Source organism: Sphingopyxis sp. BE235, from assembly GCF_031457175.1.
In the GTDB taxonomy this organism is placed as follows: domain Bacteria; phylum Pseudomonadota; class Alphaproteobacteria; order Sphingomonadales; family Sphingomonadaceae; genus Sphingopyxis.
The window spans coordinates 446791-504461 of the sequence record NZ_JAVDWC010000003.1 but is presented as its reverse complement, the minus strand read 5'-3'; the positions used below and the strand labels follow the sequence as shown (position 1 = coordinate 504461).

Annotated in this window: 48 protein-coding genes, 1 tRNA gene, 1 other RNA gene and 1 pseudogene (2 of these 51 only partly in view); 16 read left to right on the top strand and 35 right to left on the bottom strand. The window is 65.9% G+C overall.

All coding sequences use genetic code 11. The features are described 5' to 3' along the window. From J2X38_RS16005 to J2X38_RS15985, 5 genes are all read right to left on the bottom strand, one after another. Positions 1–249, bottom strand: the 5' portion of a protein-coding gene (locus tag J2X38_RS16005; RefSeq protein ID WP_310255390.1) for an MmcQ/YjbR family DNA-binding protein. It extends 105 nt beyond the left edge of the window; 249 of the gene's 354 nt are visible here — the first part of the coding sequence; it begins with the start codon at positions 247–249; the stop codon falls past the left edge of the window. A gap of 13 nt (positions 250–262) precedes the next feature. Next, a complete protein-coding gene (locus J2X38_RS16000) occupies positions 263–1009 on the bottom strand; it encodes a hypothetical protein (protein ID WP_310255388.1) in 747 nt (248 codons plus the stop codon). 76 nt (positions 1010–1085) lie between these two features. After that, positions 1086–2405, bottom strand: a complete 1320-nt coding sequence (locus J2X38_RS15995; protein WP_310255386.1) for a replication-associated recombination protein A — start codon at positions 2403–2405, stop codon at positions 1086–1088. Between the two features lie 7 nt (positions 2406–2412). Next, positions 2413–3570: a glycosyltransferase family 1 protein gene (locus tag J2X38_RS15990; RefSeq protein WP_058537179.1), complete on the bottom strand. Its 1158-nt coding sequence runs from the start codon at positions 3568–3570 to the stop codon at positions 2413–2415. A 44-nt stretch (positions 3571–3614) separates the two neighbouring features. Then, entirely contained in the window at positions 3615–4631 is a 1017-nt protein-coding gene (locus J2X38_RS15985; RefSeq protein WP_310255383.1) for a hypothetical protein, read from the bottom strand. Between the two features lie 221 nt (positions 4632–4852). Between J2X38_RS15985 and J2X38_RS15980 the strand changes: the two genes are divergently transcribed. Next, positions 4853–5572, top strand: a complete 720-nt coding sequence (locus tag J2X38_RS15980; protein WP_058537181.1) for a hypothetical protein — start codon at positions 4853–4855, stop codon at positions 5570–5572. Positions 5573–5581: 9 nt separating this feature from the next. On the opposite strand, the gene J2X38_RS15975 is transcribed toward J2X38_RS15980, so the two are convergent. The 3 genes from J2X38_RS15975 to J2X38_RS15965 all read right to left on the bottom strand — a co-directional run bounded on the left by J2X38_RS15975 (position 5582) and on the right by J2X38_RS15965 (position 8150). Continuing rightward, positions 5582–6520 carry a hemolysin family protein gene (locus J2X38_RS15975; RefSeq protein ID WP_058537182.1) on the bottom strand — a complete coding sequence of 313 codons (939 nt, stop codon included), beginning with the start codon at positions 6518–6520 and terminating at the stop codon, positions 5582–5584. A gap of 18 nt (positions 6521–6538) precedes the next feature. After that, positions 6539–7045: an rRNA maturation RNase YbeY gene (gene ybeY / locus J2X38_RS15970; protein ID WP_310255380.1), complete on the bottom strand. Its 507-nt coding sequence runs from the start codon at positions 7043–7045 to the stop codon at positions 6539–6541. A gap of 166 nt (positions 7046–7211) precedes the next feature. Next, positions 7212–8150, bottom strand: a complete 939-nt coding sequence (locus J2X38_RS15965; RefSeq protein ID WP_310255378.1) for a LysR substrate-binding domain-containing protein — start codon at positions 8148–8150, stop codon at positions 7212–7214. An 88-nt stretch (positions 8151–8238) separates the two neighbouring features. On the opposite strand from J2X38_RS15965, the gene J2X38_RS15960 reads away from it, so the two are divergent. The 3 genes from J2X38_RS15960 to J2X38_RS15950 are packed head-to-tail and all read left to right on the top strand — an operon-like array spanning position 8239 to position 10682. Next, positions 8239–9312 (top strand): hypothetical protein, encoded by a 1074-nt coding sequence (locus J2X38_RS15960; RefSeq protein WP_310255376.1) that lies wholly within the window; start codon positions 8239–8241, stop codon positions 9310–9312. A 1-nt stretch (position 9313) separates the two neighbouring features. Beyond that, the gene (locus tag J2X38_RS15955) at positions 9314–10201 is read left to right on the top strand and encodes a hypothetical protein (RefSeq protein WP_310255374.1); all 888 of its coding nucleotides are present in this window, start codon (positions 9314–9316) and stop codon (positions 10199–10201) included. After that, on the top strand, positions 10191–10682 hold the full coding sequence (locus J2X38_RS15950; protein WP_310255372.1) for an anthrone oxygenase family protein: 492 nt from the start codon (positions 10191–10193) through the stop codon (positions 10680–10682). Before J2X38_RS15955 ends, J2X38_RS15950 begins: the two co-directional genes overlap by 11 nt. A gap of 3 nt (positions 10683–10685) precedes the next feature. On the opposite strand, the gene J2X38_RS15945 is transcribed toward J2X38_RS15950, so the two are convergent. Together J2X38_RS15945 and J2X38_RS15940 are read right to left on the bottom strand one after the other, a co-directional pair. Then, positions 10686–11564: a sigma-70 family RNA polymerase sigma factor gene (locus J2X38_RS15945; protein ID WP_310255370.1), complete on the bottom strand. Its 879-nt coding sequence runs from the start codon at positions 11562–11564 to the stop codon at positions 10686–10688. Then, positions 11564–12022: a carboxymuconolactone decarboxylase family protein gene (locus tag J2X38_RS15940; RefSeq protein WP_058537189.1), complete on the bottom strand. Its 459-nt coding sequence runs from the start codon at positions 12020–12022 to the stop codon at positions 11564–11566. Before J2X38_RS15940 ends, J2X38_RS15945 begins: the two co-directional genes overlap by 1 nt. A 138-nt stretch (positions 12023–12160) precedes the next feature. On the opposite strand from J2X38_RS15940, the gene J2X38_RS15935 reads away from it, so the two are divergent. Further along, positions 12161–12538, top strand: a complete 378-nt coding sequence (locus tag J2X38_RS15935; RefSeq protein WP_310255367.1) for a DoxX family protein — start codon at positions 12161–12163, stop codon at positions 12536–12538. Positions 12539–12795: 257 nt separating this feature from the next. Here the strand turns inward: J2X38_RS15935 and J2X38_RS15930 are convergent, their stop codons facing one another. The 11 genes from J2X38_RS15930 to J2X38_RS15880 form a co-directional block, all read right to left on the bottom strand. Next, positions 12796–13773: a DUF6607 family protein gene (locus J2X38_RS15930; protein WP_310255366.1), complete on the bottom strand. Its 978-nt coding sequence runs from the start codon at positions 13771–13773 to the stop codon at positions 12796–12798. 22 nt (positions 13774–13795) lie between these two features. After that, positions 13796–16051 carry a TonB-dependent hemoglobin/transferrin/lactoferrin family receptor gene (locus J2X38_RS15925; RefSeq protein WP_310255364.1) on the bottom strand — a complete coding sequence of 752 codons (2256 nt, stop codon included), beginning with the start codon at positions 16049–16051 and terminating at the stop codon, positions 13796–13798. A gap of 369 nt (positions 16052–16420) precedes the next feature. Continuing rightward, positions 16421–17428, bottom strand: a complete 1008-nt coding sequence (locus J2X38_RS15920; RefSeq protein WP_058537192.1) for a PhoH family protein — start codon at positions 17426–17428, stop codon at positions 16421–16423. Between the two features lie 130 nt (positions 17429–17558). Then, positions 17559–18908: a tRNA (N6-isopentenyl adenosine(37)-C2)-methylthiotransferase MiaB gene (gene miaB, locus J2X38_RS15915; protein WP_310255360.1), complete on the bottom strand. Its 1350-nt coding sequence runs from the start codon at positions 18906–18908 to the stop codon at positions 17559–17561. Positions 18909–18915: 7 nt separating this feature from the next. Further along, positions 18916–19704 carry a lysophospholipid acyltransferase family protein gene (locus J2X38_RS15910; protein ID WP_310255357.1) on the bottom strand — a complete coding sequence of 263 codons (789 nt, stop codon included), beginning with the start codon at positions 19702–19704 and terminating at the stop codon, positions 18916–18918. Beyond that, the gene (locus J2X38_RS15905) at positions 19673–20098 is read right to left on the bottom strand and encodes a Fur family transcriptional regulator (protein ID WP_056369183.1); all 426 of its coding nucleotides are present in this window, start codon (positions 20096–20098) and stop codon (positions 19673–19675) included. Before J2X38_RS15905 ends, J2X38_RS15910 begins: the two co-directional genes overlap by 32 nt. A gap of 148 nt (positions 20099–20246) precedes the next feature. Next, positions 20247–20681 carry a MucR family transcriptional regulator gene (locus J2X38_RS15900; RefSeq protein WP_058537193.1) on the bottom strand — a complete coding sequence of 145 codons (435 nt, stop codon included), beginning with the start codon at positions 20679–20681 and terminating at the stop codon, positions 20247–20249. A gap of 109 nt (positions 20682–20790) precedes the next feature. Next, positions 20791–21273: a GNAT family N-acetyltransferase gene (locus J2X38_RS15895; protein WP_310255353.1), complete on the bottom strand. Its 483-nt coding sequence runs from the start codon at positions 21271–21273 to the stop codon at positions 20791–20793. Further along, positions 21270–21887, bottom strand: coding sequence for a tRNA (adenosine(37)-N6)-threonylcarbamoyltransferase complex dimerization subunit type 1 TsaB (gene tsaB / locus J2X38_RS15890; protein ID WP_310255351.1), 618 nt, complete (start codon positions 21885–21887; stop codon positions 21270–21272). The genes J2X38_RS15895 and tsaB overlap by 4 nt, the downstream gene beginning before the upstream one ends. Before the next feature lie 17 nt (positions 21888–21904). Continuing rightward, complete coding sequence (locus J2X38_RS15885; protein WP_310255350.1) at positions 21905–22498, bottom strand: malonic semialdehyde reductase; 594 nt, start codon at positions 22496–22498, stop codon at positions 21905–21907. Between the two features lie 26 nt (positions 22499–22524). Further along, on the bottom strand, positions 22525–23100 hold the full coding sequence (locus J2X38_RS15880) for a NifU family protein (protein ID WP_058537197.1): 576 nt from the start codon (positions 23098–23100) through the stop codon (positions 22525–22527). Positions 23101–23163: 63 nt separating this feature from the next. Between J2X38_RS15880 and J2X38_RS15875 the strand changes: the two genes are divergently transcribed. The 3 genes from J2X38_RS15875 (at position 23164) to J2X38_RS15865 (ending at position 24733) form a co-directional block, all read left to right on the top strand. Continuing rightward, positions 23164–24033, top strand: a complete 870-nt coding sequence (locus J2X38_RS15875; RefSeq protein WP_310255349.1) for a hypothetical protein — start codon at positions 23164–23166, stop codon at positions 24031–24033. Between the two features lie 77 nt (positions 24034–24110). Beyond that, a tRNA-Thr gene (locus J2X38_RS15870) sits at positions 24111–24186 on the top strand. A 199-nt stretch (positions 24187–24385) separates the two neighbouring features. Beyond that, positions 24386–24733: a RidA family protein gene (locus J2X38_RS15865; protein ID WP_310255348.1), complete on the top strand. Its 348-nt coding sequence runs from the start codon at positions 24386–24388 to the stop codon at positions 24731–24733. A 79-nt stretch (positions 24734–24812) separates the two neighbouring features. Here the strand turns inward: J2X38_RS15865 and J2X38_RS15860 are convergent, their stop codons facing one another. Further along, complete coding sequence (locus J2X38_RS15860) at positions 24813–27593, bottom strand: TonB-dependent receptor domain-containing protein (RefSeq protein WP_310255347.1); 2781 nt, start codon at positions 27591–27593, stop codon at positions 24813–24815. A 321-nt stretch (positions 27594–27914) separates the two neighbouring features. On the opposite strand from J2X38_RS15860, the gene J2X38_RS15855 reads away from it, so the two are divergent. The 4 genes from J2X38_RS15855 to J2X38_RS15840 are packed head-to-tail and all read left to right on the top strand — an operon-like array spanning position 27915 to position 33585. Next, positions 27915–29063, top strand: a complete 1149-nt coding sequence (locus tag J2X38_RS15855; RefSeq protein WP_058537201.1) for a dipeptidase — start codon at positions 27915–27917, stop codon at positions 29061–29063. Continuing rightward, on the top strand, positions 29063–30103 hold the full coding sequence (locus tag J2X38_RS15850) for a DUF1611 domain-containing protein (protein ID WP_310255346.1): 1041 nt from the start codon (positions 29063–29065) through the stop codon (positions 30101–30103). Before J2X38_RS15855 ends, J2X38_RS15850 begins: the two co-directional genes overlap by 1 nt. A gap of 35 nt (positions 30104–30138) precedes the next feature. Then, positions 30139–31623, top strand: a complete 1485-nt coding sequence (locus J2X38_RS15845) for a serine hydrolase domain-containing protein (RefSeq protein ID WP_310255345.1) — start codon at positions 30139–30141, stop codon at positions 31621–31623. Between the two features lie 12 nt (positions 31624–31635). Then, on the top strand, positions 31636–33585 hold the full coding sequence (locus J2X38_RS15840) for a serine hydrolase domain-containing protein (RefSeq protein ID WP_310255344.1): 1950 nt from the start codon (positions 31636–31638) through the stop codon (positions 33583–33585). A 42-nt stretch (positions 33586–33627) separates the two neighbouring features. Here J2X38_RS15840 and J2X38_RS15835 read toward each other — a convergent pair whose 3' ends face one another. The 11 genes from J2X38_RS15835 to J2X38_RS15785 form a co-directional block, all read right to left on the bottom strand. Then, complete coding sequence (locus J2X38_RS15835) at positions 33628–36156, bottom strand: glycoside hydrolase family 3 C-terminal domain-containing protein (RefSeq protein WP_310255343.1); 2529 nt, start codon at positions 36154–36156, stop codon at positions 33628–33630. After that, entirely contained in the window at positions 36156–36479 is a 324-nt protein-coding gene (locus J2X38_RS15830) for a hypothetical protein (RefSeq protein WP_058537206.1), read from the bottom strand. Before J2X38_RS15830 ends, J2X38_RS15835 begins: the two co-directional genes overlap by 1 nt. Then, positions 36476–38152 (bottom strand): AMP-binding protein, encoded by a 1677-nt coding sequence (locus tag J2X38_RS15825; protein WP_310255342.1) that lies wholly within the window; start codon positions 38150–38152, stop codon positions 36476–36478. The genes J2X38_RS15830 and J2X38_RS15825 overlap by 4 nt, the downstream gene beginning before the upstream one ends. Continuing rightward, positions 38149–39747 carry a tannase/feruloyl esterase family alpha/beta hydrolase gene (locus tag J2X38_RS15820; RefSeq protein WP_310255341.1) on the bottom strand — a complete coding sequence of 533 codons (1599 nt, stop codon included), beginning with the start codon at positions 39745–39747 and terminating at the stop codon, positions 38149–38151. The genes J2X38_RS15825 and J2X38_RS15820 overlap by 4 nt, the downstream gene beginning before the upstream one ends. Beyond that, positions 39744–40607 (bottom strand): alpha/beta hydrolase, encoded by an 864-nt coding sequence (locus J2X38_RS15815; RefSeq protein WP_310255340.1) that lies wholly within the window; start codon positions 40605–40607, stop codon positions 39744–39746. The genes J2X38_RS15820 and J2X38_RS15815 overlap by 4 nt, the downstream gene beginning before the upstream one ends. After that, positions 40607–42073, bottom strand: coding sequence for a carboxylesterase family protein (locus tag J2X38_RS15810; protein WP_310255339.1), 1467 nt, complete (start codon positions 42071–42073; stop codon positions 40607–40609). Before J2X38_RS15810 ends, J2X38_RS15815 begins: the two co-directional genes overlap by 1 nt. Continuing rightward, positions 42070–45324: a family 78 glycoside hydrolase catalytic domain gene (locus J2X38_RS15805; protein WP_310255338.1), complete on the bottom strand. Its 3255-nt coding sequence runs from the start codon at positions 45322–45324 to the stop codon at positions 42070–42072. Before J2X38_RS15805 ends, J2X38_RS15810 begins: the two co-directional genes overlap by 4 nt. 12 nt (positions 45325–45336) lie before the next feature. Beyond that, the gene (locus J2X38_RS15800) at positions 45337–47982 is read right to left on the bottom strand and encodes a TonB-dependent receptor domain-containing protein (protein WP_310255337.1); all 2646 of its coding nucleotides are present in this window, start codon (positions 47980–47982) and stop codon (positions 45337–45339) included. Between the two features lie 210 nt (positions 47983–48192). Continuing rightward, on the bottom strand, positions 48193–48978 hold the full coding sequence (locus J2X38_RS15795) for a DeoR/GlpR family DNA-binding transcription regulator (protein ID WP_310255336.1): 786 nt from the start codon (positions 48976–48978) through the stop codon (positions 48193–48195). Positions 48979–49038: 60 nt separating this feature from the next. Next, positions 49039–50334 carry an L-rhamnose catabolism isomerase gene (gene rhaI, locus J2X38_RS15790; RefSeq protein ID WP_310255335.1) on the bottom strand — a complete coding sequence of 432 codons (1296 nt, stop codon included), beginning with the start codon at positions 50332–50334 and terminating at the stop codon, positions 49039–49041. A 15-nt stretch (positions 50335–50349) separates the two neighbouring features. Continuing rightward, on the bottom strand, positions 50350–52464 hold the full coding sequence (locus J2X38_RS15785) for a bifunctional rhamnulose-1-phosphate aldolase/short-chain dehydrogenase (protein WP_310255334.1): 2115 nt from the start codon (positions 52462–52464) through the stop codon (positions 50350–50352). 157 nt (positions 52465–52621) lie between these two features. Here J2X38_RS15785 and J2X38_RS15780 point away from each other — a divergent pair, with 157 nt between their 5' ends. From J2X38_RS15780 to rhaT, 3 genes are read left to right on the top strand one after another with little or no spacing between them, the layout of a single operon-like run. Further along, on the top strand, positions 52622–53998 hold the full coding sequence (locus tag J2X38_RS15780) for a carbohydrate kinase (protein WP_310255333.1): 1377 nt from the start codon (positions 52622–52624) through the stop codon (positions 53996–53998). Then, positions 53995–55137, top strand: a complete 1143-nt coding sequence (gene lldD / locus J2X38_RS15775; RefSeq protein WP_310255332.1) for an FMN-dependent L-lactate dehydrogenase LldD — start codon at positions 53995–53997, stop codon at positions 55135–55137. The genes J2X38_RS15780 and lldD overlap by 4 nt, the downstream gene beginning before the upstream one ends. 22 nt (positions 55138–55159) lie before the next feature. Next, positions 55160–56221, top strand: coding sequence for an L-rhamnose/proton symporter RhaT (rhaT, locus tag J2X38_RS15770; RefSeq protein WP_310255331.1), 1062 nt, complete (start codon positions 55160–55162; stop codon positions 56219–56221). Positions 56222–56225: 4 nt separating this feature from the next. On the opposite strand, the gene J2X38_RS15765 is transcribed toward rhaT, so the two are convergent. Continuing rightward, positions 56226–56849 carry a cation transporter gene (locus J2X38_RS15765; protein ID WP_310255330.1) on the bottom strand — a complete coding sequence of 208 codons (624 nt, stop codon included), beginning with the start codon at positions 56847–56849 and terminating at the stop codon, positions 56226–56228. 68 nt (positions 56850–56917) lie between these two features. On the opposite strand from J2X38_RS15765, the pseudogene J2X38_RS15760 reads away from it, so the two are divergent. Next, positions 56918–57307 (top strand): annotated as a pseudogene (locus J2X38_RS15760) (helix-turn-helix domain-containing protein); the annotation flags it as partial. 71 nt (positions 57308–57378) lie between these two features. On the opposite strand, the gene ssrA reads toward J2X38_RS15760, so the two are convergent. Further along, positions 57379–57671, bottom strand: a transfer-messenger RNA (tmRNA) gene (gene ssrA, locus J2X38_RS15755); it runs 64 nt beyond the window's last position.

Genomic DNA, 57671 nt, shown 5'->3' with positions numbered 1-57671 from the left:
GACGAGCAGCGCGTGCCAGCCTTCATAGTGCGGGGTTTGCCAGAAGGTGTCGGGATCGGTTTCAAGCAGGATTTCCTTTTCGTCGGGCTTGCACATCACGGCGAAGCTGCCGGACTCGCGCCCCGGCGAGGCGAGCGCCTTGCCGTTGAGCTTCGGACAGGGGGTGCCATAAAAGGAAAGCATTTCGACATCGGGAAGCGCGCACGCGAACGCGACCACATCGTCCCAGCTGTCGAAAGTCAGCGCCATATCCCGGTGCAGATCAGTCTTCCAATGTCCCGGCGGTGACCTCTATGTCGCGCCCCAGTGGCTGCATGGGCTGGAAGCGAAGGCGCGTCAACACCAGCCGGTCACCCTGAATATCGAGATCGTAGAAGGCGTTGCCGCCGCGCGGGCAGCACTCGCCGTCGCCGTCGCGCGCCACAGGCACCAAAGCGAACATCTCGTCGAAGGCGAATTGCGCAGGCCCGCGGAGCCAATAGCCCGTCGGCAGCAGCTTGCCGCCTTGCTCCGACCAGTCGGACAGGTCGACGCGGCGCCATCTGGGAGCAGCGGCGTCGCTGACGAACAGCGCATCGGCGTTGCCGCCGCCGCTGCCGGCGAGCGTGCCGCCGACATGGATCAGCCGGCGCTTGCCATCGTCCACCACCAGATCGGGCGTCCCGATCGATCCCGAGCTTTCGGCGAACCCCGCAAGCGCCGCCTTCCCTGCCTTGTCCTGCGACAGCAGCACAAGCATCCGCGCCTGCGGCCCGTCGCGCGGCGCGAGGAGCATTTTCTGCCAGAGCAAGCTGGTGCCGGGATCGCGGCCGTTGATCCGCCCGCTCGCTTCGACGCTGCATTTCCCGCCGAAGTCGTAGAGGCATCGCTGCGCGATATTGGTGACGCGCGCGCGGGTCAGCGCGATCTTCGCCGTCACCTCCGCGGCGGTGCATTTGGTTTCAATCGTGCCGCCTGGACAGGACAGGATCGGTGTCGCTGCAGCGGCAAGGACAAGCGCCAATGCCATGATGACTACCCCAGTTCCGGCGCGACCCGACTTGTCCCAAAACTATACTCATGCGCCCATCGAGGCAAGGCCGGCGTCAGCCCTTCGCGCGGCGCCGTTCGTCCCACCAGGCGAGGCGTTCGGCGATCCGCTTTTCGAAACCGCGGTCGACGGGGCGATAGAAATCGGCCGGCGCCATATCGTCGGGCCAATAATTGTCGCCCGAAAAGCCGTCGGGCGCATCATGGTCGTAGCTGTAGCCCTCACCATAACCCAAGTCTTTCATCAGCTTGGTCGGGGCGTTGAGGATATTGGCGGGCGGCGCGAGGCTGCCGGTTTCGCGTGCCGCCGCCCATGCCGCTTTCTGTGCCGCATAGGCGGCGTTCGACTTGGGCGCCGTCGCGCAATAGAGGCACGCCTGCACGATCGCGAGTTCGCCTTCGGGCGAGCCGAGGAACTGATAGGCATCCTTGGCGGCGAGGCACTGTACCAGCGCTTGCGGGTCGGCGAGGCCAATATCTTCGCTCGCGAAGCGGACGATTCGGCGCAGGACATAAAGCGGCTCCTCGCCCGCGACGAGCATGCGCGCGAGCCAATAGAGCGACGCCTGCGGGTCCGATCCGCGCAGCGCCTTATGCAGCGCCGAGATCAGATTATAATGGCCGTCGCGATCCTTGTCGTAGACGGGCATGCGGCGATGCAGGAACTGCGCGAGTTCGGCGGGGTCGAGCGGCGCATCGATCGCCGTCGCGAACAAGGTTTCGACCTGGTTGAGCAGGAAGCGGCCGTCGCCATCGGCGCTGGAGATCAACGCCGCTCTGGCGTCGTCGGTGACGGGAAGGCTGCGTCCGACCTCGGCCTCGGCACGCTCGACCAGCGTTGCCAGCGCCTCTTCACCCAAACGGCCCAACACCAGCACCTGCGCCCGCGACAGCAGCGCCGCATTGAGCGCGAAGCTCGGGTTCTCGGTCGTCGCGCCGACGAGCACGACGGTGCCGCGTTCGACATAGGGCAGGAAGCCGTCCTGTTGCGCGCGATTGAAGCGATGAATCTCGTCGACGAACAGCAGGGTGCGCTTGCCCGCCGCTGCCATCTTCTCTGCATCGGCAAAGGCTTGCCGGAGGTCGGCGACGCCCGAGAAGACCGCCGACAGCGGCGCAAAGCGCATACCGACGGCTTCGGCGAGCAGCCGCGCGATCGTCGTCTTACCCGTGCCCGGCGGACCCCAAAGGATGATCGACGACAATTGGCCCGCCGCGACCATACGGCCGATCGCGCCTTCGGGACCGGTCAGATGTTCCTGCCCGACGACATCGGCGAGCGTGCGGGGACGCAGTCGCTCGGCGAGCGGCACGGGCCCGGTGGCGGCGCCTTCGCGCTGCGCCGGTGCATCCTCGCCGAACAGGTCCCCGGCCATCGGACACTCAGCTCCGGCGCCGCTGTTTCTGGCGGATCAGGCGGATATAGGTGTCGGCGACCGCCTGGTTGATCGCATCCCACTGATAGGAGCCGCTTTCGAGCACCGCCGCCGCGCCATGTTCGGCGCGCAGCTGGATATCGCGGCAATAGCGCTCGAGATGGTCGGCGAAGCTCGTGATCGAGCCGGGCGCGACGAGGTAACCGGTCTGCCCATGCTTGACGATGCTGGCGCTGCCGGTCGCGCGCGCCGCGACGACTGGCAGGCCGCACGCCATCGCTTCGAGGGTCACATTGCCGAACGTCTCGGTCACCGACGGGTTGAAGAAGATGTCGCACGAGGCGAGCGCATGCGCGAGATCCGCGCCGCCCTGGAAACCCACGAAATTGGCGTTGGGCAGGCGCGATTCGAACCATTCGCCCGCGGGACCCTCGCCGATCACGACAACCTTGTGCGGCACGCCGCGCCGCTGAAGCACGTCGATGGCGTCGGCAAAGACGTCGAGCCCTTTTTCCATCACCAGCCTGCCGAGGAAGGCGATCGCGGGCACATCGTCTTCGATCCCGAGCGAGCGGCGCCATGCCATGTCGCGGCGGGCGGGATTGAAAACCGACTGCTCGACGCCGCGGGTCCAGATGCCGATGTCGTAGTTCATCCGCTGTTCGCGCAGCACCTGCGCAAAGCTTTCGGACGGCGCGATCAGCGCATCGCATTTGCGGTAAAGCTTGCGCAACCAGGCGACCATAACGGGTTCGAGGAACGACAGATTATAATAGCGGACATAGGTTTCAAAGCGCGTGTGCACCGAACAGGCGACCGGCAGCCGCCGGCGCCGCGCCCACGCCGCCGCCTGCCGCGCGACGCGGTCGGGGCTGGAGATATGGACGATATTGGGCGCGAAATTGACGATGTCTTCGCGAACGCGCGACGAAAAGGACACCGGAACGCGATATTCGCTGCGGCCCGGAATCGCGATCGACGGCACGCTGACCAGATCGCCCGTCGGCTCGAAAGCGGGGTGGGCGACGGTCGGCGAATATACGCGCACCGCGGCGCCATGGTCCTGAAGATAGCCGACCAGACGGTTCAGCGCCTTGTTCGCGCCGTCGGTGGTCATATTATAATTGCCGCTGAACAGGGCGATGCGAAGGTCGGAGACGTCCATCGCGCCTGCGCTAATCCCCTTGCGGTGCAAACGCAACGCCGCCGTCAGGCCATAATGCTATAGGGTTCGCCCGGTTTCGAACGGCACATGCGTTTCGAGACGCGCGTCTCTTCGCCCTCGACAATGGCAATGTCGGTGATCGACAGGCATTTGCTGCCGTTGGGCTCGGTGTTGAGCGCGGTGATCGTCGATGATCCCGCCACGCCTTCGCGCGTCGGGCTCGTCCAGTTGGCGGTCGCGCCGACCTCTTCCTTTTTCGTGACCGCCATGGTCGCCTCGGCGGCGACTTTCTGCTCTTTTTCGTCGAGCTGGCAGGCGATTTCGGCGACGAGCACTGCGCCGACCAGTCCCGACACGAGCGTACCCACGCCCTTGAGCCCCACGGCGCTGCCCGCAACACCGCCGAGCAGCCCGCCCAGCGCGCCGCCCCGCTTGCGCGCGCGCTTGCATTTCGGATCGGGGGCGTCGCTGCTGGCGCGCTTCGTCTCGTCGCTTTTCTTTTTGGACGGCGTCCCTGTGGCTTCGGGCGCGGCGACTTTGACGGCGGAGGCGGGAACCGGATAGCCGTTGCAGCCGGTGTTGAAGCAGAACCGGTCGGCCAGATAGGCGCGATCGGTCTGATACTGCGCCTCAAGCCCGCGATAGGCGGCGAGGTTCGCGCCCTCGGGATCGGAGGCGGCGTGTTCCGCCATCACGGCTTTATAGAAACGGTCCTGGGTCGCCGGGGAATAGCGCATATTGCCCCCGACCCTGGCCGTATAAAGCGACGACAACGCGTTTTGATAGACGATCATCGCCTCGCGATACGGAAGCATCTTTTGCGTATAATAGGTGTCGATCGCCACCGTGCAGCGGTTGATCGCAGCCGCTTTGTCGAACGGCGCGTCGATCTTTTTATAATCCTCGCGGCACTTGGGGTAGCTGCGGGTATCGAGCACAGGCCGTTCGGGGAGAGCGGGCAGCGCCGGTTCGGCGACCGGCGCCGGGACAAAGGCCTTGTCGCCTTCGCTCGGCACGCCTTGCCAGGCCGCGGCGACAGCGCTGCTCGACAGCAGCACCAAAAAAATGGCGCCGACCCCTGACCGATATCGCAGTTTTGCCCGCATATCTGACTCCCATCCCTTGTCTCCAAGGCTAAGCCCGAATGGACGGCCTCACAAGCGGGGTCAATGACGCGGATCACACCGCCAAATGCCCATGCCGTGATATTGTTTTGGCCGTGGCGATGACATAGCATCATCGCATCTGCGGTTAAGGGTCCGCCTTATGTGGGGATGATCGTATGAACCATTGGATCAAATCGGTCACAGCGCTTGTCGGGGCGCTCGTATGCACCGCCGCGACGCCGCCCGGCATGGACCCCGATAACCCGACCTGCCCCGCCAATCCCAGCTGGTCAGACTATAAGACGATGGTACTGACCCCGTTCCAGCGCAGCGGCGAAACCGTGCTGCTGGCCGAGGGCCGCGTCGATAGCGAACTTCCGGCGCGGCTCGAAAAGGTGCTCACCGACAATCCGTCGATCAGCGAAATCTGGATCCGGTCGCCGGGCGGCGATGCGCGCGCCGGCAATGCGGCGGGATTGCTGATCCGCAAGTTCAGCAAAGAGCGCCAGATGGTGACCCGCATTCCGTCGGGGTGGACCTGTTTCAGTGCGTGCAATTTCGTCTTCATGGGCGGCCGCGCGCGCACGATCGACCCGGGCGGATATTTCATGGTCCATATGTTCACGATGACCGGCGACAAGAACGCGATTCAGTCGAGCGTCGCGATGGGCGCCGAGTCCACCACCGAGTTGATCAGCGACGTCGAGCGGGAGGCGGCGCTGATGGCGACCGAGGATAACGACCTGCTGATCCGCCTCGATGTCTCGCGCGACCTGCTGTCCGATATCATGTACCGGCAGAAAGCGATCGCGACCGGCGAAGACCGGTCGACACGGCGATGCCTGACGCGGAAAGAGGCGCTCAAATATAATGTGGTCAACATCGACCCGGATTAGCGGAAGAACCTAGTCCCCGGTTTCCGACGGCGCTTCCAGATCGACGACCACCGGCGGGTGGAGGCGCAGGCGGTGGACGCGGCGCTCGTCGGCCTCGATGACCTCGATGCGCCAGCCGCTCGGGTGGACGAGGATTTCGCCGACCTCGGGGACATGGCCCGCGAGCACGGCGGCGAGGCCGCCCAGCGTGTCGACGTCTTCCTCGATCTCGGCGAGCCGCGGGTCGATTGCCTCGCCGACATCGTCGAGCTCGGCGCGCGCGTCGGCTTCCCAGCAACCGCCCTCGCCCGGCGCGAACAGCGCGGTTGGCTCGTCGTCATGCTCGTCCTCGATCTCGCCGACGATTTCCTCGACCAGATCCTCGATCGTCAGCAGCCCCTCGGTGCCCGAATATTCGTCGATGACGATCGCCAGATGCGTACGTTTCGCGCGCATTTCAGCGAGCAGGTCGAGCACGCCCATCGATTGCGGGACGTAAAGCGGCTGGCGGATGAGGTCGAGCAAGGGCGGCGGGGTGCGCCCCTCGGCGAGCACGGCGAACACGTCCTTGACGTGGATCATGCCGACGACCTCGTCGAGATTCTCGCGGTAGACCGGCAGGCGGCTGTGCCCGGCTTCGGCGAAGGACGCGACGATCTCGGCAAAGCTCGCGCTTTCGGGGATCGCGATGATGTCGGCACGCGGCACCGCGACATCGTCGACGGTCTGTTCGCCGAAGTGGAGGAGGTTGCGCAGCATCTTGCGCTCGATCTGCGACAGGTCGCCGACGACGCTGCTGCCGCGCCGTTCCTGCCCCTCTTCCTCGGCCTCGTCGATGACCTCTTCGATCTGCTCGCGCAGCGACGGTTCCTTGTCGCCGCCGAACAACAGATTCTTCAGCCCGGACAATAGTCCGGGTCTACTACTGTCCTCTTCCGATCGGCTCGAAGATCCCTGGTCGTCGGGCATGTGCGTGTCGTTTCCCTGCTAGTCGAGTTCCGCATATGGATTGGCGATGCCCAGCGATGCAAGCGCTTTCACCTCAAGCGCCTCCATCGCCACGGCTGAGTGATCGTCCATATGGTCGTAACCGACGAGATGCAGCGTGCCGTGGACGATCAGGTGCGTCGCGTGATCGGGAACCGAAATCCCCTTCTCCTCCGCCTCGCGCGCGCAGGTTTCGCGCGCGAGCACGATGTCGCCGAGCAGGATTTCGCCATCATCGCTGTTCGCGAGGCTTTCGAGCAGATCCTCCTGGACCTGCGGAAAGGAAAGGACGTTGGTCGGCTTGTCCTTGCCGCGAAAATCGCGGTTGAGCGTGTGGACCTCCGCATCGTCGGTCAGCCGCACCGACACCTCGACGAGCGGCGCGGCGTCGGCAAGCTCGGCATAGGGCGTCAGCGCGAGCGCGGCGGCGACCGCCTCGCCTGCCCGCACCTCCCAGTCGAGCGGATCGGGCCACGGCGTCGCGGCGTGGGTTTCGACGCTCAGCATCGGATCGGCTCTGCGCAAAAATCGGCAGAAAACTGGGTAACTTCACACTGGAATCGCATATATTGTCCGGGAGACGGGGCGCCAAGGGCGCGAATGGGGCAAGGGCGTGTCATCGCCGCCACGCTATCGCCCCACGATTTTGTAGGACAGCGATATTTGCTCATGGTCACGGCTCAAGGATGATTGCATCGCTGATATGGGTCTGCGCAGCCGCCACCTCGGCGGCCGCCGCTTCTGCTAGCCAATCGCGAAAGTGCGCGATCTTTTGGCTCTGCAGCCGCGCGACGGGATAGACGAACCAGAAGGCGCGGCCGTCGCCCGCGACGAGGTCGTGCGCGGGCACGAGGCGGCCGGCGGCGATTTCGTCGCGGAACAGGATCGGCGAGCCGATCGCGATCCCGTGCCCCGCGATCGCGGCGGCGATATCCATATGCTCGGCGGCGAGGCTGGTGCCGAAGCGGTCGGGTGGCGGCCCCGGGGCGACACCGAGCGCGCGATACCACAGTCCCCACCAGTCGGGCCGGCCGAGCAGCGGGACATCGAGCGCTTTGCCCGGATTCTCCAGCCCGGCGGCCGCGACCTTCAGTGCGGGCGCGCAAAGCGGCATGAACAGGACGGGGAACAATCGGACGCTTCTGAGGCCGCGCCATTCGCCAAGCCCGTGGCGGATCGCGGCGTCGAAACGGCCATCGCCGAGCGCCTGCGGTTCGGCCGACAATTCGAGTTCGATCGCGATGTCGGGATGCCGCGCGCGGAACAGCCCAAGCCGCGGGGTCAGCCAGCTCGTCCCGAAGGTCGGGAGCGTCGTCAGCGACAGCCGCGCCTCGTCCCGGTCCTGCGCCTTTACGAAGCTCGCATGCAGCGCCGCGAAGGCGGCCGTCGCCTCGCGCGCGATCGCGGCGCCCGCGGCGGTCAGCACGACCTTGTGCGGATGGCGGACGAACAGGTGCAGCCCGGTCTGCTGTTCGAGCTGGCGGACATGGTAACTGACCGACGCGGCGGTGGTGCCGAGTTCGTGTGCGGCGCGGGCAAAACTCTCCAGCCGCGCAGCCGCTTCAAAAGCGCGGATCGAGGGCAAGGGCGGAAGCTTGTCGGCGCGGACCATAAATATGACTTAGCCTCTACAGCCATTCTTCGCATCCTCAAAGCGTCGCGCGCGGGGCAGACCAAGCCACCCATTCGCTGGAGGCCCGATGACCCATCTTTCCACTTCGCTCGACCGCCGCCGCCTGATCGAAACGATGATCCTCGCCGGTGGCGCGGCGGCTTTCGGTGTGCCCGCATGGGGCCACGACCCGCATCACCGCGACTGGCAATGGCTGGTCGGCGATTGGGACGTCTGGCACCGGCGATTGAAGGAACGGCTCGCGGGCAGCGACGACTGGGCCGAGTTTGGCGGCAAGAGCGCGTGCTGGCTGACGCTGGGCGGGCTCGGGACGATCGACGACAATATCCTCGACCTGCCCGGCGGCGAATATCGCGGCTTCGGAATCCGCGCCTTCGACCCGGCGACTCGGCGATGGGCGATCTGGTGGGTCGACGGGCGAAACCCAACGCATATCGAGCCGCCCGTGATCGGACGTTTCGACGGCGACGAGGGCGTCTTTACCGGGCGCGACACATATAAGGGTCAGGATATCGCGGTCCGGTTTCGCTGGCACGAGATCGACGGCGCGCGCCCGCACTGGGACCAAGGATTTTCGACCGATGGCGGCGCGACGTGGGAGATCAATTGGCGGAACTATTTCACGCGCACCGGAGCCACGCCGACGCCGCTGCCATTGCTGGCCGAAGAGGCGCCGAACGCACGCGACTTCGCCTTTCTGGTCGGCAGCTGGAAGGTGCGGCACCGCCGGCTGAAAAAGCGGCTCGCGGGAAGCCGCGACTGGGTCGATTTCGACGGGACGCTGGTGAACTGGCCCGTGCTCGGCGGGCGCGGTAACGTCGGCGACAATGTGATGAACTTTCCCGGCGCGCCGTTCCGCGGGGTCGGCATCCGCGCGCTCGATCCGGCGACGGGCGAATGGCTGAGCTGGTGGCTCGACGGGCGCAGTCCGACGAGCATCGCGCCGCCGGTGCGCGGCGGCTTTGCGGGCGGGGTCGGCACCTTCATCGGCGACGACAGTTTCGAGGGGCGGCCGATCAAGACGCGCGTTTTATGGTCGCGCATCACCGCGACCTCGGCACGCTGGGAGCAGGCATCGTCGGCCGACGGCGGCCAGAGCTGGGAGACCAACTGGATCAGCGATTTCGATCGGACCGCGTAAAATGACGGCGTTTGCCCTCGCCTTTTCGCTGCTCGCCGCGAGCCCCGCGGTCGAAATCGTCGGCGAGGCCGAGCTGTTCGCGCCGGGGATCGCCTCGACCGGTCATTCGGAAATTCGCCTGACGATCAGCCCCGACGGCCGAACCGCTTTGTGGTTCAGCCGCGACCGGCCGGGCGGGCCCGGCGGCTACGACATCTGGATCGCACGCCGCGAGGGAAACGAGTGGGCGCCCGCGACGCCGGTTTCGTTCAATTCGCCGGGGCGCGATTTCGACCCCGCTTTCTCGCGCGACGGACGCATCGTCTATTTCTGTTCGGACCGGCCCGGCGGGATCGGCAAGGACGATCTGTATCGCGTCGCGGTGACCGCAAAGGGGTTCGGCACGCCCGAAAATCTGGGGCCGCAGGTCAATAGCGCGGCGAACGAATATGCGCCGATGCTGTCGCCCGACGGCCGGCGGCTGCTGTTTTCGAGCGACCGGCCGGGCGGCGCCGGACGCCACGACCTTTACACCGCAAGGTCGAAAGGGCGCGATTTTGCTGCCGCCGTGCCGCTGCCCGGAACGATCAACACCCCCGCCGACGAATTCGACGCGAGCTTTCTGGCCGACAGCCGGACTTTGGTCTTCGCGCGCGCGCCGAGCATGAAGGACGATCGCGTCGACCTGTTCGCCGCGACATCGCAGAGTGGCCGCTACGACGCGGGAATGATATTGCCCCTCGCGGTGAACGATCCGGTGAAGGATAGTTATGGGCCGATGCTCGACTGGTCGGCGCCGGATCGGCTGACCTTTTCGAGCCAAAGGGGAGGAGCGCAATCGATGGAATTGTACCGCATCACCTATCATATTGTATCAACGAAGATTTCGGGAGGGCAGCATGGCCGATAATCTTTTGACCGGCCTCAGCTTCGCCGCCGCGGGCGGCGCGGCGCTGGTCGGCGGGGTCTTCTTCGGCTTTTCCAGCTTCATCATGGCCGGGCTTGGACGGCTCGCGCCCGAGCAGGGCGCGAGTGCGATGAATTCGATCAACGTCACGGTGATCAATCCGGCCTTCATGACCGCATTGTTCGGCACCGGGCTGCTGTGCCTGATCGCGGCGGCGATGGCGCTGGGATCGCCCGGTTCGCTCGACGGCAAGCTGATCCTCGCCGCGGCGCTGCTGTATGTCATCGGCTGCGACGGGGTCACGATGGCGCTGAACGTCCCGCTCAACAATGCGCTTGCCAGGGCGCCGGTGGGCACGCCCGAGGGCGCGGCGCTGTGGGCGCGCTATCTCAAGGATTGGACCTTCTGGAACTCGGTGCGCACCGCGGCGAGCTTTGCCGCGGCGATCCTGTTCGTCGCCGCGGGGGTATGCCGCGCCGCCTGAGCGTCAGTGCATGTGTTTGAGCTTGTCGGGGTTGCGCATGACATAGATGGCGGTGACCTTGCCGTCCGCAATCTCGAGCGCGGTGGTTTGCAGCTCGCCGTCGGCCTCGCGCGTGACGAAACCCGGCAGGCCGTTGATCATTCCGGCGTGGACGAGCGTCGAGCCATATTTGCCGAACAGCACCGCAAGGCTGCGGTGCAGTTTCAGCACGATGTCGTATCCGATTACCGGCCCCGTCGCGGCGGGGCGCTTGCCGCCGCCATCGGCCCACATGCCGACATCGGCGGCGAGCAGCGCGCCGAGCGCGCGCATATCGCCGCTGCGCGAGGCCGCGAAAAAGGCGTTGGCTATCTGGAGCCCCTGCTCTTTCTCGAGCTTGTAGCGCGGGCGCGCGTCGCGGACGTGGGTGCGCGCGCGCGCCGCGAGCTGGCGCGTCGCGGCGGGATCGCGATCGATCGTCTTCGCGACCTCGTCATACTCGACGCCGAAGACGTCGTGGAGCAGGAAGGCGGCGCGCTCCAAGGGGGAGAGCCGTTCGAGCGCGAGCATCAGCGGCAGTGTGACGTCGTCCGCTTCCTCCTCCTCGACCAGCGGGTCGGGGAGCCAGGGGCCGACATAGGTCTCGCGCTGGTTTCGCGCCGACTTGATCTGGTCGAGGCAGAGCCGCGTCACGGTGCGGCGGAGGAACGCCGCGGGCTCGCGCACCGCATCGCGGTCGGCGGCGAGCCAGCGGATGAAGGCATCCTGCACCACATCCTCGGCGTCGGCGACCGAGCCGAGCATGCGGTACGCGACGCGCGTGAGCAGCGGACGCAGCGGGTCGAAACTCGCCGCCGCGTCCGCCGCCGCACCGGTGTCGCCGTGGATGCCTTCGGGGGTCATCAGGCGGCCTTCGCGGGCGCGCCGCCTTCGTACCAGAGGTCGAAGCCGACCGCGATGCGGTTCCAGCCATTGATGACGTTGATCATCACGGTCAGGTTCATCTGTTCCTCCGCCGTGAAATGCTCGTCGAGCGCCGCGTGCGCTTCCTTTTGCGTGTGTGCTTGCGAAAGACGGGTCAAGGCGTCGGTCCACGCGAGCGCGGCGCGTTCGCGCGGCGTATAAACCGGGGCGTCGGCCCACGCCGCGAGCAGATAGATGCGCTGCTCGGTCTCGCCCTTCGCGCGCGCGTCGGCGGTGTGCATGTTGATGCAGTTGGCGCAGCCGTTGAGGATCGACGAGCGGATCTTCACCAGCTCGATCAGGCTCGTCTCAAGGCTTTTTTCGGCCGCGAGGCTGACCGCCATCCACTGCTTCATCAGCTGCGGCGAGGCGGCGAAGGGGTCGGTTACCTTGGTCATGTCATGTCTCCTTTAAGGGGTTGTACCGACATGACGAGACAGGATCGGCGCGTGTGACATGATATGCGAAAAAAATTCGCACCGGACGGAAAATCGGTTAGCCTGCCCGCCTCGACAATCGGAATGAGGGGGAAAATCATGAAGTTTCTCGATGGTTTCGGCGAACAGGCCTATGCATTGCTGCGCATCGTCGCGGGCCTGTTGTTCATGGCGCATGGCGTGCAGAAATTCTTCAATTTCCCGGTCAAGTTCCCGATGGAACTCACCCCGATGCTGCAAGCCGCTGGGGCGATCGAGCTGGTCGCGGGCGGCCTGATCGTCATCGGCCTGTTCACCCGCCCCGCGGCCTTCATCGCGAGCGGCATGGCGGCGGTCGGCTATTGGACCGCACACGCAACGCAAGGGCTTTATCCGATCGTCAATGGCGGCGAGACGATCATCCTCTACTGCTTCATCTTCCTGTTCATCGCGACGCGCGGCGCGGGCATCTGGAGCGTCTACGGCGCGAGGAAATAGAGGTTCCATCATTATCTCGCGGCCACTAGTTGCAGATCCTATTTATCGTCATCCCGGACTTGATCCGGGATCCCGCTTTTTTCGAGGCACCGACTGGTTTCGGCATCAAGCGGGACCCCGGATCAAGTCCGGGGTGACGAAGGAAAATGAAGCAACGTCCGCTTCCCATCCCTTTGCTGTCTCACCGCCCACGCAACAAAATAGGGGGCGGCCCTTTCGGACCGCCCCCAGTTTCGGGCTTCACATGGTGAAGGTCGTCAAAGCTTGCGTGTGTTCGTTTCGATCAGCTTCTTAGCCTCGCTGATGGCTTTCGCGGTAGTCAGCTTCTTTTCCTGAACCTCGTCGGCCATTTCGAGCAGGCGGCCGCTGATCACGGTGCCCGTCTGCGCTTCCTCATTGATCGCGATGCCGCCCTTAGCGGCGGCGACGCGGTCCCATTCGGCGCGCACCGCGGCCCAATACTCTTTCGTCGCCGCCCAATAATCGTCGGCCGCCTTCACGTCATATTGGTCATATTTGATATAGGTGTTGAGGACATATTCCTGGACGATCGGCACCAGCTTGCCGTCCTTCGTCCCCATCTTGGTATTGTCCTGCCAGTGGACCCAGCCATCGGGCGAGGGCTGGTGGCGGTTGATCGAGAGGTAGCGGTCATAGACCGGATTGCGCACCGCATCGCGGCGCGCGAGCGGGCGCCAGGTCCAGTTCGAGCGCCAGCGGCGCACGCCGCCCTGCGTTTCGAACTGGCCCCAGCCGCCGTAACGCGGGCTGTCGTCGACCTGATAGACCGTCTGCGACCAGCGGCCGGTGCGCATCTTTTCGGGCACATCTTCCCACGTCCACGCGTTGCGGTCCGAATAGACGAGCAGCTTCGCGGGTTCATATTCCCAGTCCTGCCGCCAATGCTTGATGATCATGCTCTTGTCGTCGTCGCCCGTGATGACGAGCATATGCTGCAGACTGATCTTGCGGCCCGTGTCCTCGATCACGCGGACGACCTCGTTGCCGCCCGAACGCTTGGGTTCGAGCACCTCATAGGCCGGATCCCAGCGCGTCGATTCCTGCATGTTGAAGCTGACGCGGTAATTGCCCGCCATCGCGAGGATGTCGGCGCGGTCCTGTTCGAAATTGGCGGCGGCGGCCTCGGCGGCGATCGGCGGGTGCGCCGAGGCGGCGACGGGCAGCGCGGCGGTGAGCAGCAACAGGCTGGCGGCGATCTTGCGATAGGTTTTCATCGGTGCAGTCCTTCTTTCTGTTTTAAAAGCGGAAGCTCAGCGACACGCTCGCGTTGCGGCCGGGCTGGGTATAGGCGTCGGCGCTCGCCGGATTGGTCGGGCTGGTTGCCGTTCCGCCCATCGCGAGGCCGCGCACATCGCTCCACCAGCTGTATTTCTTGTCGAGGATGTTGAAGACGCCCGCGCGCAGCGTGAGCGCATCCATCACCCGCACGAACGCCGTCGCGTCGAGGATCGTGAAAGCATCGGGGCGGAAGCATGTGGGGGTGCAAAGCCCCGTCGTGCGCGACGCTTCCTTGCGGCCCGCGTGCGTCATAATGATCTGGCCGCCCAAGCGACCCGACGATTCCCGATAGCCGACGCCGGCGACGAGCTTCAGCGGATCGATCGACGACAGCGGCGAGCGCACGCCGTCGGGGTCGATGATGTCCCCCTTCGCATAGGATAGGGCGAGCGTCGTATACAGGCCGGACGACGCTCGCCCCTCGAACCGCGCCTCGGCCCCTTTGACCCGGACGCGATCGAGATTCACGAATTGATAGAGGATGGGGTTGGCGATCGTGCCGACGCCGCCGACCTGTTCCTGGCTGATGAAATCCTTGTAGCGCGCCGAAAAACCGGTGACGTCGAGGCTGACCGTGTCATTGGAGAAGCGCACGCCGCCCTCGAAACTTTCGCTGCGCTCGGGCCCCAGGTCGGGGTTCGGGAGCGTGCGGTACGAGAAGAAGGGCGAAGTCAGATTCTCGAAGAACTGGTTCACCTGCCCCGGCTCGGGCGCCTTGAAGCCGGTCGCATAATTGGCGAACAACCGGACATCGTCGGTAATTTTCCACACCGCGCCGAACTTCGGCGAGACGCGCGAGCCGTCCTGCTTGGCGCCGCGGAAGGTCGGCAGCAGCGGGTCGTTGTCGGGCGACAGGTCGTACCAGTCGAAACGCAGCGCCGGGTAGAGCAGCAAGCGGCCGTCGGCGATCGCGATCTCGTCGCCGACGAACAGTCCCGCGCGGGTGAAGTCGGTGCTCGGGAAGGCGCGGGTGGGATAGGTTTCGCCCGCCGGCGGGACGGTGCCGCCGCGAAGGCCGCGCTGGCGCGTCTGGCTGATGTCGCCGCCAAAGACGAGACGGTGCGTGATCGCACCCGTCGCGAAATCGGCGCGCGCGTCGGCCGAGGCGCCAAAGACGCGGTTCTCGAAGGTGTTGAGGCGCGTGCGGTCGGCCGACGGGGTGCGGTCTTCCTCGGTATATTGGCGGTCCTCGCCGTCCTGCCAGTAAAGCGCGACGCGCGCGAAATCGATCGCCCCCTCGCCTTCCCAGCTCCAGTCGAGCGAGACGCGCTTGCGCGTCCCGGTGTCGAAGCCTTCGAGGCGGTCGACGGTCGCGCCGAGCCCGTTCGGGCCGAGACCGCTGAGCCCGTTGGTATAGAGGCGCGTGTCGAGATATTCGCCGGTCAGGCGCAGCTTGTGGCCGTTGGCGGGGTCGTAGACGATGCGCGCGAGCGCGGCGTCCGAGCGTCCGTCCTGCGGGTTGGCGCGCGTGCGCGACGCGCCGATGCCGTTCGCCGTGCCGAGGCTGCCCTGGTTCTCCAGCTCCTTGTAATCGCGGCGCGTATAGGCCGCCATCACCGACCAGTCGCCGCTGCGCCCCGCGAGGATCGCGGTTTCGCTGAATTCCTCGTCGGCGCTGTTATAGCCGGCGCGGAGCAGGCCGCCGATGCTCTTGCCGGGTTCGAGGAAGTCGGCGGGGTCGGAGGTGATGAAGCTGACCGCGCCGGCAAGGCCGTCGCTGCCATAAAGCGCCGACGACGGGCCACGCAGGATCTCGACCGATTTGACGAGGCCGAGGTCGACATAGTCGCCGCGCCCCGATGCCTGTGCGCCGAAGCTGAAGCCGTCGGGAACGCGGACGCCGTCGACCTGGATCAGCACGCGGTTGCCGCCGATGCCGCGGATGTTGAAGCTGTCGTTACCTGCACGGCCGGTGGCGCCGAGTGCGGCGCCGAAACGCGCGGGCTGGCGCTGGACACTGACGCCGGGTTCGAAACGGACGAGGTCGCGGATGTCGGTGACCATCTCGTCGGCGATCTGCTCGTCGCTCTTCACGGTGACGGTGACCGGGACGTCTTCGGCCTTCACCGCGGTGCGCGTCGCGGTGACGACGATGCGATTCTTGAGCGACACCCAATATTCGCCGTCATTGTCCTGCGCAAAGGCCGGCGAAGCGGTCGCGGCGAGCGCGAGGCCCAGCGCGCTGCCTGCGGCAAGGCGGGATATCGACGGCAAATTTCGGATGTTCAATTTTCTTCCCCTGATTGATTGCGACTGACTCGCAATAGCGGCCGTCTAGGCGGGGAATTTCAGAGGGTCAATATGCTATTGAGAATCGTTCTCGAAAATTAGCAGCAGGTGGCAGCGCGCGACGATCCGACCGCAAGCGCCGTGAACGCGGAAACAAGCTCGGAATGATGAAAAGGCAGGCAGCGACCGGGAGCGCTCCATCACTCATCGTCACCCCGGACTTGATCCGGGGTCCCGCTTGAGGTCAAAGACAATGAGTGCGTCAAAAAAGCGGGATCCCGGATCAAGTCCGGGATGACGAAGGGGGATCAAGTAACGTCCGCTCCCCACCCCAAAGCCGACGCTGTCCGCGCGCTAAGCCCCCGGCCCTTCATAGGCATCGACGATCCGCCCGACGATCGGGTGGCGAACGACGTCGGCGCTGGTGAAATAGCTGACGTTGATGCCCTCCAGCCCTTCGAGCCGGCCGACCGCGTCGGCGAGGCCCGAGGTTGCGGGGATCGGCAAGTCGACCTGCTTGGGGTCGCCGCAGACCACCATGCGGCTGTTCATGCCGAAGCGGGTGAGGAACATCTTCATCTGCGGGATCGTCGTGTTCTGCGCCTCGTCGAGGATGATGAAAGCATCGGCGAGCGTGCGCCCGCGCATGAAGGCGAGCGGCGCGATCTCGATCTCACCCGACGCAATCCGGCGCTCGACCTGCTCGGCGGGCAGGCAGTCGTGGAGCGCGTCGTAGAGCGGGCGGAGATAGGGATCGACCTTTTCCTTCATGTCGCCGGGAAGGAAGCCGAGCTTCTCGCCCGCCTCGACCGCGGGGCGCGAGAGGATGAGGCGCTGGACGCTGCCGGTGATCAGCTGCGCAACCGCCTGCGCAACCGCGAGATAGGTCTTGCCGGTGCCCGCGGGGCCGAGCGCGAAAATCACATCGTCGCGGGCGAGCGCCTGCATATAGGGGACTTGCGACGGCGCGCGCGGGACGATCGTCTTTTTGCGCGTGCGGATCATGATCGGCGGCGCTTCGTCCTTGTCGTGGCGGATGATGCCCGCGAGCGTCGGCTGCGCCGACATCGCGATCACCCCGTCGACGAGGCCGGTGTCGACCTCCTGCCCCTGTTCGATCCGGTTGTAGAGTTCGGTGAGCACGTCGCGCGCGCGCGCCGCGGCCTCGGCCTCGCCCTCGATCTGCACGCGGTTGCCGCGCGCCGAGATATAGACGCCGAGGCGGTTTTCGATCGCGACGAGGTTGCGGTCGAACTCGCCGAAGAGGATGCCCAAAAGCTGCGTTCGCTCAAATTCCGCCGTCAGTCGGACACGGTCGCCGGGTTCGGCGGGGGCGGAGGCGGTCAGCGGGCGTTTGGACATATAAGCAAGGCTCCTTCGATCGACGACATGACTGTAGCCCCGTCAAGGCGGGAGTCCATGACTTGCGGGCTGCAAATAGGACGGAAGGAGACGGAGTGTGTCTTCGGGGAGACAGCTTCCGTCCTGCCCACTAGGCGACCTCTTCCATCAGCGCTTCGGCGCCAACGCTGTTGGCACCGGCCGACGTGATCCGCACGTCGATCATATCGCCGATCTTGAGCCCCGGCGCGATGACATGCACCGACTGGAGCCAGGGCGACTTGCCGATCAGCTGGCCGTCGAGCTTGCCCTTGCGCTCGAGGAGCAGCCGCGTGGTCCGGCCGACGGTCGCTTCGTTGAACGCCTGCTGCTGTTCGTTGAGCAGCGCCTGGAGGCGTTGGAGGCGCTCATTGAGCACCGCTTCGTCGATCTGATCGTCCATCGTCGCGGCGGGCGTGCCGGGGCGGCGCGAATATTTGAAGCTGTACGCCATCGCATAATTGGTCGCGCGGACGATATCGAGCGTCGCCTCGAAATCGGCGTCGGTTTCGCCGGGGAAGCCGACGATGAAGTCGCCCGAGATCGCAATGTCGGGACGCACGGCGCGGACGCGTTCGATGATCTTGAGATAGCTTTCGACCGAATGGCTGCGGTTCATCGCGGCGAGGATGCGGTCGCTGCCCGCCTGCACCGGCAGGTGGAGGAAGGGCATCAGCTTGTCGATCTCGCCATGCGCGGCGATCAGCCCGTCGGTCATGTCGTTGGGGTGGCTGGTCGTGTAGCGGATGCGCTCTAACCCGTCCTCGCGCGCGAGTTCGCGGATCAGCCCGTCGAGGCCGATCGCCCGGCCCTTGGCGTCCTCGCCGTCCCAAGCGTTGACGTTCTGGCCGAGCAAGGTGATTTCGCGCACCCCGCCCGCGACGAGCGCGCGCGCCTCGGCGATCAGGTCGGCGAACGGCCGGCTGATCTCGGCGCCGCGTGTATAGGGCACGACGCAATAGGTGCAGAATTTGTCGCAACCTTCCTGCACCGTCAGAAAGGCGGTGGGGCGCTGCCCGCCCGCGCGTTTCGGCAGCGCGCCGAACTTGCTCTCGGCGGGCATGTCGAGGTCGACGGCTTTCTCGCCGCGCGCGGCGCGGGCGATCAGGTCGGGAAGACGGTGATATGCCTGCGGGCCGACGACGACATCGACCGTGGGCGCACGGCGCGCGATCTCAGCGCCCTCGGCCTGTGCGACGCAGCCCGCGACCGCGATCGTCGGGCGACTGCCGTCGGCGCGCTTCAGCCGGCCGATGTCCGAATAGACTTTCTCGGCCGCCTTTTCGCGGATGTGGCAGGTGTTGAGCACGACGAGGTCGGCGTCCGCGCCGTCGGCGGCGGCAACATAGCCTTCGGCGCCCAGCATCTCGGCCATGCGCTCGCCGTCATAGACGTTCATCTGGCAGCCGAAAGATTTGACGTGAAAAGTCTTTTGAGGACTTGGGGGAGAGTCGGATTTCATCGGCGCGCTATAGGCGATGCGGCGCGCCGGCGGAAGACCGCGCAATTTCCGCCGCAATCGAGGCGCGCGCAGCCTCGGCGAGCAGCTTGCGGTCGCCCTCGACGATATCGGGCAAGGGATCGAGATAGTGGATCGTCAGGTGGACCGGGCGCTTGCGCGCGAGCAGCCGCTTGAAATTGTCGAGCCCCGATTCGGGATCGAGCCAGGCGATATCGTTCGCCTCATGCCCATAATCGAGAAACACCGGCTGCACGCGCAGGTTCGGAGGCGTCGGGATCACCGCCTGGAACAACGAGGCGCGGAAGGGCAGCAGGCCGTCGCCCGGCCCCGTCGTGCCTTCGGGGAAGAGCGTCACCGGGCGGCCGCGCGCGAGCGCACCCCGCAGATCGTTCGCCTGATTGTGGATTTCGCGCCGCGCCTCGCGCTGGACATAGACGGTGTGGTTCTGGTCGGCGAGCCAGCCGACGAGCGGGGTTTCGCCGACCTCGGCCTTTGACACGAACGCCGAGCGCGCGGCGCCGCCGAGCGCGAGAATGTCGAGCCAGCTGACATGGTTCGACACGAACAGGACATTGCGCCGGAGCCGCGTGCCCGTCGTGCGGATGCGCAGCCCTGCGATCCAGCCGACGGCGTTGAGGAAGGCCATCACCATCGGCGACGGGCGACGGGCGGCGCGGTAGAGGAGGTGCGGGACGATCAGGAAAAGCAGCGTCAGCACCATCAAGGCGAGACGGGCGACCGTCCGCCAGGTGATCGAGGCGCGATCAGTCGCGCTTGCGATCGATGGCGACACCATAAAGCTCCATGCGATGGTCGACGAGGCGGAAGCCCAGCCGTTCGGCGATCACCTTCTGCAACGCCTCGAGCTCGGGATCGACGAATTCGATCACCTTGCCCGTTTCGACGTCGATCAGATGATCGTGATGCGCCTCGGGCGCGGCTTCGTAGCGCGAGCGCCCGTCGCCGAAATCGTGGCGGTCGAGGATGCCCGCCTCTTCGAACAGACGGACGGTGCGATAGACGGTGGCGATCGAAATGCCGCTGTCGACCTTTGACGCGCGCTCATACAGCGTCTCGACGTCGGGATGATCCTCCGAATCCGAAATGACGCGCGCAATTATGCGGCGCTGCTCGGTGATACGGAGCCCCTTTTCGTGGCACAATGCTTCGAGATCGATATTGCCGGACATGCTTGCCTTTCCTGCAGATGCAGCCGTGTCTGTGTTTGTTACAAACTGTATAGGCATGCCCCGCGGATAGGACAAGGGCGGCACCCCTACGACGCCGCCCTTCCCTGCTCCGGATGGAGCGATTTATCTTAGGCCCAGACCCTAAGGTTCAGACCTTGGGCTTGCGCTTACGCCCGCCGCCGCGGCCCTTGGTGCCGAGGCCGATTTCCTTGGCCAGCGCGCGGCGCTTTTCGGCATAGTTCGGCGCGACCATCGGATAGTCGGCTGGCAGGCCCCACTTTGCGCGATAATCGTCGGGGGTCATGCCATAATGCGTCATCAGGTGGCGGCGCAGCATTTTGAGCTTTTTGCCGTCCTCGAGACAGACGATGAAGTCGGGCTTGACCGAGGTACGGATCGACACCGCCGGCACCAGCTTTTCCTCGACGACCGGTTCGCTGCCGAGACCCGACAAGGCGGCGTGAACATTATTTATCAAAATGGAGAGATCCGAAATCGCGACGCTGTTGTTGCTGACATGTGCGGCGACGATGTCGGCGGTAAGCGTAACGAGCATCTCGTTGGTATCGGCTTGGTCGGACATGAGACTATTCCTTGATTCTTATTACCCAGAAGACATGCCGGCGAATATTGGATTTGTTCTTCCGCCAGCCAGAATACTGCCACTTTGGATGGAATTCCGCAATGACCGATCAGTCCGCCTTTTCACCGCGTGCCGACCGGCGCATCGTAATTGCGTCGCGAACCACCCCATCATTACCGCGGTAATAGGCCGGCCGTCGGCCGCACTCTGCAAAACCTGCGCTCTCATAGAGATGAACCGCGTCATTATCGGCGCGCATTTCAAGAAAATAGTCTTCGGCACCCTGTTCGGCGGCCCATGCCCGCCAGTCGTCGATCAGTAATGCGCCGATACCGCGGCCGCGAAACTGCGGGTCGACCGCGAGCAATAATAATTCGCTTTCGGGCCCGGCGATGCGCGCCGCCGAGAAACCGCACGCGTGATCGCCGTCCCACGCGAGGCACACGCGCGCCGAGGGCAGCGCGAACAAGGTCAAAAGCTGCGCGCCGCTCCACGCTTCGCCATAGGCGGGCGCGAACGCGGCCTCCATCACGCGCATCACCGCGGCGAGATCGCCGACGCGGGCGGTGGCGAGGCGGATGGCGCCACTCATGCCGGCGCCATCGGCTTGGCATCGGGCGCGCGGCCGTAAATCGGGCTGGGCCCATCGATCAGCAAAGCGGGCGGCAACCGCAGGAAGGCGCGTGCGTCGGGCAGCGCCGCCATCGCGCGTCCGGTGCCGCGGCGCGCGACAAAGGGCTCGGCGCGATTGCCGACGACCAGTTCGTCGCCGATCAGGACGGCGTCGTCGGGCAGCAGCGAGCGAATCTCGCCGCGCGGCGTCAGGTCCGCCGCGAACGGCTGGACGAAGTATTGGCCGTGGCCGCCCTCCATCACCACCAGCGCGCCGCCGGCGGCTGCGATCTCGTCGGCGGCGCCGGCCGCAACCAGCGCGAGCGTCGAAAAGCCATGCACGGGCACCTGCCACCCGAGCGCCAGCGCACGCGCCGCCGCAACGCCGATCCGGACCCCGGCAAAGCTGCCCGGGCCGCATCCCGCGACGATGACGTCGGCGCGGCCGCCGCCTGCAAGTTCGGCGATCAGCGGAACCAGCCGTTCGGCGTGGCCGCGGCCGATCACCTCGTGACGATGGTCGACGACCGCCCCGGCCTCCAGCAACGCCACCGAACAGGCTTCGCTCGCCGAATCGATGACCAGATACCGCATCGAGGCAGGATGCTCGCTCAGACGATGCGGTTGAAGCGGGCGAAATCGGGGCGCGGGCTGCGATCGAAGATCGTTGCAGCATCGCCATAGCCGAGGGTCGAGATGAAGTTGCTCTTCACATTCGGCTGGTCGGCAAAGAAGGCCTCGTCCACCCCAGCGTTGTTGAACCCCGACATCGGCCCGGTATCGAGCCCGAGCGCGCGCGCCGCGAGGATGAAATAGGCGCCTTGGAGGGTGGCATTGCGGAAAGCGGTCGTCTGCGCCAGCGCCTCGTTGCCCACGAACCAGCTGCGCGCGTCGGTATGCGGGAAGAATTCGGGCAGATTTTCGTAAAATTCATTGTCGCTCGCGATGATCGCGGTGACCGGCGCCTTCCGAATCTTTTCCTCGTTCCCCGGTATCGCGTGCGCGGCGAGCTTTGCCTTCGCTTCGTCGGTCACGCACCAGACGATCCGCGCCGGCAGGCTGTTGGCGCTGGTCGGGCCGAACTTCACCAGATCCCAGATCGCATGCAGCTGCGCTTCCGAAACGGGCTTGTCGAGATAGCCGTTATAGGTGCGCGCGGTACGAAACAGCTGGTCGAGAGCGCTGTCGGAAAGCGGCTCGCTCATGGGCTAACTCCTCGGAAGAAAAATGGTCAGACGGCGTGAACTGCCGTTACCTCGGGAACATAATGTTTCAAGAGGGACTCGATGCCATTCTTCAGCGTCGCGGTCGACGACGGGCATCCCGCGCATGCGCCCTGCATCTTCAGATACACATTGCCCTTGTCGAAACCGCGATAGACGATGTCGCCGCCGTCGTTGGCGACCGCGGGGCGGACGCGCGTTTCGATCAGTTCCTTGATCTGCTCGATGATGTCGGCGTCGGCGGGATCGTCGGCAAAACCGGCCTCATCCTCGGGCGGCACCGAAAAACCCGCGCTTGCGGCGTTGAACAGCGGCACGTCGGCGAGAAAGTGATCCATCACGATGCCGAGCACGTCGGGCTTTGCATCGGCCCATTCGGCGCCGGGCGCGATCGTCACCGACACGAAATCGCGGCCGAAAAAGACCCCCGTCACGTCGCCAAGCGAGAAAAGCGCGCTGGCGAGCGGCGACGCCTCGGCCTCTTCGGGGCTGGCAAAGTCGCGGGTTCCGGCCTCCATCACCGCCCGGCCGGGCAGGAATTTGAGCGTCGCGGGATTGGGCGTCGATTCGGTTTCGATCAGCATGGGGTGCATGTGGGGCCGAGCGAGGCTTTGTGCAAGACGACATGGATGCGCTAAGGCGCGGCGATGCGTCCTTTCACCCATTTTGCCGCGCTCGACTGGTCGGGCGCGCGCGGCCCGCGCCAGCGCGGGATCGCCCTGGCGGTCGCAAGCGGCAGCGCGGCGCCCGCGCTGGTGCGGCCGGGGCATATCTGGTCGCGGAGCGAAATTCTCGAATGGCTGGAGGGCGTTGTGGCGGCGGGCGAGAATATGCTGATCGGTTTCGACTTTTCGGCCGCCTTCGCCTTTGCCGACCATGGCGCCTATTTCCCCGGCTGGGCGGAGAGCCCGGCCGACATGCGCATGCTGTGGGCACTCGTCGAACGGCTGGCGGGCGGCGATCCGCATTATGAAGCGGGGGGATTTCTGGCGCACGCCGAGGTGCGGCGCCATTTCCGGCAGCGCGGCGAGGCGGGCGACCTGTTCGAAGCGGGCGCCGGGCGGCTGCGCGTCGTCGAGCATCACCAGCGCGCGACGAAGCAGGCGGCGAGCGTCAGCAATTTCAACCTCGTCGGTGCGGCGCAGGTCGGCAAGGCCAGCCTGTCGGGCATGCGCCTGCTCCACCGGCTGTCGCACCGCATCCCGTTGTGGCCCGGCGATCCGGTGCCCGCGGCGGGGCCGATGCTGGTCGAAATCTACACCAGCCTCGCCGCGCGCGCGGCCGGGCTGCCCCCGGGGCGCAGCAAGATCCGCGACGGCGCGGCGCTCGATGCGGCGCTCGCGGCGCTGGGCTCGCCGCCGTGCCGGTTGACAGGGCCGGTCAGCGACCATGCGAGCGACGCGCTGCTGACCGCCGCCTGGCTGCGCGCGATCGCCGGCGACGCCGCCCCCTGGTCGCCGTCGCCGCTGACGGACCGTCTTGCGCGAACCGAGGGCTGGACCTTTGGCATCATCTGACGATTTCCTGCTTGCCGCATTTTCCCAACGTCGGATGTTTCCATCCGGCCGAAAAATGCTAAGGGGCGGTCAGCCGTGCCGGCTTAGCTCAGTTGGTAGAGCACCTGATTTGTAATCAGGGGGCCACGGGTTCGAATCCTGTAGCCGGCACCATCAGCATATTTCAGTGCCTTCAGAAGCGCCGTACAGGCGCCGCCGGTGCGCGACGCGACGGCACCGTGCGCACGATCAAATTGCCGAAGCGGCCCTGACCTGTCATCCGCCCCTCGGCGAGCTGGCGCGGAATCACTTTCCCGGCGGCCGCCTCACAGCCATGATTTCATTTTACCCGACCCCACCGAAGGAGATTTATATGAGCATCGAACGCCTGCATTCGGGCCCGCGCATGAGCCAGGCCGTGATCCATGGCGGCATCGTTTATCTTGCCGGCCAGGTTGGCGCACCGGGCGAGGACGCGACCGCACAAACGCGCGCTATTCTCGCATCGATCGACGAATTGCTCGCCGAGGCCGGCACCGACCGGTCGCACCTGCTCACGGCCATGATCTGGTTGGCCGACATGGCCGATTTCGCCGCCATGAACGTGGTTTGGGAAGAATGGCTTGGCGGCGCCAATGCGCCGACGCGGGCGACCGGCGAAGTTCGCCTGGCAACCCCCGACTACCGGGTGGAAATCATCGTCACCGCCGCCCGGACCTGACGCAGAAACTTCTCGAGGCAGTCGAAGCAAGGCCGGGACTGCGTGGCGTTGCTTCGAACTGCCCCGAAAACGGATCCGATTAGAAATCGACCCGCGCGCCGACGGTGAAGTAGCGGCCGACGACGTCGTACAGCGTGCTGTTGACGGTGATGAGCGGGGGATCGCGGTCGAACACATTGTTCACATTGCCGAACAGCATGAAGCGATCGTCGATCTTGAACCGCGCGCCGAGGTCGACATAGGTCCGCGAGGCGATCCTGTTGTTGATCAGCGTCGTGCGCGTCCGGTCAAAATTGCCGCCATCGACGTACCGCGCGCGGATGTCGAACCCGACATTGTCATCCTCATAGGTCGCGCTGAGCGTCCCGCGCCATTTCGGCGTCGCGCGCAGCACCGAATCGCCGACATCGCCGGCGGTCTCGACGCGCGTAACGCCGGTATCGAACACCAGCTTGTCGACATAGGTCGCCAGCGCGCGGATGCGCAGGCTGCCCGGCAGGCCCGCGCTGACGTTCGACAGGTTGACGACATAGGATGCCTCCATGTCGAGCCCGCTCGTCTCGAAGCTCGCGATATTCTGCTGGGTGGCGGCCACCTGCGTAACCGTCCCCGTCGCATCACGCGTGATGCTGTCGCAGGCGGATGTGACCCCGCGCGAGCACAAGAGCGTGAGGTTCGATCCGTTCAGCGCCGTGACCGCACCGTCGATCTTGATCTTGTAATAATCGACCGAAGCGCTGAAGCCGCGCAGGAAGGACGGCGAATATGTTGCGCCGATGGCCGTCGTATAGCTCACTTCGGGCACCAGATTGGGGTTGCCGCCGGTGAATGTCGTCACGGTCGAGGGCTGCGGATTATAGGCGGGGTTGGCCGCGGCTCGCCCGGCCCTGTCCTGATCGTTGAGCGGCCCGATGTTGATCGCGCGGAGCGCGAACAATTCGCCGATGCCCGGCGAGCGGATGTCGCGCGAGCGCGTTGCGCGCAGCAGCAGGTCGCCAAACAGCCGCGCGGTGCCGCCGGCCTTCCACGTCCAGATGCCGCCGCTGGTGCTGTAATCCGAATAGCGTGCCGCACCGCTCAGGTCGATTTCGACCGCATTTTCGAGTTTGAGCAGCGGGAACAGGACTTCGCCGAACGCCTCCTTGACGTTGAACCCGCCCGAGGTGGGCGTCGAAAAGACGAGAATGCCGAAGTTGCTGGCGTTCGCGATCGTGAAATCATCGCGCGACGAGATCTGTTCTTCCCAGCGTGCCTCGGCGCCGATCGCGACGGTCACCGGGCCGGCCCACAGGGAGAAGAGATCGCCCTGAACTTCGGCGCCCACCGAATCGAGCTTGGTGGTGCCGAACGATTGCTGCGCCCCCGTGACATAGTCGCGCGCTTCGGGCGACGCGTTCAATGCGCCGAAGGGATTGAGCGGGCGGCACGCCGGATCGTCATTCGCCGGGTTGGCGTCGGCATTGATCGCGCAGACGATTTGCCCGCCGCTCGACACCGCGTTGATCGCGTTGCTGAACTGCCGGACCAGCCGCGAGTTGCCCATCGACTGTTCGCTCTCGACCTCGCCATGGCTGTACCAGGCCTTGTAGCGGAAGCCGTTGCCGAACGTGCCGTCGACGCCAATCGCGCCTTCCTTGCTGACCCGCTCGCCGCGGAACTGCAGTTGAAGGATGTCGTTGAAATAGCGGCCGAAGGTAAAGCTCGTCTCGCCCGCGGCAGCGAGCCGGTCGCGGACCGCGGTCGACAGATAGGGGTTGTTCGCCTGGATCGTGAGGTACGGCAGGCCGAGCGCCCCGCCGACCGTATAGTCGCCGAAGAAGGGCGCGTTCGACAGCGAGCGCGCATAGCTGCCATCGACCCAGAAGGTCGCGTCGCCGACCTCATAGCTCAGCCGGGCGTAGGTGCTCAGCCGTTCGAAAGGCGAGGAGACGGGAATCGTATCATAGAGGTTGATGCCGTCGGCGCCGCCGACCATCCGCAGCGGGAAAGCGCCCGCGCCAACGGCCGTGCCGCGACCGAAAGCGCGCAGCGTGCCGTCGGCGTTGAACGTCTGTCCCGCGAGCACACCGCTGGTGATCAGGCCGCCCAGCGTGACATTGCCGAAGTTCACATCGCGGACCAGTTCCGACCCCGTGCCCGACGGAATGAAATCGGGGCTGTTGAGGTTCGGGCGCGTGCTGCGGTTGATTACGCCGCTGTCTTTGACATATTCGCCGCCGATGATGAAATGGCCGCGCCCGTCGGCGAAGCCGGTGCCGAATTTCGCGTCGAAACCATAGCGGAATCCATCGCCGCGCGACGAAACGCCGACATTGCCGCCGATCGACAGCCCGTCATAATCCTTGTCGAGCAGGATGTTGACGACGCCCGCGACCGCGCCCGAGCCCCAGGCGGCCGAGGCGCCGCCAGTCACGACCTCGACGCGCTCGACCAGATTTGTCGGGATGAAGTTCAGATTGCCCTCGCCGACGAAGCGGCGGCCGTCGAGCAGCACCAGCGTGCGGTTCGAACCGAGGCCGCGCATGTCGACGGGCGCGGTGCCGGTCGAGGTGTTGCCGTTCGACACGGTCGGCGTCGTGGTGGGGCGGATTTGCGGCAGGTCGTTCAGCACCTGCTGGATGTTCGGACGCGCGCCGAGGCGCAATTCATCCTCGCCGATCACCGTCGTGGGGGTCGGCTGATCGAAACCGGCGCGCGCGATACGCGATCCGGTGACGAGGATTTCCTCATCGGCGGTGGCCTCGGTCTCGGCGACGGTTTGCGCTGCCGCGGGCACCGCGAGCCATAATCCGGCCGCCAACGCCGCAATGCTGCTGCCGCGCGCGAGCCGGTAACCGAGCTTATCACTGTCCTTACGCATCTCATCCACCCCTTTGTGCTGAGCCGCTCGATGGCGGCCTTTTTTGGTTCCCCCCATGGAAGCTGCCACAATGTCCTATTTAGGACAATATATTTCTTTTGAGAGAAATTAGGCTCATAACTGCCATGCGCTCCCCTGACGCCCGCCGGCCTCGGGTGTCGAATCGGGCCGAAAATCGGGATGACGGCGGTGCGGCTATGGCACACACGCTCGCCGCTCGCTTGGAACGCGAGGAGGTTTTTCAGGATTCGAAAGCGATGGATTGACGAAGCCCTGTTAGGATAATATCGTCCTAATCAGAAAATCAAAAATAGACAGGGGATGATGATGCTATTTTCTCGACGGCAGGCGATTTGCGCCGCGGGCGCGGCGCTCGCTACTCCCCTCGCCGCGCCTTATGTCGCGCGCGCGCATTTCCAGATCAATCCGGCGACGAACCGCGCCTATTCGAAGCGCGCGATCGAACTGGTCCAGCGCGCGGTCGTCGTCGACATGCTCGCCCCGATCAAGATCGACTTCGACCCCAGCTATTACACCAAGGCGCTGAGCGAAAAGGAAACCGCAGACTTTCGCGCCAGCGGCATCAACGCCATCCACCACGCGGTCGGCATCGGCGGCCCGACGGCGAAGGAACAGGCGCTCAGTTTCTTTGCGATCTGGGGCAATTTCGTCGCGCGCAACAGCCATGTCTTCACCGGCGTCGACAAATTCGCCGACATCCTGCGCGCCAAGAAGGACGGCAAGGTCGCGGTGATCATGGGTCTGCAGAACGCCGACCATTTCAACCGCCCCGCCGACGTCAAGACCTTCTACGAGATCGGCCAGCGCTGTGCGCAGCTCACCTATAATTCGCAGAACCGCATCGGATCGGGGTCGACCGAGCGCGTCGATGGCGGCGTCAGCGATTTCGGCGTCGAGATCATCAAGGCGATGAACGAGGTCGGCATGCTCGTCGATGTGTCGCACAGCGGCGACCGCACCACCCTGGATGCAATCGAGATTTCGCCGAAGCCGATCGCGATCACGCACAGCAATTGCCGCGCGCTGATCGACCATCCGCGCGTCAAGACCGACGAGGCGATCAAGGCGCTCGCCGCCAAGGGCGGGGTGATGGGCATCACCGGGGTGCGCAATTTCGTGAGCAAGACCGACCCGACGACGATCGTGAATTATGTCGACCATATCGACCATGTCGTGAAGCTCGTCGGGATCGACCATGTCGGCGTCGGCACCGATTCCGACCTCTATGGCTATGACGACACCTCGCCCGAAATGAACAAGATGCTGCGCGGCGCCTATAAGGACAGCTACGCCTTTCGCGAGAAGATCGACGTCGACGGGTTCGATCATCCGCTCAAGATGTTCGACCTGACCGAAGAACTGCTGCGCCGCAAATATTCCGATGCGAATATCCTTGCGGTGCTCGGCGGCAATTTCCAGCGCCTCCTGACCGCGACGTGGGGCGGTTGATGAACGCGATGACCGACCGCATCGCGGGCGCACTCGTGCTGCCGCAACCCTATGTGTTGTTCCTCGGCGATACGACGATCGCGGGTTTCGCAAAGACCGCGTTCGGGCTGAAGGATTGGGCACCGGACAAATGCGTCGGCGAGCTGCGGCTGCCGGGCGCCACGGTCACCACCGGGCTGGACGCGCTCACCGCCGCCGAAGCGCATGCGCGCGGGGCGCGGGCGCTGGTGATCGGCGTCGCCAATCTGGGCGGCGTGATCCCTGCGAACTGGCGCGCGTCGCTGGTCGAGGCGCTGGAGGCGGGGCTCGACCTGATCGCCGGCATGCACATGCGCCTCGCCGACATCCCCGAGCTCGCCGAGGCGGCGCACCGGCTCGGCCGCCAGCTGATGGACGTGCGTGTGCCGCCGCCGCATATCCCCGTCGGTACGGGCCGCAAGCGCAGCGGCAAGCGGCTGCTGACCGTCGGCACCGACTGCGCGCTCGGCAAGAAATATACCGCGCTGGCGCTGCACCGCGCCTTCATGACGCGCGGCATCGACAGCGATTTCCGCGCGAGCGGCCAGACGGGCATCATGATCGCGGGCGGCGGCATCGCGATGGACGCTGTCGTCTCCGATTTCGAGGCGGGCGCAGCCGAACTGCTCTCGCCCGACGCGCCCGCGGACCATTGGGACGTGATCGAGGGCCAGGGCGCGCTGACCCACCCATCCTATGCCGCGGTGTCGCTCGGCCTGCTCCACGGCAGCCAGCCCGATGTCTTCGTCGTCTGCCACGAGCCCGGCCGTACCGAGATGCTCGGCACCGCGGGCTATACGCTGACCAGCGTCGAGGAGATCGTCGAACTCACGATGTTGCTCGGCCGGCGGACCAATCCCGCGATCCGATGCGGAGGCTTTGCCTTCAACACCTCGGCGCTGGGCGAAGCGGCGGCAACCGAGCTGATGGCGCGCGAGAGCGTGCGGCTCGGCTTGCCGGTCGCCGATCCGGTCCGCGGCGGACCCGCATTCGACGCGCTCGTCGACAGCTGCCTCGCATGACCGACGCGACACCCACCGATTTTACGGAGACCTGCATGACCCGCTTTCCGGCCCTGCGCCGCACCGCATTCGCCGCCGCGCTGCTCGGCTCGATCGCCCTGCCCTCCGCCGCCGTGGCGCAGGCGGCCGCCGAAACCAGCTACAGCATCCCGCAGGACCGGATCGGCGGGCTCGCCGATTTCGTCGATGGCGTGATGGCGCAGCAGATCGCGACGCGCGAGGTCGCGGGTGCGGTGGTCACCGTCGTCTATCGCGACAAGGTCCTTTTCTCCCGCGGCTATGGCTTTGCCGATATCGACAAGGGCATCGCGGTCGACGGGCAACAGACCTTGTTCCGGCCGGGGTCGGTGTCGAAGATGTTCACCTGGAGCGCGCTGCTGCAACAGGTCGAGGCGGGCCGCGTCGATCTCGACGCCGATGTGAACACATATCTCGATTTCAAAATCCCAGAGTTCGAGGGCAAGCCGATCCGCGTGCGCGACCTCTTGTCGCACACGCCGGGGATGAGCGACGTCGGCGGGCTGACTGCGCCGACGCCCGACAAGATTCAACCCTATGTCGAATGGATGAAGACGCATATCCCGGTGCGCCATTGGGCCCCGGGGACCGAGACCTCCTATTCGAACTATGGCTCGGTTCTCGCCGGCTATATCGTCGAGCGCGTGTCGGGCGAAGCCTTTCCCGACTATGTCGAAAAGCATATCTTCGCGCCGCTCGGCATGAGCTCGACCACCTTTCGCGAACCTTTGCCCGCCGCGCTCGCGCCGCGCATGGCGTCGGGCTATCAGGTCAAGGACGGGCGGCTGGTCGCCGACCCGTTCGAGCTGTTCAGCCCGGCGATGCCCGCGGGATCGGGAACGAGCAGCGGCCCCGACATGGCACGTTTCATGATGGCGATGATGAACGGCGGCGCGCTCGGCAAGGCGCGCATCCTGAAACCCGCCTCGGTTAAGCTGCTGATGACCAATTCGGTCGCCAACGCCCCCGGCCTGCCCGGCATGGCGCACGGCTTTTTCGTCGTCCGCGAAAAAGGCCCGCGCATGGTCGGCCATGGCGGCAACACCGGCGATTTCCATTCGAACATGATTTTGGCGCCCGAGGCGGGGCTGGGCTTCTTCATCTCCGAGACCGGCGGCGAGGGCAGCTATGGCGGGCGCACCGAACTGACCGAGGCACTCATCGGCCGGCTGTTCCCCGTCGCCCCAGCCCCGCGCGTCGCTGCGCCCGCGAACGAAACATTGCCGCTCGGCGCCTATCGCGTGAACCGGCGCGACTATGCGCGCGCGCCCGATCCCGAGCGCGACCTGAAGATCGCCGCGGCGGGCCCGAATGCCGTCACCGTCACCAACGACGGGAAAACCACCTATTGGGAACGTATCGGCCCGATGCGGTTCGAACAGGCGACCGGCGCTCGCGCCGGCGGCCCTTATGAGCAATTGCTGTTCCATGGCGCCGAGGGACGCTGGCGCCTGTCCTTCACGTCGCAACCGCATGTTCTCTATCATTTCGTTCAGCCCTGAGGAGAAGCCATCATGAAGCTGTTGATCGCCCTCGCGCTCTCCTGCGCGCCCGTCGCTGCCCTCGCGCAGACCGTCGCAGCCGATACGCCCGGCAAGCTCGCCAGCGGCGTGCAATATGTCCAGCCCAAGGACTGGACCGCGTCGACGCAGGGCCCCGCGCTCGTCTTCACCTCGCCCGAGGGTGACCTGCGCATCGTCGTCGCCGAGATCGGAACCGCCGCCAATGCCGCGGATGCGGCCGCCAAGGCCTGGGCGGTCATCCGTCCGGGCGCCGTGCCGACGCAGCGCACCAGCACCGCCGCGCCCCCGGCCGACGGCTGGGACGAACGCGTGAGCTTCGCCTATGAAACGCTGCCGACCGAGCGCGCCGCGCGCTCCGCATCCGCGCTGCGCAAGGGCAGTGCCTGGACCGTGCTGATCGTCGATGGGTCGGCGGGCACCGCCGCCAAGCGGTCCGCCGCGATGTCGGTGGTTTCGCAAGGGCTGCGCCCCGCGGGTTTCCAGAAGGAAAGCTTTGCCGGCAAGACCGCGCACGAGCTGACCCCCGAACGCGTCAAGCTGCTCACCGACTTCATCGAACAAAGCCGACAGGAACTCGAAGTCCCCGGCGTCGGCTTCGCGCTGATCGATGACGGAAAAGTGCTCTGGCAGGGCGGCTTCGGCGTCCGCGCGCTCGGCTCGCCCGAAAAGGTCGACGAGCACACCAAGTTCATGATCGCCTCGAACACCAAGGGGATGACCACGCTGCTCCTCTCGACGCTCGCCGACGAGGGCAAGCTGCGATGGGACGAGAAGGTCGTCGATCTCTATCCCGAATTCCGCCTCGGCAACGACGAGGTCACCAAGTCGGTGCTCGTCAAGCATCTGATCTGCGCCTGCACCGGCCTGCCGCGCAAGGATTTCGGCTTCATCCTCGCCGACAAGGGCCAGCCCGCCGCGGACACCTTCAAGCAGCTCGCCGCGACGATGCCGACGAGCAAGTTCGGCGACCTGTTCCAGTATAACAACCAGCTCGCCTCGGCGGCGGGCTATGTCGGCGGGCATATTCTCTATCCGAAGATGGAGTTCGGCGCCGCCTATGACCGCGCGATGGAAGAAAAGGTCTTCAAGCCGCTCGGCATGAAGGACAGCAGCTTCGATTATGCCGAGGGCATGGCGGGCAACTGGGCGGCGCCGCACGGCCTCGACATCGACGGCAAGGTGACTTTGATGTCGAACGACTTCAACTGGTCGCCCTATCCCTATCGTCCCGCGGGCGCGGCCTTTTCCACCACCGCCGACATGGTGCGTTACGTCCAGCTCGAACTCGGCAAGGGCATGCTCGACGGCAAGCGCGTCGTGAGCGAAAAGAACCTGCTCGCACGGCGCGAGAAGGGCGTGCAGGTGGGACCCGACAGCTGGTACGGCATGGGCCTGTTCCAGCGCGACGCCTCGGGGGTGCAGGTCGTCACCCATGGCGGGACACTTTTGGGCTATCACAGCACCTGGTTTGCGCTTCCCGAGTCGGGCGTCGGCATGGTGATCCTGACCAACAGCGATCCGGGCGCGTCGATGCTGGCGCCGACACTCCGCCGCCTGCTCGAAATACTCTATGACGGCCAGCCCGAGGCAGCGCGCGACATCACTGCGGCCGCCACGCGGATCAAGGCGCAGGCCAGTGCGAAGCGCGAGCGGCTGACCTATCCGGGCGATCCTGCGGTACTGGCCAATCTTGCCGGCCACTATCGCGACCCGTCGGTGGGCCAAATCACGGTCAGCGAGAAAAACGGCCAGAAATGGATCAAGGCGGGCTTCGTCGAGGGGCCGATCGCCACGCGCAAGAACGCCGACGGCAGCATGTCGATCATCTCGGTCGGCCCAGGCAATATCGGCGTCGATGCACTCGTCGGGACGAAAGATGGCAAGCGCACGCTGAACATCAACGACGGCCAGCAGACGCAATATCTGTACGTCGAGGACTGATAATCAGGGAGATTTCCGCATGACCCGGCCGCGGAAATCTCCTCAATCGGCCGTCACGTCGATCTCGCGCTGCTGGCGAATATCGGCCGAGGACGATCCGGCCATGATCCGGTAACGGCCGGGGACGACGCGCCACTGGCCGCGTTCGGCGTCGAACTGCGAAAAGGCACGGGGGTCGAGCGTCACGTTGACCGTCCGGCGGGCGCCGGGCGCGAGATCGACCTTGGCAAAGCCGCGCAGCGCGATCGGCGGATCGCCGGCGCCGGGCGCGAGCGGTGCGACATAGATCTGCACCACTTCCTTGCCGGCGCGCTTGCCGGTGTTGCGCAGCGTGAGTTTCGCCGAAACGGCGTCGCCACCCTTAGCGCGCGCGGGGGCCGACAGCGCCGAATAGGCGAAGCTGGTGTAGCTGAGCCCGTGGCCGAAGGCGAAAAGCGGCGTCACGCCCTTCGCGACATAGCCGCGGTAGCCGACGAGCAGCCCTTCGGAATAGGGCGTCTTGGCACCCTTGAGGTTGATCATATCGTCCTCTGTCCGCACCGGGAAGGTGACGGGCAGCTTGCCCGACGGATTGACCTTGCCCGTCAGCACGTTCGCGAGCGCCGCTGCGCCGCCCTCGCCCGGCAACCACATGTCGACGATCGCCGGTGCCTTGTCGGACCAGGGCATCGTCATCGCCGCGCCGGCGTTGACGACGACGGCGGTCTTCGGATTGGCGGCGAGGATCGCGTCGACGAGCTTGTTCTGCTCGCCCGGCAGGTCGAGCGAGGTGCGGTCATAGCCCTCGCCCTCGGTTGTCGAGGAGGAGCCGACGAACACCAGCGCCGCATCCGCGCCGCGCGCCGCCGCAACTGCCTCGTCGAACGAGGGCTGCGGCTCGCGAATGCCGAAGCTCAGATATTCATAGGGTGTCTGGCCGTTCACATAATCGAGCCGGATCGGGTAGCTCCGCCCCGCTTCGAATTGGACCGACACCGTCCGGCGCGGGATCGGGAAGCCGAGCACGTCGCGGATGTCGGGTTTCGATGCGCTCGCCTTGCTGAGCACGGTCTTGCCGTCGAGCGTGATCGTCGCATTGCCGGTGCCGCGCGTGCTGAATTCATAGGTGCCGCTCTTGTCGGGCCAGAACAGCCCTTCCCAGCGGAACGCCGCATAACCCGTCACCTGCGGCCCGGCGATGTTGCCGCTGATCCGCTTCAAAAAGCTCGTCGCGGTTTCGCGCTTCACCGGCTCGCCGCTCATATCGGCGTTGGCGTAATAGGTCGCCGCGAGGCCGGTGACGCTGCGGTCGGTTCCGGGGCTGAACAATTTGGAATTGGCACCCGGCGGGGTCTCTTCATTGTCGACTCCGCGCGCGTAATCGATCCGGACGCCCGGCAGCGCCGCCTTGAGCGCCGCGAGCGGCGTGCTCGTCTCGAATGGCACCACCGCCGAACTGCCGCCGCCCTGGATGCGCACGACGTCGGCGTTCGGGCCGATCACAGCGAGCGACTCGATCGACGCCGGCAGAGGGAGGACGCCGCTGTTCTTGAGCAGGACGATCGCCTCTTCGGCGGCGCTTTGCGCCAGCGCGGCATTGCGCGGCATCTGTTCGGCGACCGGACGCGCGACACCGCGTTCGATCGCGCCGCTGCGCACGATCAGCCGCACCATACGGCGCGCATTGTCGTCGAGTTGCGCCGCCGTGACCTTGCCCTCCTCGACCGCCTTCTTGAGCTTCGGCCCGAAATGGTTCGGCGGTCCCGGCATCTCGAGATCCATGCCGGCGTTGACCGTGGTCGCGGTCGAATGGACTGCGCCCCAGTCCGACACGACAAAGCCCTTATAGCCCCATTCGGTCTTGAGCAGGTCGGTTAGCAGCCAGCGGTTCTCGGCCGCATGGGTGCCGTTGATCTTGTTGTACGCCGCCATCACCGACCAGGGATCGCCCTGTTTGATCACGGTCTCGAACGCCGGGAGGTAGATTTCGCGCAGCGTCCGCGGGTCGACCACCGAATCGACGATGAAGCGGTTGGTTTCCTGATTGTTCGCGGCGAAATGCTTGAGCGAAACGCCGATGCCCGCGCCCTGCGCGCCCTTCACATAACCGAGCCCGATCTGGCCCGCGAGATACGGGTCTTCGGAATAAGTTTCGAAATTGCGGCCCCAGCGCGGGGTGCGCACGATATTGACCGTCGGCGCGAGCAGCACGTCGGCGCCATGCGCGAGCGTTTCCTTGCCGATCGCCGCGCCGACCTTCGCCGTAAGATCGGGGTTCCACGTCGCCGCCATCGCGACGCCGACGGGGAAGACCGTCGCGGGCTTGCCCTCGGGCGAGCGAACGCCGGTCGGCCCGTCGGTCATGCGGATCGAGGGGATGCCGAGCCGTGGAATCGGGTTCAGCGTCATCGACGATTCGCCCGCGAGCAGCAGGATTTTCTCGTCCTGCGTCAGCCGCGCCATCAGGTCGTCGACGCGCGCTTCGAGCGGCGCCGATTTGTCCTTGTAGATCATATCCTGCGCCTGTGCGCCGGACAGCGCCACCGTGGAGGACAGCAAACTTGCCGCCAGATAGGCTGTCCGGCTCTTCATCACTTGATCTCCGCCAGATCCTTGGCGGTCGCGGCGAGCATCTCGTCGGTGATCTTGCCGTTCGAATAGGGCTGGAGCTGCGTCAGGCTGATCGCCTTGAACATCTCATATTCGGGCAATGCGATCATACCGGGGAAATGCTTTTCGATCACCGCCTTGCCCTTTTCGTCGGCGACGATGTCCTGCAGCGGGGTGTCGAGGTTGAATTTCGCGTCGCTTGCTGGCGCAGCCGGTGCGGGCGCTGCGGGCGCAGGCGCGGGGGTCGCCTGGGCAAAAGCGGGGGCGGCGGCCATCAGCGCCGCAACAAATATGGCAGTTTTCATTGTGCTTCTTCCTTTCCGAGATCGGCGACCATCGCCTCTCTGATCAGATATTTCTGGACTTTTCCCGTCACCGTGGTGGGGAATTCACCGACGATACGCACGTAGCGCGGGACTTTATAGTGGGCGATCTGGCCGCGGCAGAACTCGCGCATATCGTCCGGGCTGACATCCGCGCCGGGCTTCAAACGCACCCACGCGCACAGTTCCTCGCCCATGCGCTCGTCGGGAATGCCGACCACCGCGACATCCTCGACCGCGGGGTGGCGATAGAGATAATCCTCGACCTCGCGCGGGTAGATATTCTCGCCGCCGCGGATCACCATATCCTTGAGGCGGCCGACGATATTGCCGTAACCTTCGGCATCGATCGTCGCGAGGTCGCCCGAATGCATCCAGCCGTCGGCGTCGATCGAATCCGCGGTGCGTTCGGGCTCGTCCCAATAGCCGATCATCACCGAATAGCCGCGCGTGCAGAGCTCGCCGGGTTCGCCCGAGGGGACGATGTTGCCGCCCGCATCGACGATCTTGCATTCGAGATGCGGCTGCACCCGGCCGATCGAGCCGACGCGGCGCTCGAACGGATCGTCGGGCGCGGTCTGGAAGCTCACCGGGCTGGTTTCGGTCATGCCATAGGCGATCGTCACGTCGCGCATGTTGAGCCGTTCGACCACCTGCCGCATCAACGGTTCGGGGCAGATCGCGCCCGCCATGCAGCCGGTGCGCAACGACGAGACGTCGAAGCGGTCAAAATCCGGATGCGCGAGCACCGCGATGAACATCGTCGGCACGCCATAGAGCGAGGTACAGCGCTCGGCCTCGACCGCGCGGAGTACTGCATCGGGATCGAAACCCTCGGACGGATAGATCATCGCGGCGCCGTGGGTGATGCTGGCGAGGTTGCCCATCACCATGCCGAAGCAATGATAGAGCGGCACCGGGATGCAGATGCGGTCGCCCTGCCCCAGCCCCTGCGTGCGGCCGACGAAATAGCCGTTGTTGAGGATGTTGCGATGGCTGAGCGTCGCGCCCTTGGGCAGGCCGGTGGTGCCGCTGGTGAACTGGATGTTGATCGCGTCGTTGGGGTCGAGCGTCGGCCCGATCGCGGCGAGGCGCTGGCGGTCGGCTTCGGTCGCCAGCCCCGCCGCATCGTCGAAGCGCAGCCAGCCCGCACGCGCGTCCGCACCGATCAGGATCAGCGAGCGCAGCGTCGGCAGGCGTTCGGCGCGAAGCTCGCCCGGCGTGCTCGCGGCAACTTCGGGCGCGAGCTCTTCGATCATCGCCGGATAGTCGCTCGTCTTGAAGCTGGTAGCCGCGACCAGCGCCGACAGCCCGACCTTGTTGATCGTATATTCGACTTCGGAGAGGCGATAGGCGGGGTTGATCGTGACGAGGATCAGCCCGGCGCGCGCGGCAGCGAACTGGGTCAGCGTCCATTCGACGCAATTGGGCGCCCAGATGCCGATCCGGTCGCCGGGATTGAGACCGAGCGCGAGCAGCCCCGCCGCGAAGGCGTCGGATCGTTCGAGCAGTTCGGCGAAATTCCAGCGAATGCCCTGCCCGACCGAAACGAGCGCGTCGCTTGTCCCCCAGCGCGCCGCGGCGAGCGCGAGCGCGTCGCCGATTGTGTGTTCGATGAGCGGGGGTTCGGTTGCTCCGTGAACATGGCTCGTCATTTTCCGGGTGCCTCGCATGTAAAGCTCGCCGCATCGTCGGTCGAACCCTTACTGTCCCATTTCGCGACCTTGGGGAATGCACAGAGCGGCCGCGTCCGCCCGGCCTTGGCGGGGAGGCCGATATAGGCGAACAGGTCGTTGTCATATTTGGTCGCGATGATGCGTTCGGGCGCGGGTCCGCCCTGCCGCCAGCCGTCGAGCGCCGCCAGCGGATCGAAGTTGTTCGGTCCCGGACCCGCGAGACAATGCGACATGCCGGGGACCATGAACAGGCGTACCGAGGTCGATGCAGCCTTCGGGTTCGCCGCGACCAGACGCTCATAATAATCGACCGTATTCTGCGCCGGAATCCCGGCGTCGTTCCAGCCGTGGTACAGGATCAGCTTGCCGCCGCGCTTGTAGAAGGCGCCGAGGTCGGTGCGGTCGGCGTCAAGATCGCCGCCGACGCGTGTCTTCGCCAGCGCATAGTCGCGCTCGAGGTTGAAGTCGGAGAGCTGCCACTCGGGATTGGCGTGCACGAAATAGCGGAAGAAGGCGGTGCCGAACTTGACATGCTGCGACGTCTTGCCGGTCAGCCATTGCGACCAGGTTCCCGCCTCAGCCTCGGCGCCCGGCGCGAAGCCCGGGTAGAAGCTTTTGCCGTCGGCGCTTTTCGCACCCTCGTAGAACAGCTTCGCGGTCGCGACTTCGCCCGGCGTCAGGCAATCGGCGTCCTCGCCGCCCTTGCACGCGAGCTTCGCGGGATCGAAATGGCAGGCGCGCGGATCGTCGATCACGCCGTCCTTCACGCCGTCGAGACCGTCGCACTGCCCGAGCGATGCCGACTGGAGCAGCTTGAGCTTGGCCATGGACAGGTCGCCGCCGGGTTTGTTCGCCGCGACGGCATTGTTCGCAAAGGCGCTTGCCATGCGCGTCCACGGCATCGCCGGCGCGCCGGCAATGATCGCGTCATAATCGGCGGGGTAACGTTGCGCGAGGGTCAGCGCCTGCCGCCCGCCGTCCGAACAGCCGTGAAAATAGCTCGCCGCAAGCGGGTTTTCATAAAAGGCCGCGATCACCTGTTTCGCGGTCTCGGCGCCGACATGATTGGCGCGCCAGCCATAGTCGCGGATCTTTTCGGGCGCGTTCAGCGCCCAGCTCGCGTCGACATCGGCCTCGCTGACATGCCCCATGTCGGTGCCGACCGACGCATAGCCTTTCTGCACCGCGCCGCGCATCAACAGCGAGGGCAGCAGCATGTTCGCGCCGAACCCGCCATTGCCCGCACCGAGCAGCTTGCCGTTCCACCCCGCGCGTTCGGGCAGCCAGACCTCGACCTTGATCGACGATCCGGGCACCGGCGAAAGCGTCGCCTGCACGCGGCAGAAGGCGGCGGGTGCAGGAAGGCCGGGTTTGCCGGCCTCCAAATTGACCATCGCGCCGCCCGCAAGCGAGGTCGCGGCATCGACCTTGCCGTCCTTCAGCGCAAGACCGTTCAGCGCTTCGCAGCTTCCGACCTTTTGGGCGACCGGCGTGGGGGCCGGTGCAGGTTCGTTCGCGGTGCAGCCCGCGAGCAGCGATCCGCCAGCGAGCAGGAGGAATGATGCGGTCCTCATTTGCCGACGAGCCCCTGGCCGCGCATCCACGTCGCCATCGCGTCGGTCCACGCGTCGCTCGGTTTGCCGCTCTTCTTCATGCCGAAACCATGGCCTCCGCTCTCGTATGTGACGATTGTGCTGTTCGCGCCGGCGCTCTTCCACGCTGCGGCGAGGCGAACGCTGTCAGTATATGCCAGCTTGTCGTCCTTCGCCGCCGCGACGAACAGCGGCGGCGCCTTCTTCGGCACCGCGATCGCGTCGGGCAGCAGGCCGGGATAGATGGCGATCGCGAAATCGGGGCGGCTCGCGGGCTTGTTCGCCGCCAGCGTCCACACCGTCACCGCGCCGCCCGCCGAAAACCCCATCAGCCCGACGCGATTCGGTTTGATGCTGTAACGGGCCGCATTCTTGCGCACCCACTTCACCGCATTCTCGCCGTCGGCGGTCGCGAGCGGGCGCAGCGGCTCGACCGCGGTGCGCAAGGAGGGGAGATTGGCGAGGTAACGCATCATCTGGAGCGGAAAATCGGCGCCGGTTTCGAGCAGGCGATATTTGAGCACGAAGGCGGTGACGCCCTGGCTGTTTAGCCACTTCGCAACCGCCTCGCCCTCATTGTCGATCGACAGCATGTGAAAGCCGCCGCCGGGCGCGACGATCACCGCGGTGCCGTTGGGCTTTTCGGCGACATAGGGGGTGAGCGTCGCGTCGGACACATTGCGCACGATCGTGCCGAACGGCCCTGTTTCGCGCACCTCCTTCGAGGTCGCGGGCACCGGGTCCGACGACAGACGGATCACCTCCCACGCGCAGGCGGGGATTGCGACGATGGCAAGCGCACCGGCGATGGCGGCGGAGAGGCGCATGGTCATGACTTTCATTATTTTCCGTCCCGTGCGGCGGCGATGGCGGTCAGCGCGGGCGTGGTTGCCGGCGCCATTGCGGTTGTCTCGATCCCCATCGACAGCAGCCGCGGCGTCGCGGGGTCGAGCCGCGACCACGCGGGCAGTCCGCTGCCATTCGGATCGCCGGTCTTGGCGAAATTGGTCCAGTAATCGCCAAGCTGTTTCGCCGCCGCACGGTCGGCGGCGGTCGCATCGGCGGGCAGGTTGCCGAACTGGAACGCGACATCCGACGCATGCACCGCGCCGACATCGGGTTTGCGCTGGCCCTCGGCGACATAGCCGAAACGATAGAGGAAGGTCGGCACCCCGGCGCGGGCCTGCAGCAGACCAAAGGCGAGCGCGGGTTCGGCAAAGATCGCGTCGCCGCCCAGCCGCCGGTTCGCCTCGTCTTCGCTCGCATAAGCCGCCTTTACGGTTGCGGCAGCAGCACCCAGCGCCTTTTCGACCGGGCCGTTGACCATTGCGCGGAACGGCGCGGGGATGAAGCCGAGTTCGTCGTCGTTGCTGCCGATGATATAGGGGATGCGCGCCTGCTTGCCCTCGGCAAAGATCGTCTCGGCACCTGCGGGAACGATCGTCCCGTCGGTCATCGGCCCCGAATAGCGATCCTCTTCCTTGCTCATCAGAGCGAGGCTGCCGAGAACCTTGTCGGCGGGCAGCGCGCGTAACGCTGCAGCGTCCACGGCGCCCGCCCGCGTGCCGAATGCCTGCCCTTTCGCTTGTGCATCAACCAGCGTCGGCCAGTCGTCGCGGCCGCCTCCCGACGCGACGATCGCGCGCGCGAACAGCCCCTTTGCAGCGGGCGACGCCATCAGGCGCGACACCGACTCCCCGCCCGCGCTTTCACCGAAGATCGTGACCTTCGCCGGATCGCCGCCGAATGCCGCGATGTTGCGCTGAACCCATTTGAGCGCAGCGATCTGGTCCATCAGCCCCCAGTTTCCGTCCTGCCCCAGCGCGGGATGCGCAAAAAAGCCGAAGCGGCCGAGGCGGTAGTTGAAGCTGACGATCACGACGTCGCGCTTCGCGAGCAGGCTGCCGTCGGTTTCGGGCAGCGTGCCCGATCCGCCGACGAAGCCGCCGCCATGAATCCAGACCATCACCGGCAGCTTCGCGCCCTTGACGGGTTTCGGGGTCCAGACATTGAGCGTCAGGCAATCCTCGCTCATCGGCCGCGACCCGGGCTGGATGCCCGGCAGCGGGTTCTGCATGCAGTCGGGGCCGTAAGCCGTCGCGTCGCGCGGTGCGCTCCACGGTTGGGCGGGCGCGGGTGCGCTCCAGCGCAGCGCGCCGACGGGCGGCGCGGCGTAGGGGATGCCCTTGAATGCCGCAACGCCCTCGATGGTCGCGCCGGCAACGGTGCCGCTGTCGATCGCCACCTGCTGCGCAGCGACCGGCGACGCCAGGAGGGCAGCCGACACCAATATGCCACGGATCATCATTTGCCTCCGGTGGTGAAGATGAAACGGCCGGGGCCGGTACGATAAATCGAATAACCCTTGTCTTCGCGGATCGAGCTGGTGCCCGCCGGCGGGGTCACGGCGCCAAAGCGCGTCGGCACCCAGATTTCGCCCGTGGTGTTCGCGGGCACTTCGGCGGTGAGCGTCAGCCTGCCGGCATCGACCCTCCAGCCCGAAAAGGCGCGTCCTTGCACTGTCTCCATCGCCGCCTCGGCGCTTGCGAGGCCGTCGGGAATCGCAGGTTTGACGAGCACGAGCTTATACCCCGGCTCGCCCGGCCGCAGCCCGGCAAGCCGCTGGCGCATCCAGTCGGCGATCGAGGCGAAATAATGATGGTCGCGCGAGCGGCTGTTGAGGCTCCACGTCTCGAACATCGTCGAATGGCCGTTCTTGATCCACCAGCCCCAGCTCGGCTCATCGGTCCGCGTCGCGACGCGGTAGGCGAGGTTCGCATGGCCATAGTCGCTGAGGATTTCGAGCAGGTAGCGCGCGCCATAGACGCCGGTGCGCAACCCCTGCTTATCGACGTCGCGCGCGATAGTGTCGGCGACGCCCTGCTCGCGGCCCGGCGGCACCATGCCGAACGCGAGCGGCAGGATATTCTGCACCTGCGTCGGCAGACCCGCGACGCCCTTGGTATCGACGGTGCGATACCAGCCGTTCGTCGCATCCCAATAACGCGTGTTGTACGCGGTCCGGATATCCTCGGCGAGCTTCGCGTAACGCGCTGCATCGTCGGCCTTGCCGACGATCGCCGACGATTTGGCGAGCAGGTCGGCCTGATGGAAAAAATAGGCCGTGGTCACCGCGTCGATCCCGCCGCCGCGCGCGTTGCTGTAATCCATCCCGCCCGCCGACGCCCATTCGGAGAGCCCCGCCGAACGCTGGAAATCGGGCGCCTTGATGAAGGTCGCGGTATAATCGACGAGACGGCGCTGCATGTCCTGATTGTCGGCGAGGATGCGCGTGTCGCCATAGGTGGTGTAAAGTTCCCACGGCAGGATCATGGCTGCGGCATCCCACGGTGTCGTCGGCCCCCAGATCACATTCCACCCCGGGGTATTCTCATAGCCGTAGAAGGGCGTCGTCGGTGCGATCTCGGGCACCTCGCCCTTTTCCGATTGCGCATCGCGGAAGTCGGCAAGCCACTTCGTCCAGACGCGCGCGATGTCGAGGCTGCGCGCCGCGGCGCCCGCCGACGCCTGTGCATCGCCGCTCCAGCCGTTCTTCTCGTAAGTCGGCGTGTCGGTCTGGAACCCGTGGAGATTGTTGAGGATCGACGCGATCGCAGCAAAATCGATCTGGTTCAGCAGCGGATCGGCGCTCGCAAAGCTGCCGGTGCGCGCGACCGCCGAATGGACGATACGGGCGGTCAGCGCGCCCTCGCCCGGTGTGCCCGGGAAACCATCGACCTGGACATAGCGGAAGCCGCGGTAGCCGAAGCGCGGTTCCCATTGCTCGGCACCCTTGCCCGCGAGCGTGTAGCGGTCGGTCTGGAGCTGCGCATCGATCAGGCCCGCCGCGGGGACGACCCTGCCGTCCTCGGCGACGCGTTCGCTCGCGACCATCGAGACGGTGAGCCCGCGCGGACCGCTGACCTTCAGCACCGGCCAGCCGGCAACAATACGCCCGAAATCATAGACATGGACGCCGGGGGCGACTTCCTTGACGGCCACGGGGGCGATATTCTCGACCGGCTCAATCGCTTCGGAGTTGGCGGCGACAAGCTGCCCCGCCGGTCCTGCAACAACCGGCGCAGCCTGCCATTTGCGGTCGCGGAAACCCGCACGATCCCAACCCGCGGGCGCCAGCCGCGCGTCATAGCGTTCGCCGCGATGGATCGAGTCACCCAGCGTCGGACCCGAAACGGTGCGCCAATTGCCGTCGGTCACGACGGTTTCGCGTGTTCCATCGGTGTAGGTGACTTCAAGCTGCGCCTTGAGCGCGGGTTCGGCGTGCCAGGGCGCCGCGTGGAAATACCATTCGTTCGGATCGGTCAGCCCGTACCAGCCGCGCCCGAGTTCGGCGCCGAGCACATTCTCGCCGCGGCGCAGCAGGCTGGTGACGTCGAGGGCATAGCCGAGGACGCGCTTGTCATAGGCGGTGAACCCCGCACCGAGCGACGAGCCGACGACACTGCCGTTGACCGACAGACGCGGCATGCCCGCGCCCGCATAATAGAGCCGTGCACTGGCCACCGGCTTGGCGAGACGGAAGGCCCGACGGACGAGCGGTGCGGGCGCTTCGATCGGAAGCACGAGATCGACCCCCGGAACGCCGCTGGCGACGACGAGCCCGTCCCTCGACACGCTGCCGCCGGAAAAGGGATTGTCGCCGCCCGCGAAATCATAGGCGACTGCGGGGCTTTGGGTGCCCGATACCCGGACGGTGTGAATTGTAGCGGCGCTGGCCTCCTTGCCCGCAAAGCCTATCGTGCCATGCTTGTGCGCGTCATTGTCGACCGTCGCGACAACCGCGCCGTCGATGCGTGTGACGATATGCCCGCCCTCGGCGCGGATCGACAGCGCGATGCGTCGTCCTTTCAGGGGCGCCGTGAGCTTGACCTGCCCCAGCCGCTCCATCTTGATCGCCGAACTGGTGCCGCCGGGATAGCGGCGGATAGTCTGGATCAGTTCGGGCCCGTTCTTGTCGTCGGCGAGCGTCCAGACATAGGCGTCGCCATAGGTCTTGCCGTTCGGCAGTGCGCGGAACAATATGTCGACGCTCTTGCCGGTCAGCGTCAGATCGGCATCGAGCGTCAGGTCGCCCCAGTCATGGTCGCGGCGCGCGGGTCCCGAAATCCATTGGGCCTGCCAGTCGGATGCGCCGAGCAGTCCCATTTCCCACCAGGCGGGCGCGCTCCATCCGGTGACCTTCCCATCGGCGTCCCACACCTGCACCTGCCACCAATAGCGTTGGCGCGATGCGAGCGCCGGCCCGGCATAGGCGATCTGGACATTGTCCGCCGAGGTGACCTTGCCGCTGTCCCAGAGCGGCGCGCGCTCGAGATCGGCTTCCGACGTCGCGACGCGGATGCGGTATGCGCTCTGCCGCGCCACCGGCGACCGCCACGCGAGACGCGGCGCGGCAGTGTCGAGGCCCAGCGGCGCCGCGGCATATTCGGTCCGCAGCTCCGCCGGCGCCTGATCGGCGGCATAGAGCGGTGTCGCCACCAGACCTGCCGCCGCGAGCACGCCCAATAGCAGGCTTCGCAGACTTCCGATCAGCGGCAACACCCTACTCCCTTAAAATTTGGTACGGATACCGAACGACACGAGCCGGCCCAGCGTGCTGCCATTGGTATAGCCCGCCGCATTGTTGAAGTAAGGCGGATCCTGGTCAAAGACATTGTCGACGTTCAGCGTCAGCAGCGTGTTTGCGAGCATGTCGCCCAGATCATAGCTGAAGAAGAGATCGACCGTGTCGAACGCCGAGATGCGCGTCTGCGGCGGAAGGCCAATGATCGGATAGCCGCTGCGATGGTTGAGCGACGCGCGCGCGGTGAAATCGCCGACCGTCGCGCCGAGCCCCGCGGTGAAGAGGAAGCGGCCCGTCCCGTTCTTGAGATCGTCGTTGACCGGGCCGCCCTGCACCACCTGCGTCTCGCGATTGAGCAGATAGCTGCCGGTGAAATTCGCATGGATCGAGCCGAAGCCGGTAGGGCGATTATAGGCGAGGTTGAAGTCGATCCCATCGACATTCACCGCGCCGAGGTTCGCACGCTGCGCGAGGAAGAGCACATAGGGCGAGCTGATCGCGAACAGGGTCGCGAGGTTCGGCACGCCGTCGACGCGGAGGTTCCCCGCCGCCGCCTGCGCCTGCGCGAGCGTCGGGTTGAGGATGAAGAAGTCCGCATAGGCGGGCGTCGTGAACAGCAAGGGCGACGTGAACGGCGGGACCGCGATCGCGTCCTTGAACTTCACGTTGAAATAGGTCGCGCTGGCGACGAAGCCTTCGAGCCCCGCGGGCTTGAGATCGAAGCCGAGCGACCAGGTATCGGCGGTCTCGGGCTTCAGATTGGCGTTGCCGCCGGCGATCGCGATCGTCGGGCGTAGCGCGTCGAAGGGGGAGCTGCCGGGAGCGCGGAAGGGGCTGAACGGCAGCACCTGAACGCGCGCGTCGACCGAATTGCCGAGGTCGGCAAGGCTCGGCGCGTGGAACGACGTGCCGTAATTGCCGCGGATCGTCAGCGCCTCGAACGGGCGCCAGGTCACGCCGATCTTGGGATTGGTCGTGCCGCCGACGTCGCTGTAATCGTCGTAGCGGACCGATCCCGACAGCTCGAGGCTGTAGAAACCCGGCGTGCGGTTGTCGGCGCCGAAGATCGGGATCAGCAATTCGCCGAACAGCGACTTCACATTGCGCGCGGCATAGGCGTTCGAACCGGTGACCGCCGCTTCGGGGCCGCTGCCGGTGAACGAGCGGATATTCTCATAATGATATTCGCCGCCGACCGCGAGACGCACGTCGCCGCCGGGCATCGCGAACAGCGGGCCGTCGAGCACGACGTGCCCTTCGGCGAGCTCCTGCGTCGCTTCGCCATAGTTGGCGAAATCGTCGATCGCCGCGAGCACCGCGGGCGACGTCGCCGAGAGATTATAGGGGTTGAGCGCGGTTGCCGTCGTCCGGCCTGCGAGCGCGATCGTCGCCGCGGTCGAATTGAACGACCGCTCGGTCGATTCATTCTCGCTGCGCCCGAAATTGGCCATCGTGCGCAGCTGCCAGCCGCCGCCGAGTTCGAAGTCGAAGCTGGGCGTTATTCCATAGGAGGTGAAGCTCGACGGGCTGTCGTTGCTCGGCCCGAAGACATCGTCGAATGCGAAGGCGACGCTGTGCGCGAGTTCGGTGCCGATCGGGCGGAAGAAGGGGTTCGCGGCGGTGATCGTCCCGCTCATGCTGCTCTGCGCGCTGCGGTGCAGCGTGTCGCGCTTCGACCAATAGGCCGACAGCTTGAACGCGACCGAATCGCTGAGATCCTGCGTCAGTCCGGCGAAGACGCTGTGGCGTTCCTCGCGCGGATAGATGGCGGCATAATCGGTCTGGTCGCAGCGATTGACCCCCGGCGCCCGCCCCGGAAGCGCATAGGTCGTCGTGCCGACGGTGATGTTGGCGAGCGCGCAGGCGGTGCTGCGGAAATCGCCGCCGCCGCGGTCGGTCTGGTTCGCGGTCGCATAGTCGCGGTCGAGCCCGATCAGATCGTCGTGCCACGCATAGGAATAGGAAATATAGGCCGAACCCGAGCCCCAATCCTTGCCCGCAATGACGCTGGCGTCGATCGTCTGGTAATTTTTGGCAAAGCCATAGCGCGCGTTGACGCCGATGCCGTCATAACGATCGCGCGTGATGAAGTTGATCACGCCGCCGATCGCGTCGGAACCATAGATCGACGAACCGCCGTCGGGGATGACGTCGACGCGCTTGATCACGTCGGGCGGGATGACCGAAGGATCGAAGCTCGTCTGCAGGATGCCCGCACCGACCATGCGGTGGCCGTCGACGAGCACCAGCGTCGTCGAGCCGCCGCTGTTGCCGAGGTTGCGGATATTGGGGCGCACGATCGGATTGCCGAAATTGCCGAGCCCCGCCGGGATCGTCCCGAAATTGCCGACCTGCGGGATCGAGGCGAGCAGGTCGTTTGCCGACGCGGCGCCCGAGGCGACAACATCGGCCTCGCTGACCGCAACAACATTGGTGCCGACCGGCGCGACGCCGCGCAGCAGGGTGCCGGTGACGACAATGTCGGTATCGGCCGGAGCGTCGGAATCGGCCTCCTGCGCATGGGCGCTCGCTGCGCCGAACAGCGTACCCGCGCACGCCAGTACCGAAATGCCCCGCCGCCACGCGTTCCGCCGCGCCGCAAAACCCAGACCCGCCGTCGTCATCGCCTTCATCGCATCCTCCCTGCACTCGCCCTCGCGAGTTGTCCCTTTTGACGGAGGTGCCTGTCCGGCCATCTTGTTCCTCCGATGCCACGCTTCGGTGAGCGTTTCTGCATCACTGCTCATTATTTGTCTTTATCAATCACGTCAACGATCAAATTCAATCATTCGAACCCGAACGCCACGGCGGGCCGCGGTTTTGGTTCGAAGGCTTTGGGAATTTCAGGCGATGATGACGCGGATACCGGCGGCTTCCATCATCGCGACATGGTGCGGTTCGATTCCGGCGTCGGTGACGACGACGTCGATCTCGTCGAGCGAGCACACGACATTGCCCGAGGGGCCCGAAAATTTGGAACTGTCGACGAGCACGATAATCTCGTCGGCGCGCTCGATCAGGCGGCGCTCGGCGGCGACGAGAATGACATCGGCCTGCATCAGCCCGGCGGGGCCCATCGACGCCGCGCCCATGAACAGCTTGGGCGCGTGAAAGCGCGGCATGCCGTCGTCGCCGGCCGCCGAGAGCACGATATTCTGTTCGCGAAACACCTGCCCCGAGGGAACGAGGATGCGCGTTGTCGGCTGCGGCAGCAGCGCGCTGACGATATGGAGCGAGTTGGTCAGCACCTGCAGCGCGAGGCCGTCGAGGTGCGGGCACATCTGGAGCGTCGTCGAGCCGCCGTCGATCATCACGCCCTCGCCGGGGATGCAGAGCCCCGCTGCCGCGCGTCCGATCGCTTCCTTCGCGGCGCGATTGCGGCCGATATTTTCGTGAAAGGGAATGCCCGACAGGCCGTCTTCGGACCCAGTCGGCGAAGCGCTCCCTCCTCCGATGCGCTTCGCCCCGCCGCGCACGCGCGTGATCACACCCGCTTCTTCGAGCCGGTCGAGATCGCGGCGAATGGTCGCGGGTGACGCGGCAACGCGGCTTTCGAGATCGCGGAACGAGACGAAACCGCTCTCGCCCAGGCTGTCGAGGATCATTTTTTCGCGTTCGGCTGCGTGCATTTGGGCCCCTGTCTCTATGCCTCTATTTGACGGGAGCTGCGCCGAGTTGCAATCGAATGATTAGACAATCCCCGCCGTGGTCCCCGCTGCCCGCCGTTCCTGCGCCTTGCGATCCCGCCAGCCGCTCGCACGATAAGCCGCGATCGTGTCGATCGCCCCGCCCGCTTCGGCGCGCGCCGCCGCGAGGATCGGGGTGACGTCGGTGCGGTACGCCGTGCGCAGCGCCTGAAACGCCATCATCGTGTCATTCGCTTCCTGCGCGGCGAGCAAAGCCTCGCGGTCGACGAGCAGCGCCTTGGCATAGGCCGCGACGATCGCTTCGGCCGACGAGAGCATGCTCTCAATCGGGTCGGTGACATTGTGCGACTGGTCGATCATGTAAGCGGGGCGAAAATCGCCGCGCGGGTTCATCTCGGCCTCGATCAGCTCGTTGAAGACGAGGAACAGCTGGTGCGGATTGATCGAGCCGCTGTCGAGATCGTCGTCACCATATTTGCTGTCGTTGAAGTGGAATCCGCCGAGCTTGCCGAAGCGATGCAGCCGCGCGACGATCTGTTCGATGTTCACGTTCGGCGCATGATGGCCCAGATCGACGAGGCATTTCGCCTTGTCGCCAAGCTCCTGCGCGACGAGGATCGAGCTGCCCCAGTCGGAAATGACGGTCGAATAGAAAGCGGGCTCGAACATCTTGTGCTCGATCAGCATCCGCCAGTCGGCGGGCAGCGCGGCATAGACTTCCGCCGCGGCATCGAGATAGCGGTCGAGCGAGCGCCCGAGGTCCTGTTGCCCCGGAAAATTGGTGCCATCGCCGACCCACACCGTCAGGTCGGTGACGCCGAGCTGCTTGCCGATCTCGATACATTCGATGTTATGCGCGACCGCCTGATCGCGCACCTCGGAGCGCGTCGAGGAGAGCGAGCCCGTGGCATAGCTCACCGCCTGTCCCGGCTGGTCCTGGAATGTATTGCTGTTCACCGCGTCGAAACCGAGGCCAAGCGCCGCGGCTTCTTCGCGCAAGGCGCGATAGTCGCCGACCTTGTCCCACGGAAAATGCGGGCTGACGCGCGGGGTGGTGCGGCCGAGCTGCTGGATCACCGCGCAATCCTCGAGCTTTTCGTGGATGTTCGTCGGCTCGCCCGCGATCGGGAATTTGGCGAAGCGCGTGCCGCCGCGCCCCGCGCCCCAGCTCGGCACCGCGACCGAGAAGCCCGCGACCTTCGCCTTCACGCCATCGATGTCGATCCCGCGGCGGCCGAGCTGGCGGCCGAGGCTGCCATAATCATCGTCGAGCGCGTCGGTCAGACCGGCGTTCAGCCGCTCGATGTCATCCTGTGCGAGCGGCAGGTCGCCAGCCATAAAACTCTCCGTACCTTAACGTGTGAATGCTTGCGCGTTGCCCGCGTCGACGTTGATCATGTTGCCGGTCGACTTTGCCGACATATCGCTGCTGAGGAAATAGACCGCTTCGGCGACATCCTCGGGCAGCACGTCGCGTTTCAGCATCGATCGGTTGCGATAATGTTCCTCAAGCTCGCTGCCCGAATCAATCCCGTGCGCGCCCGCGCGCTCGCGGCGCCAGTCGCCGTCCCAGATGCGCGACCCTTTGATCACCGCGTCGGGATTGACCGTGTTGACGCGGATGCCGAACGGCGCGCCTTCGAGCGCGAGGCAGCGCGCGAGGTGCAGCGCCGCCGCCTTCGCCGACGCATAGGCCGACGCATTGGTCGCCGCAGCAATGCCGTTCTTCGACCCGATGAAGACGATCGACCCGCTGCCTTGCGCCTTCATCAGCGGGAAGGCCGCGCGCGCGGTTAGGAAATAGCCCTGCGCGAGCACGTCGTAATTGCGCTGCCACAGCTCGAGCGTCGTATCCTCGATCGGCGCCGACGAGGCGATCCCGGCATTGGCGACGAGAATATCGAGCCCGCCAAATTCGCGCGCGCACGCCGCGAACGCCGCCGCCACCTGCGCCTCATCGGTCACGTCGCACACCGCCGAGCGGATGCGGTCGCGGCCAAAGCGGCCTTCGAGTTCGTGCGCCGCCTTCGCCAGCGCAGCGGCGTCGCGGTCGACGAGCAGCACGCACGCATCGTCGGTGGCAAGCCGCTCGGCGGTCGCTGCGCCGATGCCGCCCGCGCCGCCGGTGACGAGCGCGATGCGCCCCGCAAGCGGCTTGGGTTTCGGCATACGCTGAAGCTTCGCTTCCTCGAGCAGCCAATATTCGATGTCGAACGCTTCCTGTTCGTCGAGCCCGACATAAGCGCCGATCGCCTCGGCGCCGCGCATCACATTGATCGCGTTCGCGTAGAATTCGCCCGCGAGCCGCGCGGTCGTCTTGTCGCCGGCAAAGGTCATGCGGCCGATGCCGGGGACGAGCACGACCACGGGATTGGGATCGCGCATCGCGGGCGAATTGGGACGCGCGCAGCGCTGGTAATAGGCGGCATAGTCGGCGCGATATGCCTCGATCCGTTCGGCGAGATAGGCGCTGTCGTCGATCCGCGCCGGGTCGAGCACGAGCGGCGCGATCTTGGTGCGCAGGAAATGGTCGGGGCACGAGGTGCCGATCGCGGCGAGCTTCGCAAAGTCGCGGCTGCAGGTGAATTCGAGCGTTTCGGCATCATCGGCGAAATGCCCGACGCGCCTCCCGCCCATCAAGCCGCGCAGCAGCGGCATCTGCTTTGCCGCGGCGGATGCGCGGTCGACAGCCGGACGCGGCGCGACGATTTCGCCACCGAACGCCGGCGCACCGGCGAGCTTCGCGTTCAGATAGTTCGCCGCATCGGTGATCAGCGCGATGGTATTGTCATAGCAGGTCTTGGCGCTGTCGCCCCAGCAGATGATACCGTGCCCCGCGAGCATCACGCCGCGCAGCCCCGGATGGGCGGCGACGTAATCGCGCAGCTTCAGCCCAAGGTCGAAGCCCGGCCGCTGCCACGGCAGCCAGCCCACCGCGCCGCCCCAGATCGCCTGCGTCGCGGCTTCGCCTTCGCTCGATGCGGCGAGCGCGATGATCGCGTCGGGATGGACATGGTCGACATGCGCGAAGGGCAGATAAGAGTGGAGCGGCGTATCGATCGACGCCGCGCGCGGATTGAGCGCGAAGGTGCAGTGCGGCAGATAGCCGACCATCTCGTCCTCATGGTCGAGCCCGCGATAGAGTTTTTCGAGGCCGAGCAGCTTGTCCTGATAGAGCGTCGAAAACCCGTCGAGCTTCATCGAACCGATATCGCCGCCCGAACCCTTGACCCACAGGACGGGGACGGTTTCGCCGGTCAGCGGATCGCGCGCTTCGAGCTTGGCCGAGGTGTTGCCGCCGCCGAAATTGGTGACGGTGAGGTCCGAGCCAAGGCGGTTCGAGCGATAGAGGAGCAGATCTTCGGGCGCCTTCCCCCGCGCCTCTTCGTCCGACCAGCGATTCGCCGGGATGGCGAACAGCAGCGCGGCGGCATTGGATCGGGGCGTGACGTCCATAAGATCGGGCATGAAGGAAACTCGTTGTTTCGACTATGCGAGGATGTGTATCGAAATCGCTGGCGCTCTGCAATCAGTTTCGATAAAGTTCGATCAAATTCGGTCGCAACGAAGCAAAGGGAGAGGGATGAAGGGTCGCGCAACCATAGTCCTCGATAGCGGGAAAACCTTGGCAAAGCTGAGCCTTTGGTCCGCCGATGGCGTGATGATCGAACGCCGCGTCCGCGCCAATGCGCGCATCGAAACGAGCGCCTATCTCGCGCTCGACGCCGCGGGGATCGAAGCCTGGGTCGCCGAGGTGCTGCGCGACTTTGCCAGGCTGGCCGATGTCGGCGCGGTCATCCCCGTCGGGCATGGCGCCGCGGCGGCGATCATCCGCGGCGACCGCCTCGCCTGCCCGCCGGTCGATTATGAAGATGCAATGCCCGCGGACCTGCGCGCGCGCTATGACGCCGAGCGCGACGCCTTTTCGGACAGCGGCTCGCCTTGCCTTCCCGATGGCCTGAACCTCGGCGCGCAGATCTTCCGGCTCGAGGCGCTCGATCCCGATCTTGCGCACGGGACGCAGATCCTGCCGTGGGCGCAATATTGGAGCTGGCTGCTCTGCGGCGTCGCGGCGTCGGAGGTAACCAGCCTCGGCTGTCACACCGACCTCTGGAACCCGCTGACCGGCACGGCTTCGGCGCTAGCCGAACGGCGCGGCTGGGCCGCGCGGCTCGCGCCACTGCGCGGAGCGGGCGAGGTGCTCGGCACGCTGACACCCGCATGGGTCCGGCGCACCGGCCTTCCCGCCGACACCGAAGTCCATTGCGGGCTGCACGATTCGAACGCCGCGCTGCTCGCGGCGCGCGGCTTTGCCGAGATTGCCGACAGGGAATCGACGGTGCTATCGACGGGCACCTGGTTCGTTGCGATGCGATCGCCCAAGGACGCGGCGTCGATCGATACAAGCGGCCTCGACGAGGCGCGCGACTGCCTGATCAATGTCGATGCGTTCGGCAAACCGATCCCGTCGGCGCGCTTCATGGGCGGGCGCGAGATCGAGACGCTGATCGGGCTCGACACGCGGCAGATCGATATCGCGCCCGACCAGCCCGCGCTGCTCGCGGCGCTTCCCGATGTGCTGGCAAGCGGCGCGATGGTGTTGCCGACCTTCGCGCCGGGCTTCGGCCCCTTCGCGCACGGACGCGGGCGATGGATCGCGAGGCCCGACGATCATGCCGCGCGCCGCGCCGCGGTGTCGCTCTATGCCGCGCTGGTCACCGACGCGTCGCTGGGCCTGATCGGCACCCGCGAACGGCTGCTGATCGAAGGGCGCTTTGCCGAGGGTCAGGTTTTCGTGCGCGCGCTCGCGGCGCTGCGACCTGACCTGCGCATCTATATCGGCAAGGCGCACAACGATGTGTCCTATGGCGCGCTCCGCCTGATCGATGCCGCGCTGCCGCCGGCCGAACCGCTCGAACTGGTGGCGCCGCTCGACGTCGACCTCGCGCCGTATCGCGATCGTTGGCGGCGCGAAGCCGAACGGGTGGAAGAAGCCGCGTGAGACCTGCATCGATCGGCGATTATCGCGAAGCCGCGCGGCGGCGCCTGCCGCACTTCCTGTTCGAATATTTCGACGGCGGCTCCTATGCCGAGCGCACATTGCGCGCGAATATCGAGGATCTGCAGGATATTTCGCTCCGCCAGCGGGTGCTGAACGACGTCTCGGCGATCGACCTGTCGACCAGCCTGTTCGGCCAGCAACTCGCGATGCCGGTTGCGCTCGGCCCGATCGGCCTCGCCGGCATGGCGGCGCGGCGCGGCGAGGTACAGGCAGCGCGCGCGGCGGCATCGAAGGGCGTGCCGTTTACGCTGTCGACCGTATCGGCCTGCTCGCTCGCCGAGGTCGCGCGGGGCTCGCCGGCGCCCTTCTGGTTCCAGCTCTATATGGTGCGCGACCGCGGCTTCATGCGGGCGCTGCTTGACGAGGCGAGCGCCGCGCACTGCCCGGTGCTGGTGTTCACGGTCGACATGCCGCTGCCCGGCGCGCGCTATCGCGATGTCCGTTCGGGGCTTTCGGGCGCCGCGAACTGGCGCGGACAGGCGCGGCGCGTCGGTCAGGCCATGGCCCGCCCCGGCTGGGCATGGGACGTCGGCATCCACGGCCGGCCGCACCAGCTCGGCAATGTCGCGCCGCTTCTCGGGCCGAAATCGGGGCTCGAGGATTTCCTCGGCTGGATGAAGGATAACTTCGATCCGCGCGTGACGTGGGCCGACCTCGATTTCGTGCGCTCGCACTGGAAAGGGCCGATCGTCGTCAAGGGCATTCTCGACGCCGACGACGCACGCCGCGCTGCGGAGGCCGGGGTCGACGGGATCATCGTGTCGAACCATGGCGGGCGCCAACTCGACGGGGTGCCGTCGGTCGCGCGTGCGCTGCCCGCGATCGCCGATGCGGTCGGCGACCGGCTGACGGTGCTGGCCGACGGCGGGGTACGATCGGGGCTCGACGTCGTGCGCATGCTCGCGCTCGGCGCGAAGGGCGCGCTGCTCGGCCGCGCATGGGCGTTTGCGCTGGCCGCGGACGGCGAACGCGGCGTGCGTCATGTGCTCGACCTGATCGAGGCCGAAATGCGCGTCGCGATGGCGCTTACCGGGGTGACCGGGGTGGACAGGATCGGGCCGGAGACATTAGCCGCCTGACGGTTATGAGGGGAGAAGAAGGATGGATGCGAACCCGCTGCTTGGCGTGTTTTTTCACTGGCTGGGTGGGCTGTCGTCGGCGAGCTTCTATGTGCCGTACAAGCGCATCCGTGCCTGGTCGTGGGAGATTTTCTGGATCACCGGCGGCATCTTTTCGTGGCTCATCGCGCCCTGGCTGTTCGCGTCGATCCAGACGCATGACCTGATCGGCGTGCTCAGCCGCACGCCCGGCGATATCTGGTTCTGGTGCTGGTTCTGGGGCGCGATGTGGGGGCTTGGCGGGCTGACCTTCGGGCTCACGATGCGCTACCTCGGCCTCTCGCTCGGCATGGCTGTGGCGCTCGGACTGACGACGGTGATCGGCACGATGGGGCCGCCGATCTTTCGCGGCACCTTGGGCGAACTGTTCGCGACGAGAAGCGGGCAGACGGTGTTCCTCGGCATTGCGATCACGCTTGTAGGGATTGTCATTGTCGCGCAGGCGGGGCGGCGCAAGGAACGCGAGATGGGCGCGACGATCGCCGAGGCCGACAAGTCCGAGTTCAACCTGCGCAAAGGCCTCGCGATCGCGGTCTTCTCGGGCATCATGTCGGGCTGTTTCGCTTGGGGACTCGACGCCGGCGCGCCGATCCGCGAGCTGACGCTCAAGGCCGGGACCGATCCGCTATGGCAGGGGCTGCCCGTGCTCTGCGTCGTGCTGCTCGGCGGGCTGACGACCAACCTCATCTGGTGCGCGATCCTGATCGCGCGCAACCGCAGCGTGCGCCAGTTCGCCGGCGAGGCCGCGCCCGGCGCGACCGAAAGGCCGCCGCTCGCGCTCAACTATGGCCTCGCCGCGCTCGGCGGCACGCTCTGGTATTTCCAGTTCTTCTTCTACACGATGGGCGAAAGCCAGATGGGGCGCTTCGGCTTTTCGAGCTGGACGCTGCACATGGCGAGCATCATCCTTTTCTCGACGCTCTGGGGTTTCGCGCTCAAGGAATGGGCGCCCGCGGGCCAGCGCACGCGCGCGCTGGTGTGGCTGGGGATCGCGGTGCTCATGGCCTCGACCGTCGTGATCGGCCTCGGCAACAGCCTCGCGTAGCGTTCTAGGCAGGCGTGGTGGCGAGTTCGCCGCGCGCCTGCCGGAACACCTCGACGCTGCCCCAGATCGCGAGCACGGCCATGATCGCGGCGACGGCGAGGTCGGGCCAGCTGCGCCCCGTGCCGAAGACGCCGAGCGCGGCGCCCATCACCGCGATATTGCCGATCGCATCGTTGCGCGAACAGATCCACACCGAGCGCATGTTCGCGTCGCCGGTGCGATAGCGATAGAGCATCAGCGCCACCGCGACATTGGCGGCGAGCGCGAGCGCGCCGATCAGCCCCATCGTCTCGGCATGCGGCGCCGATCCGGTAATGAACCCCCAGACCGCCGACCCGAGCACCCACAGGCCAAAGACGAGCATCGTCCCCGCCTTCAGCAACGCGGCGCGCGCGCGCCACGCGAGCGCCATGCCCGCGACGCCGAGGCTGATCGCATAATTGGCACTGTCGCCGAGGAAATCGAGCGCGTCGGCCTGCAGCGCGCGCGAATCCGCCGCGACGCCCGCGACGATTTCGACGCCGAACATCGCGGCGTTGATGATGAGCGCGATCCAAAGGATACGCCGCCATGTGGGGTCATTGAGGGCGGTCTTGCCGCTTTTGCCGGCACAGCATTGATCGGCCACGTCGAAAGCTCCTGTTATCTTCGAGTCGGCACCCTATATGCACCCCGTAGCAACTACAGGGTCAAGCGATGAAAATCGGCGAACTGTCGCGGGCGACCGGGACCAATATCGAAACCATCCGCTATTACGAGCGCATCGGGCTGCTTCCCGCGCCGGATCGCACCGCGGCGAATTACCGCAGCTATGGCGATGCGCACCGGTCGCGGCTCAGCTTCGTGCGCCATTCGCGCGATTTGGGATTCACGATCGAGGAGATCCGGTCGCTGCTCGACCTGTCGGACGATCCGGCGCGCGACTGCAGCGAGGCCGACCGGATCGCTACGCGGCATCTGGAACAGGTCGAGGAAAAGATCGCGCAGCTTACGCTGCTTCGCGATGAGCTCACGCGCATCGTCGGGCGCTGCCGCGGGGGTGTTGCCGCCGATTGCCGCGTGATCGAGGCGCTCGGCGACCATACCACTGCGAAAGCGCGCACTGATTTGGGGAATAAGGTGGGACGATTCTGTTGCCCGGCTCGTCCCCAGCCGCTGGTATCCGATTCTGTTGCCCGGTTCGGTCCGAACCGCGTTCTATTTGTCTAACCTTAGGCCGTGAGGCTTATCGGTTAGGCAGCCAGAGCGAGTGCTTCGTTATCGTTAGCACCTATTGGTTTTGAGCCTTGAACGGGTTACTCAGCCCGGGCAAAAATATCGTCTTTGAACACACGTCGATCCTGGTTCGGCCCCGTCAGAAACCCGCGCGCCCATCAAAGAAACGCGGGTTTGTGGTGGAGCCGCCGGGTACTGCCCCCGGGTCCGCTGTGTCTATTCCACGACACCATTT

Coding starts and splice junctions, on each gene's coding strand:
- J2X38_RS16000 (WP_310255388.1), bottom strand. CDS start 1,009: ATGGCATTGGCGCTTGTCCTTGCCGCTGCAGCGACACCGATCCTGTCC.
- J2X38_RS15995 (WP_310255386.1), bottom strand. CDS start 2,405: ATGGCCGGGGACCTGTTCGGCGAGGATGCACCGGCGCAGCGCGAAGGC.
- J2X38_RS15990 (WP_058537179.1), bottom strand. CDS start 3,570: ATGGACGTCTCCGACCTTCGCATCGCCCTGTTCAGCGGCAATTATAAT.
- J2X38_RS15980 (WP_058537181.1), top strand. CDS start 4,853: ATGAACCATTGGATCAAATCGGTCACAGCGCTTGTCGGGGCGCTCGTA.
- J2X38_RS15975 (WP_058537182.1), bottom strand. CDS start 6,520: ATGCCCGACGACCAGGGATCTTCGAGCCGATCGGAAGAGGACAGTAGT.
- ybeY (WP_310255380.1), bottom strand. CDS start 7,045: ATGCTGAGCGTCGAAACCCACGCCGCGACGCCGTGGCCCGATCCGCTC.
- J2X38_RS15965 (WP_310255378.1), bottom strand. CDS start 8,150: ATGGTCCGCGCCGACAAGCTTCCGCCCTTGCCCTCGATCCGCGCTTTT.
- J2X38_RS15960 (WP_310255376.1), top strand. CDS start 8,239: ATGACCCATCTTTCCACTTCGCTCGACCGCCGCCGCCTGATCGAAACG.
- J2X38_RS15955 (WP_310255374.1), top strand. CDS start 9,314: ATGACGGCGTTTGCCCTCGCCTTTTCGCTGCTCGCCGCGAGCCCCGCG.
- J2X38_RS15950 (WP_310255372.1), top strand. CDS start 10,191: ATGGCCGATAATCTTTTGACCGGCCTCAGCTTCGCCGCCGCGGGCGGC.
- J2X38_RS15945 (WP_310255370.1), bottom strand. CDS start 11,564: ATGACCCCCGAAGGCATCCACGGCGACACCGGTGCGGCGGCGGACGCG.
- J2X38_RS15940 (WP_058537189.1), bottom strand. CDS start 12,022: ATGACCAAGGTAACCGACCCCTTCGCCGCCTCGCCGCAGCTGATGAAG.
- J2X38_RS15935 (WP_310255367.1), top strand. CDS start 12,161: ATGAAGTTTCTCGATGGTTTCGGCGAACAGGCCTATGCATTGCTGCGC.
- J2X38_RS15930 (WP_310255366.1), bottom strand. CDS start 13,773: ATGAAAACCTATCGCAAGATCGCCGCCAGCCTGTTGCTGCTCACCGCC.
- J2X38_RS15920 (WP_058537192.1), bottom strand. CDS start 17,428: ATGTCCAAACGCCCGCTGACCGCCTCCGCCCCCGCCGAACCCGGCGAC.
- miaB (WP_310255360.1), bottom strand. CDS start 18,908: ATGAAATCCGACTCTCCCCCAAGTCCTCAAAAGACTTTTCACGTCAAA.
- J2X38_RS15910 (WP_310255357.1), bottom strand. CDS start 19,704: ATGGTGTCGCCATCGATCGCAAGCGCGACTGATCGCGCCTCGATCACC.
- J2X38_RS15905 (WP_056369183.1), bottom strand. CDS start 20,098: ATGTCCGGCAATATCGATCTCGAAGCATTGTGCCACGAAAAGGGGCTC.
- J2X38_RS15900 (WP_058537193.1), bottom strand. CDS start 20,681: ATGTCCGACCAAGCCGATACCAACGAGATGCTCGTTACGCTTACCGCC.
- J2X38_RS15895 (WP_310255353.1), bottom strand. CDS start 21,273: ATGAGTGGCGCCATCCGCCTCGCCACCGCCCGCGTCGGCGATCTCGCC.
- tsaB (WP_310255351.1), bottom strand. CDS start 21,887: ATGCGGTATCTGGTCATCGATTCGGCGAGCGAAGCCTGTTCGGTGGCG.
- J2X38_RS15885 (WP_310255350.1), bottom strand. CDS start 22,498: ATGAGCGAGCCGCTTTCCGACAGCGCTCTCGACCAGCTGTTTCGTACC.
- J2X38_RS15880 (WP_058537197.1), bottom strand. CDS start 23,100: ATGCTGATCGAAACCGAATCGACGCCCAATCCCGCGACGCTCAAATTC.
- J2X38_RS15875 (WP_310255349.1), top strand. CDS start 23,164: ATGCGTCCTTTCACCCATTTTGCCGCGCTCGACTGGTCGGGCGCGCGC.
- J2X38_RS15865 (WP_310255348.1), top strand. CDS start 24,386: ATGAGCATCGAACGCCTGCATTCGGGCCCGCGCATGAGCCAGGCCGTG.
- J2X38_RS15860 (WP_310255347.1), bottom strand. CDS start 27,593: ATGCGTAAGGACAGTGATAAGCTCGGTTACCGGCTCGCGCGCGGCAGC.
- J2X38_RS15855 (WP_058537201.1), top strand. CDS start 27,915: ATGATGATGCTATTTTCTCGACGGCAGGCGATTTGCGCCGCGGGCGCG.
- J2X38_RS15850 (WP_310255346.1), top strand. CDS start 29,063: ATGAACGCGATGACCGACCGCATCGCGGGCGCACTCGTGCTGCCGCAA.
- J2X38_RS15845 (WP_310255345.1), top strand. CDS start 30,139: ATGACCCGCTTTCCGGCCCTGCGCCGCACCGCATTCGCCGCCGCGCTG.
- J2X38_RS15840 (WP_310255344.1), top strand. CDS start 31,636: ATGAAGCTGTTGATCGCCCTCGCGCTCTCCTGCGCGCCCGTCGCTGCC.
- J2X38_RS15835 (WP_310255343.1), bottom strand. CDS start 36,156: ATGAAGAGCCGGACAGCCTATCTGGCGGCAAGTTTGCTGTCCTCCACG.
- J2X38_RS15830 (WP_058537206.1), bottom strand. CDS start 36,479: ATGAAAACTGCCATATTTGTTGCGGCGCTGATGGCCGCCGCCCCCGCT.
- J2X38_RS15825 (WP_310255342.1), bottom strand. CDS start 38,152: ATGACGAGCCATGTTCACGGAGCAACCGAACCCCCGCTCATCGAACAC.
- J2X38_RS15820 (WP_310255341.1), bottom strand. CDS start 39,747: ATGAGGACCGCATCATTCCTCCTGCTCGCTGGCGGATCGCTGCTCGCG.
- J2X38_RS15815 (WP_310255340.1), bottom strand. CDS start 40,607: ATGAAAGTCATGACCATGCGCCTCTCCGCCGCCATCGCCGGTGCGCTT.
- J2X38_RS15810 (WP_310255339.1), bottom strand. CDS start 42,073: ATGATGATCCGTGGCATATTGGTGTCGGCTGCCCTCCTGGCGTCGCCG.
- J2X38_RS15800 (WP_310255337.1), bottom strand. CDS start 47,982: ATGAAGGCGATGACGACGGCGGGTCTGGGTTTTGCGGCGCGGCGGAAC.
- J2X38_RS15795 (WP_310255336.1), bottom strand. CDS start 48,978: ATGCACGCAGCCGAACGCGAAAAAATGATCCTCGACAGCCTGGGCGAG.
- rhaI (WP_310255335.1), bottom strand. CDS start 50,334: ATGGCTGGCGACCTGCCGCTCGCACAGGATGACATCGAGCGGCTGAAC.
- J2X38_RS15785 (WP_310255334.1), bottom strand. CDS start 52,464: ATGCCCGATCTTATGGACGTCACGCCCCGATCCAATGCCGCCGCGCTG.
- rhaT (WP_310255331.1), top strand. CDS start 55,160: ATGGATGCGAACCCGCTGCTTGGCGTGTTTTTTCACTGGCTGGGTGGG.